32 protein-coding genes and 4 tRNA genes (2 of these 36 cut by a window edge) are annotated in these 57671 nt (G+C 61.0%); 22 read left to right on the top strand and 14 right to left on the bottom strand.

Annotated elements, in window-relative coordinates; genetic code table 11:
- The 7 genes from AAEZ03_RS03800 to gltX form a co-directional block, all read right to left on the bottom strand.
- Window positions 1-248, bottom strand: partial view of a tRNA dihydrouridine synthase gene (locus AAEZ03_RS03800; protein WP_350576176.1) — the 5' end (the start) only. The gene continues 712 nt to the left of window position 1, outside the view; 248 of the gene's 960 nt are visible here — the first part of the coding sequence; its start codon is at window positions 246-248; the stop codon falls past the left edge of the window.
- A gap of 62 nt (window positions 249-310) precedes the next feature.
- Window positions 311-745, bottom strand: coding sequence for an acyl-CoA thioesterase (locus tag AAEZ03_RS03795; protein WP_048388601.1), 435 nt, complete (start codon window positions 743-745; stop codon window positions 311-313).
- A gap of 173 nt (window positions 746-918) precedes the next feature.
- Window positions 919-994, bottom strand: a tRNA-Glu gene (locus AAEZ03_RS03790).
- A gap of 77 nt (window positions 995-1071) precedes the next feature.
- Window positions 1072-1147: transfer RNA gene (locus AAEZ03_RS03785), tRNA-Ala, on the bottom strand.
- A 50-nt stretch (window positions 1148-1197) separates the two neighbouring features.
- Window positions 1198-1273: transfer RNA gene (locus tag AAEZ03_RS03780), tRNA-Glu, on the bottom strand.
- 75 nt (window positions 1274-1348) lie between these two features.
- Window positions 1349-1424 (bottom strand) — tRNA-Ala (locus AAEZ03_RS03775).
- 265 nt (window positions 1425-1689) lie between these two features.
- Entirely contained in the window at window positions 1690-3171 is a 1482-nt protein-coding gene (gene gltX / locus AAEZ03_RS03770) for a glutamate--tRNA ligase (RefSeq protein WP_350576172.1), read from the bottom strand.
- A gap of 214 nt (window positions 3172-3385) precedes the next feature.
- Here gltX and AAEZ03_RS03765 point away from each other — a divergent pair, with 214 nt between their 5' ends.
- Window positions 3386-4336, top strand: coding sequence for a 2-hydroxyacid dehydrogenase (locus AAEZ03_RS03765; protein WP_350576169.1), 951 nt, complete (start codon window positions 3386-3388; stop codon window positions 4334-4336).
- A 30-nt stretch (window positions 4337-4366) separates the two neighbouring features.
- Window positions 4367-5692, top strand: a complete 1326-nt coding sequence (locus tag AAEZ03_RS03760; protein WP_350576166.1) for an Nramp family divalent metal transporter — start codon at window positions 4367-4369, stop codon at window positions 5690-5692.
- Window positions 5693-5820: 128 nt separating this feature from the next.
- Here the strand turns inward: AAEZ03_RS03760 and AAEZ03_RS03755 are convergent, their stop codons facing one another.
- From AAEZ03_RS03755 to AAEZ03_RS03745, 3 genes are all read right to left on the bottom strand, one after another.
- Complete coding sequence (locus tag AAEZ03_RS03755) at window positions 5821-6786, bottom strand: alpha/beta hydrolase fold domain-containing protein (protein WP_278937965.1); 966 nt, start codon at window positions 6784-6786, stop codon at window positions 5821-5823.
- A gap of 264 nt (window positions 6787-7050) precedes the next feature.
- Window positions 7051-18831: a non-ribosomal peptide synthetase gene (locus AAEZ03_RS03750; protein WP_350576162.1), complete on the bottom strand. Its 11781-nt coding sequence runs from the start codon at window positions 18829-18831 to the stop codon at window positions 7051-7053.
- Window positions 18831-29900 (bottom strand): non-ribosomal peptide synthase/polyketide synthase, encoded by an 11070-nt coding sequence (locus tag AAEZ03_RS03745; RefSeq protein ID WP_350576159.1) that lies wholly within the window; start codon window positions 29898-29900, stop codon window positions 18831-18833. The genes AAEZ03_RS03750 and AAEZ03_RS03745 overlap by 1 nt, the downstream gene beginning before the upstream one ends.
- A 274-nt stretch (window positions 29901-30174) precedes the next feature.
- Here AAEZ03_RS03745 and AAEZ03_RS03740 point away from each other — a divergent pair, with 274 nt between their 5' ends.
- The 19 genes from AAEZ03_RS03740 to AAEZ03_RS03650 all read left to right on the top strand — a co-directional run bounded on the left by AAEZ03_RS03740 (window position 30175) and on the right by AAEZ03_RS03650 (window position 52095).
- Window positions 30175-31122 carry a siderophore-interacting protein gene (locus AAEZ03_RS03740; RefSeq protein WP_350576157.1) on the top strand — a complete coding sequence of 316 codons (948 nt, stop codon included), beginning with the start codon at window positions 30175-30177 and terminating at the stop codon, window positions 31120-31122.
- 287 nt (window positions 31123-31409) lie between these two features.
- Window positions 31410-31943 carry a fimbrial protein gene (locus AAEZ03_RS03735; protein WP_262124005.1) on the top strand — a complete coding sequence of 178 codons (534 nt, stop codon included), beginning with the start codon at window positions 31410-31412 and terminating at the stop codon, window positions 31941-31943.
- Between the two features lie 87 nt (window positions 31944-32030).
- On the top strand, window positions 32031-32756 hold the full coding sequence (locus AAEZ03_RS03730; protein ID WP_262124004.1) for a fimbrial biogenesis chaperone: 726 nt from the start codon (window positions 32031-32033) through the stop codon (window positions 32754-32756).
- Between the two features lie 18 nt (window positions 32757-32774).
- The gene (locus AAEZ03_RS03725; RefSeq protein WP_350576155.1) at window positions 32775-35414 is read left to right on the top strand and encodes a fimbria/pilus outer membrane usher protein; all 2640 of its coding nucleotides are present in this window, start codon (window positions 32775-32777) and stop codon (window positions 35412-35414) included.
- A gap of 44 nt (window positions 35415-35458) precedes the next feature.
- Window positions 35459-36775, top strand: a complete 1317-nt coding sequence (locus AAEZ03_RS03720) for a fimbrial protein (protein ID WP_350576152.1) — start codon at window positions 35459-35461, stop codon at window positions 36773-36775.
- A gap of 8 nt (window positions 36776-36783) precedes the next feature.
- Entirely contained in the window at window positions 36784-37527 is a 744-nt protein-coding gene (locus AAEZ03_RS03715; protein WP_278937972.1) for a fimbrial biogenesis chaperone, read from the top strand.
- A 75-nt stretch (window positions 37528-37602) separates the two neighbouring features.
- Window positions 37603-40428 carry an ATP-binding protein gene (locus AAEZ03_RS03710; protein ID WP_350576149.1) on the top strand — a complete coding sequence of 942 codons (2826 nt, stop codon included), beginning with the start codon at window positions 37603-37605 and terminating at the stop codon, window positions 40426-40428.
- Window positions 40415-41611: a response regulator cyclic di-GMP phosphodiesterase PvrR gene (gene pvrR, locus AAEZ03_RS03705; RefSeq protein ID WP_350576147.1), complete on the top strand. Its 1197-nt coding sequence runs from the start codon at window positions 40415-40417 to the stop codon at window positions 41609-41611. Before AAEZ03_RS03710 ends, pvrR begins: the two co-directional genes overlap by 14 nt.
- 114 nt (window positions 41612-41725) lie before the next feature.
- Window positions 41726-44587 (top strand): response regulator, encoded by a 2862-nt coding sequence (locus AAEZ03_RS03700; protein WP_350576144.1) that lies wholly within the window; start codon window positions 41726-41728, stop codon window positions 44585-44587.
- Between the two features lie 54 nt (window positions 44588-44641).
- A complete protein-coding gene (locus AAEZ03_RS03695; RefSeq protein WP_350576141.1) occupies window positions 44642-44947 on the top strand; it encodes an Hpt domain-containing protein in 306 nt (101 codons plus the stop codon).
- Window positions 44948-44973: 26 nt separating this feature from the next.
- Window positions 44974-45621: a response regulator gene (locus tag AAEZ03_RS03690; RefSeq protein WP_153334820.1), complete on the top strand. Its 648-nt coding sequence runs from the start codon at window positions 44974-44976 to the stop codon at window positions 45619-45621.
- A 313-nt stretch (window positions 45622-45934) separates the two neighbouring features.
- The gene (locus tag AAEZ03_RS03685; RefSeq protein WP_350576138.1) at window positions 45935-47146 is read left to right on the top strand and encodes a PepSY-associated TM helix domain-containing protein; all 1212 of its coding nucleotides are present in this window, start codon (window positions 45935-45937) and stop codon (window positions 47144-47146) included.
- Window positions 47143-47685, top strand: coding sequence for a PA2404 family protein (locus tag AAEZ03_RS03680; protein ID WP_350576135.1), 543 nt, complete (start codon window positions 47143-47145; stop codon window positions 47683-47685). Before AAEZ03_RS03685 ends, AAEZ03_RS03680 begins: the two co-directional genes overlap by 4 nt.
- A gap of 35 nt (window positions 47686-47720) precedes the next feature.
- Window positions 47721-48020 carry a hypothetical protein gene (locus AAEZ03_RS03675; RefSeq protein ID WP_178113928.1) on the top strand — a complete coding sequence of 100 codons (300 nt, stop codon included), beginning with the start codon at window positions 47721-47723 and terminating at the stop codon, window positions 48018-48020.
- Entirely contained in the window at window positions 48017-48571 is a 555-nt protein-coding gene (locus AAEZ03_RS03670) for a DUF6162 family protein (RefSeq protein WP_350576132.1), read from the top strand. The genes AAEZ03_RS03675 and AAEZ03_RS03670 overlap by 4 nt, the downstream gene beginning before the upstream one ends.
- Window positions 48572-48605: 34 nt before the next feature.
- Window positions 48606-49550, top strand: a complete 945-nt coding sequence (locus AAEZ03_RS03665) for a metal ABC transporter substrate-binding protein (RefSeq protein WP_350576129.1) — start codon at window positions 48606-48608, stop codon at window positions 49548-49550.
- The gene (locus tag AAEZ03_RS03660; protein WP_350576126.1) at window positions 49547-50302 is read left to right on the top strand and encodes a metal ABC transporter ATP-binding protein; all 756 of its coding nucleotides are present in this window, start codon (window positions 49547-49549) and stop codon (window positions 50300-50302) included. The genes AAEZ03_RS03665 and AAEZ03_RS03660 overlap by 4 nt, the downstream gene beginning before the upstream one ends.
- Window positions 50299-51198 (top strand): metal ABC transporter permease, encoded by a 900-nt coding sequence (locus AAEZ03_RS03655; protein ID WP_048368854.1) that lies wholly within the window; start codon window positions 50299-50301, stop codon window positions 51196-51198. Before AAEZ03_RS03660 ends, AAEZ03_RS03655 begins: the two co-directional genes overlap by 4 nt.
- Window positions 51199-52095, top strand: coding sequence for a metal ABC transporter solute-binding protein, Zn/Mn family (locus AAEZ03_RS03650; protein WP_350576122.1), 897 nt, complete (start codon window positions 51199-51201; stop codon window positions 52093-52095).
- 68 nt (window positions 52096-52163) lie between these two features.
- On the opposite strand, the gene AAEZ03_RS03645 is transcribed toward AAEZ03_RS03650, so the two are convergent.
- The 4 genes from AAEZ03_RS03645 to AAEZ03_RS03630 form a co-directional block, all read right to left on the bottom strand.
- Window positions 52164-52385, bottom strand: a complete 222-nt coding sequence (locus AAEZ03_RS03645; RefSeq protein WP_048389352.1) for an MbtH family protein — start codon at window positions 52383-52385, stop codon at window positions 52164-52166.
- A 57-nt stretch (window positions 52386-52442) separates the two neighbouring features.
- Window positions 52443-53834 (bottom strand): aspartate aminotransferase family protein, encoded by a 1392-nt coding sequence (locus AAEZ03_RS03640; RefSeq protein WP_350576119.1) that lies wholly within the window; start codon window positions 53832-53834, stop codon window positions 52443-52445.
- 215 nt (window positions 53835-54049) lie between these two features.
- Window positions 54050-55375, bottom strand: a complete 1326-nt coding sequence (locus AAEZ03_RS03635; RefSeq protein WP_278937982.1) for an ATP-binding protein — start codon at window positions 55373-55375, stop codon at window positions 54050-54052.
- A complete protein-coding gene (locus AAEZ03_RS03630) occupies window positions 55372-56049 on the bottom strand; it encodes a response regulator (RefSeq protein WP_350576115.1) in 678 nt (225 codons plus the stop codon). Before AAEZ03_RS03630 ends, AAEZ03_RS03635 begins: the two co-directional genes overlap by 4 nt.
- Before the next feature lie 188 nt (window positions 56050-56237).
- On the opposite strand from AAEZ03_RS03630, the gene dsbD reads away from it, so the two are divergent.
- On the top strand, window positions 56238-57671 hold the 5' portion of the coding sequence (dsbD, locus tag AAEZ03_RS03625; RefSeq protein ID WP_278937984.1) for a protein-disulfide reductase DsbD. 309 nt of this gene lie beyond the right edge of the window; only the first 1434 of its 1743 coding nucleotides appear in the window; it begins with the start codon at window positions 56238-56240; its stop codon lies off the right edge, out of view.

The following is a 57671-nucleotide window of genomic DNA, read 5'->3' as shown; positions in this document are numbered from 1 at the left end:
AGCGCGGCGTTATCCGCCAGACACGCCGGGTCAGAACCCAGCAGTTGCACGCGCAGGGGCACGCCAGCACGGGTTTTGGCACCGTGTTGCAGCTCAGGAGCGAACTTGTGGATATAGGCTTCGGGCAGCAGCCGTTCAGTGACCCGAATAAATTCGGTCACACACCAATCAATACCGCCGGTGCGGGTCAGGACATCACGCAGGATGTTGTCGACCAACCCCTCCATCGGTGCCAAAGCAATTTGCATGGGTGACTCTCATAAAAAACGTGCGGCAGTTTACGGGGTTATGTGACCAATCGGTATCTCGATCAAGGCGCCACGACCGCCGAACCGTAGCCTTCCAGAAACTCGGGGGGCAGGCGCTTGGGTTTGCCCGTCGACAGCTCGATGCAGACAAACGTGGTTTGCGCACGCAGCAAGGTTGCGCCATCGCTTGGCCGGATCAATTGAAAGTGCCGGGTCAGACGCAGGCGTTTGTCAAAATCGACAATCCAGGTCGCGAGCTGCAGCTCATCCCCTTCATAGGCGCTGGCCAGATAATCGATTTCGTGGCGCGCCACTGCCATGGCCCGGTCGAGCCTGCGGTATTCGGTCAAATCCAGCCCAAGGCGCTGGGAATGGCGCCAGGCGCAGCGCTCCAGCCAAACCACATAGGCGGCGTTATTGGCATGGCCAAAACCGTCGATGTCTTCGCTCTGCACCTGCAGATCAATGATGAACGGCGTCGCCAGATCCCAATTCATGCCTGTCTCCCTGCCTACAAATAAAGCGCGCAGTGTAACGCACCCGATCTGCACTGAGGCAGGCTCGGACTGATGGCAAAGGCAAAAGGAATGGAAATGGCCGAACGCCAGAAAAACAAAAGGGCCATTCAAATAATGAATGACCCTTAAAAATCCCGCAGAGCGGGTAATCGTGGCGTCCCCTAGGGGACTCGAACCCCTGTTACCGCCGTGAAAGGGCGGTGTCCTAGGCCACTAGACGAAGGGGACACAAACCCTTCTAACAGTGATCAGTGCTGAGTACTGATCGATTCAATGCCAGTGTGGCCCGACATTGAACTGTAAATTGGTGGAGCTAAACGGGATCGAACCGTTGACCTCTTGCATGCCATGCAAGCGCTCTCCCAGCTGAGCTATAGCCCCGATTTATCGCCTGGCGGCGGAGCAACACCGAAATGCTGCTTCTGTGAAACTGGCGTCCCCTAGGGGACTCGAACCCCTGTTACCGCCGTGAAAGGGCGGTGTCCTAGGCCACTAGACGAAGGGGACACAAACCTTCTATTTGATCAGCGCTGAGTGCTGATCGATTCAATGCCGGTGTGGCCAGGCAGTGAACCTAAAATTTGGTGGAGCTAAACGGGATCGAACCGTTGACCTCTTGCATGCCATGCAAGCGCTCTCCCAGCTGAGCTATAGCCCCAAACAGTCAGTGTTGCGTGTTGCTGTGTGGACGGGGCGCATATTAAGACTGGATCGGTAGGCTGTCAAACTTATTTTTAAAAATTTCTAAAAAAATTTGCCGTGAGAACAACCACTTACCCTTAAAACCCCGAAAACACAGGGGCGCGCTGATTAAAATTGTAGTCGCTGCCGCAGGCTGCGATGGGCTGCATAGCAGCCCTGCTGTTCCAAAATACCTTCGGCCCCTCTCGCAGCCTTCGGCAGCGACTACAAATAAACGCGAATCAAGCCATTGCGCTGAACAGCTTTTCCCACTCTTTGTTTTCTTTCTTCGACACGCCACCCAGCAGGTCCAGCGCCTGACGCAGACGGAAGCGCGTCAGGTCCGGGCCCAGGATCTCCATGGCATCCAGTACCGACACCGAGCTGGCCTGGCCTGTGATGGAAGCGAACATCAGCGGCATGGCATCACGCAGCTTCAGTTCAAGGGCTTCCACCACGGTCTGAATGCACGCCGTGATCGCGTCTTTCTCCCACTGACGCAGGCTTTCGAGCTTCCACAGAATCAACTGCATCAACTGGCGCACTTGATCGCCGGAGAGCTTTTTGTGCTCAAACAGCTTGGCATCCGGCTGTACACCGCCTGCAAAGAAGAACCCGGCCAACGGCGCGATCTGGCTGAAGGTTTCAACCCGGCCCTGCACCAGCGGCGCGATCTTCATCATGTAGTCGGGGTTCAACGCCCAGTGCTGCACGCGGCAGGCGAACTCTTCCAGCGGCAGGTCACGCAGCCATTGGCCATTGAGCCAGGAGAGCTTCTCGATATCGAAAATCGGCCCGCCCAGAGAGACACGGGACAGATCAAAGTTATCGACCATTTCTTGCAGCGAGAACTTCTCGCGCTCGTCCGGCATCGACCAGCCCATGCGGCCCAGGTAGTTGAGCATGGCCTCAGGCATAAAGCCCATGCGCTCGTAGAACGTCACCGACGTCGGGTTCTTGCGCTTGGACAGCTTGCTCTTGTCCGGGTTTCGCAGCAACGGCATGTAGCACAACTGCGGTTGTTCCCAGCCAAAGTATTCGTACAGCAGGATCAGTTTTGGCGCCGATGGCAGCCATTCTTCGCCACGCAGCACGTGGGTGATGCCCATCAGGTGGTCATCGACCACGTTGGCCAAAAAGTACGTTGGCAGGCCGTCGGCCTTCATCAGTACTTGCATATCCATGCGGTCCCACGGGATCTCGACGTCGCCACGCAGCATGTCCGGCACCACGCACACGCCTTCGGTCGGCACTTTCATGCGGATCACGTGCGGCTCGCCTGCGGCCAGGCGGCGGTCGATTTCTTCTTGCGAGAGCAGCAAGGCACGGCCGTCGTAACGCGGGGTTTCGCCCTTGGCCATTTGCTCGGCGCGCATCTGGTCCAGCTCTTCTGCGGTGCAGAAGCACGGGAACGCATAGCCCTTGTCGACCAGCTCTTGGGTGTATTGCTTGTAGATGTCACTGCGCTCGCTTTGACGGTACGGACCGTGCGGCCCGCCTACGTCCGGGCCTTCGCTCCAGGTGATCCCCAACCAGCGCAGGGCGTCGAAGATCTGCTGTTCGGACTCGCGGGTCGAACGCAATTGGTCAGTGTCTTCGATGCGCAGGATGAACTCGCCGCCATGCTGCTTGGCAAAGCAGTAGTTGAACAAAGCGATGTAAGCGGTACCTACGTGGGGGTCGCCAGTCGGTGATGGCGCGATGCGCGTGCGAACGGTGGTCATGAGCGATCTCGAAGTGAAGATAAAACAAAGGGCGAATCTTAACAGGCCGACCCGGCTCGGCTCCAGCGCAGCACGCAGGCAAAGGCCGAACATCCGACGCGCAGATGAAAAAACCTCCAAATAGAGCGTTTGTATCAAGTTGATACAGGGAAAACCCCGGGACAGAGGTGCTAATCTCGCCTCATTCTCGGTCATCCCTGTCTGGAGTCTCCCCATGGGCCACGTAGTGCTGGTGCTGGTTGAAACGGTTAACGACTGTCTGTATCTGCTGGAAGACCAGGGTTATGAACTGATTCTTGCGCCCAGCGCCGCCAGCCGCGCCGAGGCCATCGCCACTCACGGCGCACGTATCGACGTCGTGCTGACCCGCGGCCCGCTGGGTTTGCGCGATGATGAAATGGCCGCCCTACCCTTGCTCGGCATCATCTGCGTGATTGGCGCCGGCTATGAAGAAGTCGATTTGCAGGCCGCCAGCAATCGCGGGATCAAGGTGACCAATGGCGCCGGGGCCAACGCCTCGTGCGTGGCTGACCATACCCTGGCGCTGCTGTTGTCCACGGTGCGCGGCATACCCCAGGCAGACGCCAGCGTTCGCCGCAACGAGTGGATCAAAGTACGCCAGCCGAGCCTGTCCGGAAAACGCCTGGGCATTGTCGGCCTTGGCGCAGTGGGTCAAGCCATCGCAAAACGGGCCGCGCTGGGTTTTGATATGAGCGTCAGCTATCACACCCGCCAACCCCGCCCGGACAGCCCGTACACCTACCGCGCCAACGTACACGACCTGGCCAGCGCGGTGGACTTTCTGGTGCTGGCGACCCCCGGCGGTGCGGGCACGCGACACTTGGTCGACGCCAGCGTACTCCAAGCGCTGGGCCCCGACGGCTACCTGATCAACATTGGCCGGGGCAGCGTGGTCGACACTCAAGCCCTGATCACCGCCCTGGCCGCAGGCACCATCGCCGGTGCCGGGCTTGATGTGTTCGAGGGCGAACCCTTGGTCCCCGATGGCCTGAAAACCCTCAGCAACGTGGTCATGACCCCGCACGTGGCCGGCCAATCGCCCGAAGCGGCTAAAGACACCGTGCAATTGGTAGTCGACAACCTGCAGGCGTTTTTTAGTGGCCAGCCGTTACTCACACCACTGCAACTGCCTGCACCTCGCTAACACTGATTTATAAAGTCCCGGAGCCCGCGTTTGAAATTCAGCCTGCCAAAAATCGCCACCGCGCCCTTCTGCCCGCCTGAAGTCAGCGGCAGTGTCCCCGTGGACGCCAGGGCGCCGTTCTGGAAACGCGCGCTGCGCTTCGCCGGGCCCGGCTTGTTGATCAGCATCGGCTACATGGATCCGGGCAACTGGGCCACCGCCATCGAAGCAGGTTCGCGCTACGGCTACAGCTTGCTGTTTGTGGTATTGCTCGCCAGCCTGGCCGGGATGGCCGTGCAGTGTTTGTGCTCACGCCTGGGCATCGCCACCGGGCGTGACCTGGCGCAACTTTGCCGCGAGCGCTACAGCCAGCGCTCGGCACGGTTTCAATGGGTGTTGGCAGAAATCTCGATCATCGCCACCGACCTCGCCGAAGTGCTCGGCTGCGCGCTGGCCTTCCACTTGTTGCTGGGCTGCTCGCTGACCTTCGGCATCGCCCTGACTGCTTTCGACACCCTGTTGATTCTGGCCCTGCAAGGCAAAGGCTTCCGCCGCCTCGAAGCCATCATGCTGGCCTTGGTGATGACCATCGCCGCGTGTTTTTTCGTTGAACTGGTGCTGATCAAACCCTACTGGCCGGATGTTTTCGAAGGCTTCAAACCATCCCTTTCCGCCATCAGCGACGCCGCGCCGCTGTACATTGCCATCGGCATCATTGGCGCCACGGTCATGCCGCACAACCTCTACCTGCACACCTCCATCGTGCAAACCCGCCTGACCGGCTGCGACTACGCCAGCAAACTCGACGCCGTACGCCTGTCGCGCATCGACACCATCGGTTCGCTGACCCTGGCCCTGCTAGTCAACGCCGCTATCCTGATCCTCGCCGCAGCCGCCTTCCACCAGACCGGCCATTCGGACATCGTCGAGATCCAGGACGCCTACCGCATGCTCGACCCGCTGGTCGGCGGCGCCATGGCCAGCGTCTTGTTTGGCGTGGCATTACTGGCCTCGGGGCAAAGCTCGACCTTTACTGGGACCATCGCCGGGCAAGTGATCATGGAAGGCTATTTAAACCTGCGCATCCCCTGCTGGCAGCGCCGCCTGATCACCCGTGGCCTGGCATTGATCCCGGCGTTCCTCGGGGTGTGGCTGATGGGCGATGACGCTGTGGGCAAACTGCTGATCCTTAGCCAGGTCGTACTGAGCCTGCAACTGCCCTTTGCGCTCTACCCGCTGATCCGCATGACCAGCGACCCGACGCTCATGGGGCCTTTCGCAAATCGGCTGCCAACAAAGCTGCTGGCGTGGTTCCTGTTTACCGTGATCAGCGGGGCGAATGTGTGGTTGATTGCGCAGATCGGGTTTGGGGGTTGAAAACGATTTATGTAGCCGCTGCCCAGGTACGACGGCTGCGATGCGGGCCGCAGGACCGCCGTCCGGGGTCGCTTCGCAACCCATCGCAGCCTCATGCTTCGGCAGCGACTACAAGTGATTTGCAAGGTTCAGGATTGTGCCAGCCTTTTATCCAGCCAACCCGCCACCCGCCCATGGATCTTCGGCACTTGCTCCAGCAAGCCGCTCATGCGCATAAAGTCGTGGGTCATGCCGGGTTCTTCCAGCAACAGCACGTCGTTACCCGCTTGTTCAAGCTTGCGGGCGTACGCCAGGCCTTCGTCATACAACGGGTCGTAGCCGGCCAGGTACACCAGCGCCGGGGCCAGGCCGGTGACATCCGTTGCCAGTAACGGCGAAATCCGCCAGTCCTGCAGCGCTTGTTCATCCTTGGCGTAATGCCCGTAAAACCAGTCCATGGTCGCGGTTTCGAGCAGGTAGCCCTCGGCGTAACGCTGATGGGAGTCACGCTTGCAGCTGCCATCGGTTACGGGATACAGCAGCACTTGAGCGCGGGGCACGATGGCGACTTCTTGCGGTTCCTGCACCGCCAGAATCGATAACACCGTGCTCAAGGTTCCGCCCGCACTGTCTCCGGCAAAGGCCACCCGCGAGGCGTCCAGCCCATGTTGACGGCCCTCACGCAGCAGCCAGTTCACTGCATCGCAGGCGTCATGCACGGCGGTGGGAAACACCCACTCCGGGGCTAGCCGGTAATTGACCGCCAGCAAGGCAAAATCCCCGGCCGCCGCCAACCGGCGGCACAGCGAATCATGGCTGTCGAGGCTGCCAATGACATAGCCACCGCCGTGAAAATAAACCACCACCGGCAACGGCCCGACCTCAAGGCCAGGTCGACGATAAAGCCGCGCCGACACGCTGAAGCCATCACGCGCCGGAATGCGCACGTCGTAGCTGTCCACTGCCGTCACCGGCACATCAAACACGCTGGCGCTTTGCTCGAACTCGCTGCGGGCCTGGGCCGGGGTCAGCGCGTGCATGGGCTGGGTCTTGCCGGTCATGCGGCTGAATTCAGCCAATTCTAAAAATGCTTCCAGTTCGGGCAACACCGACATTTCTACTTCCCTCAAAAACACACTGTTGGTGGGGCCGCCCATCGTCGGCGCCGCGCTGTCGCGCAGCAAACAGGCCGCCGATTTTCTTCAGCATCCCCCAATCGGTTCCCTCTCCTTCGGGAGAGGGCTAGGGTGAGGGGCTCTTAGATCAAGACCACAAGCCAGATCAAGATCAACAGCTCGCGAGCAAGCTCGCTCCTACAGGGTCTTTAAAATCAATCACTTAGTTAATATTTGATAACGATTTTTTTGCTCCGCGCCCGTTCAAGCCAAATCAAGCTGCACAGCCAGCAGATCATCCAGTTGCGCCAGCAATCGCGCATGGCGCAACAAGTCGTAATGACCGCCACTCAACACCTCATGGCTGGCGCCCGCGCCGATGTGTGCCGCGTGCACCCGGCGCTCGTCTTCACGGCCTGCCACCCACCAGTGGTGGGCCTGCACCCGCGTCTGCGGCAAGCCGCGCAGGGCCAACGCCAAGTGCTTGAGCCGTGCACCGACGGCGAAGATCTGGCTCAGTTCTGCCGCCCCCAACACGCCATGCTCATGGGTGGCCAGCGCTGCTTCAATCACCTGCTCGGCGCTGTGCTGTTCATCCGCCATCAGTCTCTGCGCCTCGGCCTGCGTCACGCCCAACACGAAACGCAAAAAGTCTTGTAGATCTTCACGTCCGTCACTGGCTTGCGCCGTACCCGCCACGTAGCTGTCGACCAATCCGGCAAACGCCACTTCCTGGCCCTGGGCCTCCAGCTCTTGCGCCACCAGCAAGGTCAACGCACCGCCCAGCGACCAGCCCAGCAGGTGATACGGGCCGTGGGCCTGCTGCTGGCGGATGTGCCCGGCGTAGGCCAGGGCCATGGCCTGTAAGGAGTCGTCCTGCCATGCCGGGTCCAGCAACATTCGGCACTGCACTCCATAGACGCTGCGGCGCCCGTCCAATTTACGGGCCAGCGGTTCATAGTCGAACACCGTGCCGAACCCCGCGTGCAGGCAGAACAACGGCGGCACGTCATGGACGCGACTGTTGAGCGCCAACAAGGGGTCAGGTGCAAGGGCCGCAATGTGCGGTTCATAACCGCTCAGTTGCGCGATGCAGGGCTTTTGCATCAGGTCGCGCAGTTTCAGGCTGAAGCCTAAATGCGCCTGATGACGGACCTGCGAGATGACTTTCAACACCTGCAACGAGTCGCCGCCCAGCTCAAAGAAGTTATCGTCGATACCGACTTGCTCCAGGCCCAGCACGTCTTGCCAGATCTGCACCAAGGCCTGTTCCAGCGCATTGCGCGGCGCGCGGTAATGGTCTTGGGCACGCTGGGGCTGCGGCAAGGCGCGGCGATCCAGTTTGCCGTTGGCCGACAACGGCAACCGTGCCAGTTGCACGATCTGCGACGGCACCATGTAGTCCGGCAGTTGCGCCTGGAGTTGCTCTTTCACCTCGCGCTCAAGGCCCTGACCGGGCGCGGCAACCACATAGCCCACCAACTGCTTGCCGGTCACACCTTCGAAGACGTTGACCGCCGCGTCCTGCACCCCCTCGCATTGACGCAGGCGCGCCTCGATCTCGCCCAGTTCGATGCGGAAACCGCGAATCTTCACTTGCTGGTCCAGACGGCCCAGGTAGTCGACTATGCCGTCTTCGCGCTGGCGCACCAGATCACCGGTGCGGTACATGCGCCCGCCTTTGGCATCGAACGGGTCCGGCACAAAGCGCTCGGCACTCAAGCCGGGCTGGTGATGGTAACCACGTGCCAGGCACTCCCCGCCCAGGTACAACTCGCCACTGACGCCCACCGGCAACGGGTTCATGTCCGCATCCAGCACGTACACACCGCGCCCGGCCACGCTGCGGCCAATCGGTGCGTAGGCGGCGCCACACTGCTGCGTCACCTCGGCGCGCCACAGCAGCGGCGTGACCACTGTTTCTGTCGGTCCGTAGCCATTGACCAGACGCTGCGGTTGCAAGGCGCGCTTAACCATTTCAAAGCTGGCATCCGGCACTGCATCGCCGCCAAAGCAGTAGGTGTGCACCGCTGGCGGCGGCCCTTGGGTCAGCGCCACTTCGGCCAGCTGTTGCAGATAAGCCGGCGGGAAGCACGCCACATTGACCTGCTGCTCATGCAGCACCTGCAAGGTCTGCTCGGGGGTCCACAGGTGGTCGCCACGAATCACCAGGCTGCCACCGGCCAACAGCACGCTGAGCCAACGCTCTTGTGCACCGTCGAACGCGAACGACATAAAGTGCAATTCACGGCTCGCCGGGCTCAGTTCATACAGCTCGATAATCCCTTGGCAATGCCGCGCAATCGGCTCGCGGGCCACCGCCACGCCTTTGGGCTGGCCGGTGGAGCCCGAGGTGTAGATCAAATACGCCAAGTGCCCGGCCAATGGCTGCACGGGGTGCGGCGTGCCTTGAACGTCTGCCAGTGTGTCCAGCGCCAGTCGTGCCAGGGCCGGATCAAACGCCACCCGCTGATCGACGTCGCTGCGGCACAGCAACAGGCTCGCGCCTGAGTCCGCCAACATAAAGGCCAGACGCTCAGCCGGGTAATCCAGGTCCAGCGGCAGGTACGCTGCCCCCGCCTTGAGCACCGCCAAAAACGCCACGACAGTGTGCTCTGAACGCGGCAGGGCCACGGCCACCACCTGCTCCGGGCCGATGCCTCGGGCCTGCAACTCGCACGCCAGCCCATTGGCTTGACGCTCAAGCTCGGCATAGCTCAGTTCGCGGCCGTCACAGCTCAGAGCCCTGGCCTGCGGCTGGCGCAACACCTGCTGGCTAAAGCCCTGCACCAGATCAGTCACCGGCAGAGCGGGTTGCGCCGGTTCAATACAGGCGTTGGGCATGCCGATATCACCGATCAAACGCTCGGCGTCTTGCGGCAACTGTGCCAGCAACCCTTCCAGTTGCGCACGAATGCGCTCGACCTCAGGCGCACTGAAGCGCTCGCGCAGGTACAGGTATTCCACCTCCAGCCCTTGCTCGCTGGCGCTGACCATCAAGTCCATCGGGAAGTTGGTCACCCCGCCGCTGCCGACTTCGGCAAAGCGCAGCTCGCCGTCCTGCTCGCCGCGCAAGGCGCGGTCTACCGGGTGGTTCTCAAACACGATGATGCTGTCGAACAACCCCTGCCCGCCTTGCCCGGCCCAGCGCTGAATATCTGCCAGCGGCGTGTGTTCAAAGTCGCGGACCGACAGGTTGTAGTCCTGCACCTGACGCAACCAATCGCCCAGCGCCTGCTGCGGGTCGAGGGTCTGGATCACCGGTAAGGTGTTGATAAACAGCCCGAGCATGTCCTGCGCCCCGGCCAATTGCGTCGGTCGCCCGGCCACGGTGGCGCCAAAGGCCACGCTGCGCTGCCCGGTGTGACGCTGCAAGAGCAACAGCCAGGCCCCCTGAATCAATGTGTTAAGGGTGACGCGCTGGGCATTGGCAAAGCGATGCAGACGCTGGGTCGCCGCGCTGTCCAGATAGCTGTACAACACGCCATGCCCGCTGCCTTGAGTATTTGCGGCCTTGGCCAAAATGCTCGGTGCGTCCAGCGCTTGCAGGCGCTCGCGCCAGAAGTGTTCAGCCAGCGAGGCGTCCTGGCGCTGTAACCAACTGATGTAGTCGGCATAACGCCCGGTCAGCGCTGGCAACGACTGCCCGGCGTACACGCGGAGCATCTCACCGAGCAGGCGCGAGGCGCTCCAGCCGTCGAGCAGCAAGTGGTGGTAAGTCCAGATCATTTGCACCCGGGACTCGCCCAGATGCACCAGGGTGAAGCGCATCAACGGTGGGCAGTTGAGGTCAAAGCCACGGGCCTGTTCATCCGCGGCCAGCGCCTGCAAGGCGGCTTCGGGCGCGGCATGATCGCGCCAGTCCAGCTCGACAATCGGCAGTTCGGCATGCCGATACACCGCTTGCATCGGCTCGGCCACGCCGTCACGCCAGCGGAACGCAGCGCGCAGCACCTCATGGCGTTCGAGCAAGGTTTGCCAGGCGGCGCGAAAACGCTCTACCTGCAACCCTTCAACCGCCACGCTCAACTGGTTGACGTACAGATTAAGCTCGGGCGACTCGATGCAATGGAACAGCATGCCCTGCTGCATCAGCGACAACGGGTAAACATCGTCCAGCTCATTGCGATCAATCGGCAGCGTGCCGGGCGCAAGGGCAAACGCCGGAGTGTTGAGGGTTTCAAGTCGTTGCGGCTCGGCAGTCTGCGCCATTGCCGCCAACGCACGGATGGTTTGTGCGGTGAACAACTGCTTGGGGGTAAAGGCCAGCCCACGGGCCCCGGCACGGCTCACCGCTTGCAACGAGATGATCGAATCACCGCCCAGCTCGAAGAAGTTCTCGGTGACGCCAATCGCCTCCAGCCCCAGCAACTCCTGCCAGATCTCAACCAGCAACACCTCGGCCGGAGTGCCTGGCGCGACACGTTCAGTCACCTCCCGGCAGGCCTGCGGTGACGGCAGCGCCTGCCGGTCCAGCTTGCCGTTGGGGGTCAGCGGCAACGCCGCCAGGCACAGCACATGGGCGGGCAGCATGTGCGCGGGTAAACGGCTGCGCAGATGATCGACCAACGCTTGGCGCAACGCCGCCTCGTCGGCCAGCGGGTCACGGGCCACCACATAGCCCACCAACTGACGGCTGAGCGGGCCTTCGCGGTCCACCACCCAGGCTTCGCGCACGCCATCGTGCTCCAGCAAGCAGGCTTCAATTTCGCCCAGCTCGATGCGGAACCCGCGAATCTTCACTTGCTGGTCAATCCGCCCCAGGTACTCGACCACACCGTCTTCGCGCAGCCGCGCCAGGTCGCCACTGCGATACAGCCGCGCGCCCGGTACAAACGGGTCGGGCACAAAGCGTTCGGCGGTCAGGGCCGGGCGCCGGTGATAACCGCGGGCAATGCCTTCGCCGCCCAAATACAGCTCACCCGCCACACCCACTGGCAGCGGCTGCATGCTGGCATCCAGCACATAGGCGCTGCGCTCACCCACCGGGCGCCCGATCGGCAAGAAGGCCGAGTCAAAATGGGTGTCCGGGTAAGCGCACCAGATCAACGGCGTGATCACCGTTTCGGTCGGGCCGTAGCCGTTGATGATGCGCGGCGGCTGCAACACGCGCTGCACTTCATCAAAGGCGTGCTTGGGCATGCCCTCACCGCCCACGGTATAGGAGCGTATCGGCAGCGTGCGCCCGGCTTCGCCAATGTAATCGGCCATTTGCAGCAAATAGCTCGGGGTAAAACAGGCGATGGTGATGCCGTGCCGCTCGATCTCTTCGCAGGTACGCTGCGCGCTCCAAACCTCATCGTCACGGGGCATCAACGCCGAGCCGAACACCAGCGGGGTCAGCCAGCGCTCGTGGGCACCGTCAAAACTGATCGAAGCAAATTGCAGCTCGCGGTCGTCCGGGGTCATGCCGTACAGCGCGCCAATGGCCAGGCAATGCATGGCCAACGGGCCGTGGGCCACGCTCACGCCTTTGGGCCGCCCGGTCGAACCCGAGGTGTAAATCAGGTACGCGAGGTTCTGTGCAGTGACCAGGTTGACCGGGTTGCTGGTCGGCAAGTAGCTGACGTCTTCACGGTCGAGTTCCAGCACCGGCAGGCCGTCGATCTGCGGCAACTGCTTGCGCAACCACGACTGGCTCAGCAGCAAAGCAATGCCGCTGTCCTGCATCAAGTAACCCAAGCGCTCTGGCGGGTACGCCGGGTCCAGCGGCACATACGCGCCCCCGGCCTTGAGAATCGCCAGCAAGCCGATAATCATCTGCGGCGAACGTTCTACCGCCAGCCCCACCCGCACTTCGGGGCCGATCCCCAGTTCACGCAGGCGATGGGCCAAACGGTTGGCGCGTTGGTTGAGTTCGGCGTAGGTGAACGTGCTGCTGTCAAAGATCAGCGCCGTGGCGTCAGGGCGTAGCGCCGCCTGGGCGGCGATTAACTGATGCACACTCTGCTCGGTCGCGGCTTTGGGTGGCGGGTTCCACTCGCGCAATTGCCAGGTGTGCTCGGCAGCACTTAGCAACGGTAATTCACCCAACGCAGACAACGGCGCCGCCACCATGGCGTGCAGCAGGCACGCCAAGTGCTCGCTCATCCGGGCAATGGCCGCCGGGTCAAAATGGCTGCACAAGAAGCTCCAGGTCAGGCTCAACTGGCCTTCACTGACCGCCGCCAGCGTCAGCGGGTAGTTGGTGCGCTCATGGTTGGCCGGTACGGCAAAGCTCAAGCCCTCTGGCGCGCCCTGCTGCAAGGCCGCGCCGATGGGGAAGTTTTCAAACACCAGCAAACTGTCGAACAGCGGCTCACCGGCACGCCCGGCCCAACGCTGCACATCGCTCAGCGCGGTAAATTCATGCTCGCGCAGCTCCAGGTTATGCGCCTGCAAGCGGCTCAACCACTGCGCCACACTTTCAGCCGCCTGTGGCTGAGTGATCACCGCCAAGGTGTTGATAAACAACCCGAGCTGGTTTTCTGCACCCGGCAGATCCACCGGGCGCCCGGACACAGTGGCGCCAAACACTACGGTCTGCTGACCGCTATAACGCTGCAACAACACCGCCCAAGCGCCCTGCACCAAGGTGTTGAGGGTGATGCTGTGCTGGCGGGCAAAGGCATTGAAAGCCTCGCTGCTCGGCCCATCGAATACCTGCCGATGATCCGCGTACTCGCTGCTGCCTGAGCCACCGTGCGCCAGGCTTTGTGCCAACAGCGTCGGATTGTCCAGGGTCGCCAGTTGCGCACGCCAAAAGGCTTCATCGGCCTGGGCATCCTGCCCTTGCAGCCAGCCGATGTAGTCGGCAAAGCGGCCCTGGTGAGTGGCCACCTCAACCCCGGCATAACGCTGCAACACCTCACCCAGCAGCAAGGCATTGCTCCAGCCATCCAGCAGTAAATGGTGATGGGTGTAGATCAGTTGCTGGCGCTGCTCATCGAGACGCACCAAGGCCAGACGCAGCAGCGGTGGCTGGGCTGGATCAAACTGCAAACGCTCGCTGCGCGCCAGCAACTCCAGCTCGGCGGTTTGCTCGGCGCGGCCGCGCCAGTCGAGCACGGTTAGCGGCAACTCCAGCGCCCGCTGCACCACCTGCACCGGCTCACTGGCGCCCTGGGGCCAATGGAAACCACTGCGCAAAATCGGGTGTGCATCCAGCGTCGCCTGCCACGCCTGCGCCAAGCGGGTGGCGTCCAGCCCGCTCGCCGCGACGCTGAGCTGGTTGACGTAAGCGCCGGCCTGGGGCTCGTACAGGCTGTGAAACAGCAAACCGCGCTGCATCGGTGACAACGGGTACAGGTCTTCTATCTGCCGTGGCGGCACGGGCAGTTGGTCAAGTTGCGCCTGGGTCAGGTTGGCCAGCGCGAAGTCCGCCGGGGTCACGCCGCTGTGCTGCGGGTTGAGGCAATGCTCAATCAGCGCCTGCAACTGGGCCTTAAGGCTTGAGGCTAGGGCCTCGATATCCGCCGTGTCGAAGCATTCCTGGCTGAAGCTCAGGTCCAGCTTCAATTCACCGCCATACACCTGGCCATCAACTGACAACCAGTTGGCCAACGGCGAATCCAGGCTCTGCGCGGCGCCGCTGGCCGCTTGAGCCGGGACGAATAACCCGTCGTCGTTGAAGCTCTGATCAAACTGGCCCAGGTAGTTGAACGTCACCCGTGCCTGCGGCAAGGCCGCGAGGCTGGCTTGGGTCTGGGCATCGCCCTGGTAGCGCAACAGCCCAAAGCCCAGGCCCTTGCCCGGTACCTCACGCAGTTGCTGCTTGATCGCTTTGATCGACTCGGCCATGCCCACGGCAGGGGTCAACTTGACAGGGAACAGGCTGGTGAACCAGCCCACAGTGCGGGTCAGGTCGATGCCCGCAAACAGTTCTTCACGGCCGTGGCCTTCCAGCTGGATCAAGGCCGTCGAATCGCCGGTCCAGTCGCACAGGGCGCGGGCCAACGCGGTCAGCAGCAGGTCATTGATCTGCGTGCGATAGGCCGCAGGCGCCTGTTGCAGCAAGTGCCGGGTCTGCGCCCGGTCCAGGCCCAGGCTCACCACCTGGCGATGACGCAACGCCTGGCTGGCCTCCGTGCGGGCATGGGGCAACCGGGCGCTGGCGCCTTGCAACTGCTGCAACCAGCTGTCACGTTGAGCCATCAATGCCGGGCTTTGCGCATAGGCCGACAACTGCCGGGCCCAGTCTTGCAAGGCGCTGGTTTTTTCTGCCAGGGCTTGCCCGGCGTAGGCCGCCTGCAAGTCTTCAAGCAACACCCGCCACGACACGCCGTCCACCACCAGGTGGTGAATCACCAGCAACAAACGCTGCGCGCCTTGCTCGTGGTCGATCAACACCGCGCGCAGCAGCGGCCCGTCGTGCAGCGATAAACTGCGCTGCGCCTCGTCGCACAAGGCTTGTAACGCCTCGCTGCTGTGCACTTGGGCGGTCCACAGCAGATCGGTGGCCGCGCTGCTGTCCAGCGGCACATAGCGCGCTGTCCATTCCCCGGCCTGCTCGCGGAACTGCAAACGCAACGCGTCGTGTTGGGCCAACACCTGCTGCACGGCGGTTTGCAGGCGCAGCAAGTCCAGCGGCTCGCGCACGTCCAGCAGCACCGACTGGTTCCAGTGCTGGGGCTGCTCGGTTTGATTGGCAAAGAACCACTGCTGCACCGGGGTTAGTGTTTGCGTACCCACCACCGGCCCTTGAGGGATGTGCGCGACCTGTAGCGGGCTAGCCACAGCGGCCAGCGCCTGCAAGGTCGGTTGTTGAAACAGGTCACGCGGCTGCAAGCGCAACCCGGCACGCCGTGCCCGGCTGACCACCTGAATCGAGATGATCGAGTCGCCGCCCAGCTCAAAGAAGTTGTCCTGACGGCCGACCTGCTCAAGCCCCAGCACGGCTTGCCAAATCGCTGCTAACTGGCGCTCGTTGTCGCTGCGTGGTGCCTCGAAAACCCGCTGGCTGACGCTGGCCTGCGGCGCCGGCAACAACTTGCGTTCCAGCTTGCCATTGGGGCTCAGCGGCATGCGCTCGATCAACAGCAACTGCGTCGGCACCATGTAATCGGGCAGGCTCAGCAGTACATGGGCTTTCAGGGTGTCACGCCAGGCGGCTTGCGCCTCGGGCTGTTCCAGCAGCGCCACGTCGCTGGGCACCAGATACGCCACCAACTGGCTGTCCAGCGCCAGTACCACGGCTTCCTGAACCTGCGGGTGTTCTTGCAGGCGCGCTTCGATCTCGCCCAGCTCGATGCGCAGGCCGCGAATTTTCACCTGATGGTCGATCCGGCCGCAGTACTCGATAGCACCGTCAGCGCGATAACGCGCCAGGTCGCCAGTGCGGTACAGCCGTTCGCCACTGCCAAACGGGTCGACCACAAAGCGCTCGGCCGTCAATGCCGGGCGCGCATGGTAGCCCCGGGCCAAACCCGCGCCCGCCAAGTACAACTCGCCAATGGCACCGGTCGGCAAGGGCAACAGTTCCGGGCTGAGGACGTAGGTACGCAGGTTGGCAATCGGTCGCCCGATCGGCACGCTGTCGCGCTGTTCTTCAAGGCACGTCCAGTGGGTTACGTCGATGGCCGCTTCGGTAGGCCCGTACAAGTTGTACAACGCCGCTTGGGGCAGGTTACTCATTGTCTGGCGTTGCAAGGCAATCGGCAGCGCCTCGCCGCTGCACACAATCCGCCGCAGCGAGCAGCACTGCGCGGCCTCGTCGCTGTTGATGAAGGCTTGCAGCATCGACGGCACAAAATGCAGGGTGGTAATCCCCTGCTCGACGATCAGTTGCGCCAGTTGCTGCGGGTCGCGGTGCGCACCGGGGGCGGCGACCACCAGGGTCGCGCCATGCATCAGCGGCCAGAAAAACTCCCACACCGACACGTCAAAACTGAACGGGGTTTTCTGCAAGACCCGGTCGGCAGCGCTCAGGCCATAAGCTTGTTGCATCCATGCCAGCCGGTTGTACAACGCGCCATGGCTGTTGCCTGCGCCTTTGGGGCGGCCGGTGGAGCCCGAGGTGTAGATCACATAGGCCAGATTCTCGGGATGCGCCAGGTTAGTCAGGTTTTCAGCGCACTCATGAACGTTTGAAAGATCGCGAGGCAAGCTCGCTCCTACAGTGGGATCCAGGATCATGACGGGGATGTGCGGCGGCAACGCCGTCTGCACGTGCGCCTGGGTCAGCAGCAAACTGATACCGCTGTCTTCAAACATGTAGGCGAGGCGTTCAGCCGGGTATTCAGGGTCGAGCGGCACGTAAGCGCCCCCGGCCTTGAGAATCGCCAGCAAGCCAATCACCAGCTCCAGCGAACGCTCGCACGCCACGCCCACGCGCACTTCCGGGCCCACTCCGCTCTCGCGCAACTGATGCGCCAGACGGTTGGCCCGCAGATTGAGTTCGCGATAACTCAATGACTGCCCGGCAAACACCAGCGCACAAGCATCCGGTGTGGCCGCCGCTTGCGCTTCGATGTGCTGGTGCACGCAGGCGGGGCCGGGATAGTGCTGCTGCGTGGCATTCAGGCCATACAGCGTGGCCTCTATTTCATGGGCAGCGAGCATCGGCAGCTCGCTGATCGCGCACTCAGGATTCGCCACCACACCAGCCAGCAGGGTGCGCCAATGCGCGGCCATGGCTTCGATGCGCGGGGCATCAAACAGGTCGGTGGCATAAGTCAGGCTGGCCAGCAGGTGCTCGCCTTCTTCATGGGTATCGAGTTGTAGATCAAACTGAGCAGTGCGGCCCTGCCATTCCAGGCTCTCGACCTGCAAACCGGCGAGCATCCCGCGCAGTGCGCCGGGGCGGCTTTGCTGGTGGTTGAACATCACTTGAAACAAGGGGCTGTGGCTCAGGCTGCGCTCCCCCTGCAAGGCATTGACCAGCCGTTCGAAGGGCACGTCCTGATAACCCTGGGCATCCAGTGCGCGGTCACGGGTCTGGCTTAGCAATTGGCTGAACGGCATGCGCCCGTCCAGCTCGGCCCGCAGCACCTGGGTATTGACGAAAAAACCGATCAGGCCACGGGTTTCCGCGCGTGTGCGGTTGGCCACCGGCACACCGATACGCAGATCCTGCTGGCCGCTGTAGCGGTGCAGCAGCACCTGAAAACTGGCCAGCAAGAGCATAAACGGCGTCACCCCGCGCTGCCTGGCCAGGCTCAGCAGGCCTTTGGCCAACTCGGCTGGCAGCGCGAAATCCAGTCGCGCACCTTGCTGGCTTGGCTGCACAGGGCGTGAGCGGTCACTGGGCAACTCCAGCACCGGTTGCTCGCTGCCCAGTTGCCCGCGCCACCAGTCCAGTTGCCGCTCCAGCTCCCCGGCCTCCATCCAGCGCCGTTGCCACAGGGCGTAGTCGGCGTACTGAATCGCCAGTTCTGGCAACTCTAGGGTTTGGCCTTGGGCATGGGCGGCATATAACTGCGAGAACTCATCGATCAGCACGCCCATCGACCAACCATCAGCCACGATGTGGTGCAAGGTCAGCACCAGCACATGATCCTGCGCGTCCAGTTGCAACAGGCTCACCCGCAGCAACGGCCCGTGTTGCAGATCGAACGGTTGCGCGATGTCTTGCTCAACCTGGCGCAGCGCCAGGTTCAGGCGTTCGGATTGCGGCTGATCGCGCAGGTCGTGGCGGGTCAACAGCATTGCTGAATCTGTGGGAGCGGGCTTGCTCGCGATAGCATCACCGCTGTTGTCCAGAAACTCCGCGTTGCCTGCATCGCGAGCAAGCCCGCTCCCACAGACAAAGACCCTACGCAAACTGTGATGGCGCTCCAGCAGAGCGTCAAAACTGTGCTGCAACGCCGCCACATTCAGCTCGCCGCGCAAACGCAAGGCGGCCGGGATGTGGTACGCGGCGCTTTGCGGGTCGAGCTGCCACAAAAACCATTGCCGTTGCTGGGCATAGGACAGCGCGCAAGGTGCGTCTGGCGATGCGGTCTGCGGGATCGGCAACTGGCCGAAACTGACGCCCTGCTCTTGCATCTTGTGCAAGAACTCTCGGCGCTGCTGCGGTGCAAGGCTGGCGAAGCGGTTGGCAATACGCCAGGCGGTAGAGTGTTCCATCAGTTGATCTCCATCTCGTCGAGCAGCGACTCAAGTGCGCTCAGACGAACATCGTTATCCGCAGGCGTTTGGGCCTGTACCAGAGCGGCATAGGCGTGCAGGTCGGGGGTTTCGAACAGCGCGCGCAGCGCCACTTCAAGGCCCAGTTCCAGTTCGACCCGGGCGTTGGCCTGGGCTGCGAGCAGCGAGTGCCCGCCCAATTCAAAGAAGTTGTCGTGGCGCCCTACCCGCTCGACCTCCAGCACCTGGGCCCAGATCGTTGCCAGTCTGGTTTCCAGGTCGCCCACCGGGGCGCTGTAAGGGCGCTGCCAGTGCTCGGCGTCAGGCAATGGCAACGCCTTGCGATCGAGCTTGCCGTTACCGGTCAGCGGCAGGGCTTCCAGCAGCAGCCAGTGGCTCGGGACCATGTAATCAGGCAACTCGACCTTGAGCGCGGTGCGCAAATGCTCGCGCCACGCCAACGGATCGATTGGCGTCTGCTCGGCCACCACATAGGCGCAGAGCTGGCCCTGATGCACGCTCAGCACCGCATCGCTGACGCCCACTTGCTGTTTAAGGCACGTTTCGATTTCGCCCAGCTCGATACGGAACCCGCGAATCTTCACTTGCTGGTCGATCCGCCCCAGGTAGTCGAAGTTGCCGTCAGCGCGCTGGCGGGCCAGGTCGCCGCTGCGGTACAGGCGCACGCCCGGCGCAAAAGGGCTGGGCACAAAACGCTCGGCGGTGAGCCCGGCGCGACCGTGGTAGCCACGGGCCAGACCGGCCCCGGCGATGTACAACTCACCGGCGCAGCCTGGTGCCACGGGTTGCAACTGGCTGTCGAGCAAATACCAGCTGAGGTCGCGGATGGGCCCGCCAATCGGACTTTGTACCTTGGCATCGAGGTCCTGCGCGCTCAGGGCGCGCCAAGTCACGTGCACCGTGGTTTCGGTGATGCCGTACATGTTGACCAGCGTGGTGGGCGCATCGCCAAAGCGCGCGTACCACGGGCGCAAGCTCCCCACATCAAGGGCTTCGCCACCAAAGATCACCCAGCGCAAGGCCAGGGTTTGCGGGCTGTTGCAGGCAATGGGCAGCAATTGCCGGAACGCCGTCGGGGTCTGGTTGAGCACCGTGACTTGCTCATCGCAGAGCAACTGATGGAACGCCTGCGGCTCACGGCTGATGAAGTACGGCACGATCACCAGACGCCCGCCGGTGCACAGCGCGCCGAACATCTCCCATACCGAGAAATCGAACGCATAGGAATGGAACAGCGTCCACACATCACTCGGACCAAAGGCAAACTCATCGGCGGTGGCGCTGAGCAAACGGCCGACGTTGGCATGGCTCAGCAACGCCCCTTTCGGGCGCCCGGTTGAGCCCGAGGTGTAGATCACATACGCCAGATTGTCGGGCTGGGTCAGGTTGAGCAGATTGTCGGCGCTGAACGCCTCCCACTGCACATGCTCCAGACATAGGGCCTGCACGCCGACCCGCGGCGGCAGGTTTTCCAGCAGGTGTTCCTGGGTCAGCAATAACTGAATGCCGCTGTCTTCGATCATGTAGCTCAGGCGCTCGGCGGGGTATTGCGGGTCGAGTGGCACATACGCGCCCCCGGCCTTGAGAATCGCCAGCACCCCGACCACCAGCGCCACGGCCCGCTCAGTGGCAATGCCGACCCGCACTTCCGGGCCGACACCGCGTTCGCGCAACTTGCGGGCCAGGCGATTGGCCTGGGCGTTGAGCGCTGCATAGGTCAGCGAATCTTCCCCACAGCGCAGCGCCAGGGCATGCGGCTGCAAGGCGGCCTGCGCCTCGAACAGTTGGTGCAGGGTTGGCCCGGCAGGCTGCACCTCAACCTGCGGGTTCCATTGCGTCAGCAATGTCTGTTGCTCGTCCGGACCCAGCATGGCCAATTCAGCGATACGTTGCTGCGGCGCCTGCGCCACCGCGCGCAGCAGGTTCAGCCAGTGCCCGGCCAAGCGCTCAATGGTCGCGGCGTCATACACATCGCAGGCGTAGGTCAAGCTGGCGTACACGTGCTCGCCCTGTTCTTCGGTGTCCAGCGCCAGATCGAACTGCGCCGTGCGCTGCTGCCAGTCCATGCGCTCAATGCTCAGGCCCGACAGTTGCCGCTCGACGCTCTCGCCGATCTGCCGCTGATGGTTGAACACCACTTGAAACAGCGGGCTGTGCCTCAGGCTGCGCTGCGGCTGCAACGCGTCCACCAGTTGCTCGAACGGCAGGTCTTGATGCGCTTGCGCCCACAGGGCGTTGCGCTTGACCTGTTGCAACAGGCTGGCAAACGTTTGCTGACCGTCGATCTCGCTGCGCAGCACCTGGGTGTTGATAAAGAAACCGATCAAGCCTTCGGTTTCGAGTTGTCCACGCCCGGCATTCGGCACCCCGACATTGATCGCCGACTGACCGCTGTAGCGATGCAACAAGGTTTGATAACTGGCCAGCAGCAGCATAAACAGCGTGACATTGTGCTGTTGCGCCAACTCCCGTAGTGCACCCGCCAATACCGGTTCAATGACTACCTCCACTCGCGCCCCCCGCTCACTGCGGATCGCCGGGCGAACCAGCTCGCTGGGCAGTTCAAGTGGCGCATGCTGGCTGCCGAGTTGCTCACGCCAGGCGTTCAACTGGCGCTCGCCCTCGCCGGCTTGCAACCCGTCGCGCTGCCAGGCGGCGTAATCGGCGTAGCTCACGGCCAAGGGCGGCAGCTCATGGCCCAGGTACAACTGACTGAATTCATCGACCATCACCTGCATCGACCAACCGTCAGCCGCAATGTGATGCACGGTCAATACCAGCACGTGCTCATCGGCCGCCACCTTGAGCAGCAACACGCGCAGCAACGGCCCCGTGCGCAGGTCGAAGGGCTGACGCATTTCTTCGGCCACTTGGGCGTCAATCTGCGCGGCTGATGGCTGGTCGAGGGTCAATTCACGCAGCGCCAGCGGCAAATGTGCGTGCAGCACGCCACGGGCCTGGTCACCGTCCTGAACAAAGGTGGTGCGCAAGGTTTCGTGGCGTTGTTGCAGGGCGTTGAAGCTGCGCAGCAAGGCCTCGCGATCGAGTGAGCCTTTAAGCCGCAGCGCCGCCGGAATGTTGTACGCGGCGCTGTGCGGGTCGAGCTGCCAGAGCAGCCACTGGCGCTGCTGCGCATACGACAACACGCCGGGCTGGCCGGGCGCACGCGGGCGCAATGGCGGTTGACTGAGGGTTTGCGGCTGTGAGGCGCAACGGGCAGCGAAATCGCGGAGCACGCTGCTTTCAAACAGGCTGCTCAGCGCCAGTTCGGTACCCAGTTGCTGGCGCACCCGCGACACCACTTGCGCCACCAGCAGCGAATGGCCGCCCAGTTCAAAGAAGTTGTCGTCGCGGCTGACCGCCTCAAGTTTGAGCACCTCTTGCCAGATCGCGGCTATACGGCTTTCGATCCCGGCGTGGGGCGCAATCACCTCGCGCTGCCAGTCAGCCGCTTGGGCCTGGGGCAGCGCCTTGCGGTCGACCTTGCCGTTGGCATTGAGTGGCAAACTCTGCAATTGAACCCAGTGCAGCGGCACCATGTAGTCCGGCAGTTGCGCCTTGAGCGCAGCCTTCAAGGTCTCGCGCCATTCGCTCCAGGCATTCGCTTCATCGTCGGCCACCACAAAGGCCACCAGTGCCTTGCCGGTCGGACTGTCCTGCACGACCACGGCGGCTTCACGCACGCCAGACAAATCACGCAGACGCGACTCTATTTCGCCCAGTTCGATACGGAAGCCGCGCACTTTGACTTGCTGGTCGATACGGCCCACGTACTCCAGTTGGCCGTCCGGGCGCCGCCGGGCCAGGTCGCCGGTGCGGTACAAACGCTCCCCCGCCCTGGCGGCGTAAGGGTCAGGCAAAAAGACCGCCGCGCTGCGCAGCGGGTCGGCAAAATACCCACGGCCCACGCCCGTACCGGCCACGTACAACTCACCGACCACACCGGTTGGCACCGGCTGCAAGTCGCCATCCAGCACATACAAACGGTTGTTGTCGGTGGCCAGGCCAATCGGCAAATACGCGCCTTGGGCCGACGCCGCGTCAACACGGAACAGCGCCACGTCGTCCGAGCATTCCGCCGGGCCGTAGGCGTTGACCAGACCGATCTGCGGGTAACGCTGCAACCAGCGACGCGCCAGCTCTGGGGGCATGGCTTCGCCGGTGGGCAGCATCCAGCGCAGCGCAGCCAGCGAACCCTCGGGCTCGTCGAGCAGGCTCTGGATCAGCGACGGTACGCTTTCGAGCACGGTGATCCCGCGTGCGGCCACATGCGCCAGCAAGGCGGCCGGATCATGGGCGATAGCGTTAGGCACTATGTCGACTTGCGCGCCAAACAACGGCGCCGCGAGGAACTGCCACACCGAAATATCAAAACTCTGCGACGCCGTCTGGGCGATCACGTCCGCCGCACTCAGGTGCAGATACGGTTGTTTGCTCAGTTGGTTATTCAGCATCCCGGCCTGCTCGACCATCACCCCTTTGGGCGTACCGGTGGAGCCCGAGGTGAATATCACATAGGCCAGGTTGTTGGACGCGGTGTAGATGCCCGGTGACGTGCTGCAATACCCGGCGCCTTGCACGTCCTCCCACACCAGCAAGGGCGGGCGCTGTGCCGGGCTGAGCAATGCCAGCACGCGCTCAGCCTGTTCACGGCACGCCGCACTGGCCACCAGCAACGGCACGCGCCCCAGTTGCAGCAACGCCAATAGCCGCTGGGTCGGCAAGTGCGGGTCGAGGGGTAAGTAGCCCGCCCCGGCCTTGAAGGTACCCAGCATCATGCCCAGCAGTTCGAGGCTGCGTTCGGCCAGCAAGGCCACAGGCTGGTCAACAGTGACGCCCGCCGCCAGCAACGCATGGCCCAGTCGGTTCGCCCGCTGATCCAGCGCCTGGTAGGTCCAGCGCTGGTCAAGGCACGTGGCAACCACCTGCTCCGGGTGCGCCGCCAGCTGCGCTTCAAACAGCCGTACATAACCCTGCGCCAACGGGTAATCGCGAGCGGTCTGGTTGCCCGCCTGTAACAACTGCGCACGTTCGCCAGCCTCCACCAACGGCAGGTCGGCAACGTTGCCTTCGGCGTGCTCGCCAATCGCCAACAACAAGCGCTTGAAGTCCGCCAGCAAACGCTCAACCGTGGCCTCATCAAAAAAGCGTTTGTCGTAGGACAGGTGCAAGCCCAGCGCATCGCCGGGGTACACCACCACGGTCATCGGGTAGTTGGTGTGAGTGCGCGCGCTGTCGGACTTGGCGCTGATCTGCTCGGCGCCGCTGACCACCGCGCTTTCCACCGGGGCGTTTTCATAGACAAACAAGCTGTCGAAAATGGGCTGGCCTTTGTCCAGCGCACTGCACGCCTGAATGCTCAACAGCGGCAAATGCTCGTGTTCACGCAGCGCCAGATTGTGCGCAAACACCCCTTGCAGCCACTCGCGCACGCTGACCCGCTGCCCTGCCTGCGGCAAACGCATGCGCAGCGGGATGCTGTTGATGAACAGGCCAACGGTGTCTTGCATTTCCGGGCGATTGACCGGACGCCCGGCCACGGTGACGCCAAACAGTACTTCTTCGAGCCCGCTGTAGCGCTGCAACACCAGCGCCCAGGCGGCTTGGGTCAGGGTGTTGACGGTCACGTGGTAACGCTGGGCCAGTTCGCGCAAGGCGCGGCCCTGGCTGACCTCCAGGTCGGCATAGCAATCACCGATCTGCGAGAACCCGCCCTGACGGCGCACGGCACGGTCAAAGGGCAATGGCGTCGGCTGTTCAAACCCGGCCAGTTCAGCGCTCCAGGCCTGCAGAGCCTCGCGCTCGCCCTGGGCTTGCAGCCATTCAATAAAGTCGCGATACCGCGCCGCGGGCGGCAGGCTGCGCTGGCCGCTGTACAGGGCAAAGAAGTCTTGCAGCAACAGCGAGCGGCACCAGGCATCAATCAGGATGTGGTGGTTGCTGAGGATGAACCAGTAATGCCCGGCGCTGCGACGGATCAGGCGCAGGCTGAAAGGCGGCGAGTTGAGCAGGTCAAAACCTTGGGCCCGGTCTTCGGCCAGCAACGTTTGCAACGCCGCTTCGTGTTCGCCCTCGGGGCGATCCATCCAGTCGTGCACTTGCACGTTGGGTGCAGCATCGCGGTGGATGATTTGCAGCATCTGGCCGTCATCGTCGAGGCTGAACGAAGCGCGCAACGCGTCATGACGCTGCACCACCGCGTGCCAGGCTGCGGTAAAGCGTGGCAGGTCGATTTCGCTGTCGATGATGTAACGGTCTTGCATGTAGTAAATGCCCGAGCCGGGCTCGAGCAAGGTGTGCACCAGCAAGCCCTGCTGCATCGGCGACAGCGGGTAGATGTCTTCGATGGCACTGGCCGCAACCTTGAGGGCGTCCAGTTGCGCCTGGGTCAGTTGCGCCAGCGGGAAGTCCGACGGGGTCATGCCGCCTTGCTCGCTGTTTACGCAATGGGCAATCAGCGCCGTCAATTCGCCCCGATAATCGTCCGCCAGTGCCTGCACGGTGGCGTCATCAAACATTTCGTGGCTGTAGGTCCATTGCAGGTTGAGCTCGCCGCCATACACCTGCCCTTCAATGCTCAGCCAGTTGGCCAGCGGTGCGTTTTCGTCCTGGGCCAGCCCGGCGCTTTCAGTGGCCGGGGCAAACATTGCGGTGTCATCGAACTGGCGATCAAACTGGCCCAAGTAGTTGAAGGTAATGCGCGGCGTCGCCAGGCTGGCCAGTTGTTCAGCCACGTCCTCGCCTGCCAGATAGCGCAGCAGGCCATAGCCCACGCCTTTGTCCGGCACGCTGCGCAGTTGCTCCTTGATCGACTTGATCGAGTCACCCAGATCCGCACTTGGGGTCAGTTGCACCGGGAACAGGCTGGTAAACCAGCCCACAGTGCGTGACAGGTCGAGGTCGGCAAACAGGTCTTCGCGACCATGGCCTTCCAGTTGGATCAAGCTGCTGGGCTGGCCGCTCCAGCGGCAAATAACCCGCGCCAACGCGCTCAGCAGCAGGTCGTTGACCTGTGTGCGATAGGTGGCGGGGGCGACTTGTAGCAACTGGCGGGTCAATTCTGCGTCGAGGGTCAGGCCCAAGATGCGGGCATGGCGGTTTTGCAAGCCGGCATCAGGACGGTCACACGGCAACTCGCTGGACGCGCCGGCCAGTTGGCGCTGCCACAGCGCCAGTTCCCCGACCCGCGCCTGTGCCTCATCGGCCAAGCGGGCGGTCCAGGCCTGATAGGCGCTGGTTTTGGCCTGCGCCGCCTGCACCGGTTGGGTGTAGAACTGCTGCAAGTCTTCGAGCAGCACCCGCCACGACACGCCGTCCACCACCAGGTGGTGAATCACCAGCAACAGGCGCTGGCTGTGATCGGCCATGTCCACCAGCAACGCCCGCAGCAACGGGCCGTTGTGCAAGTCCAGGCTGCATTGGGTCTGTTCGCACAGGGTTTTGAGTTCGTCAGTTGACGCGGCCTGACGCTGCCACAGCAGAGGCTCGTTCGGCAGCTCGGCATAGGCTTGCTGCCATTGGCCGTGGTGCTGAACAAAGCGCAAACGCAGCGCATCGTGATGGCTCACCAGCGTGTTCAGCGCCTGCTCCAGCAACCCGGCATCCACCGGCTGGCGCGGGTGCAGCAGCAATGACTGGTTCCAGTGCTGGCGCTGGGGCATGTCCAGGCTGAAAAACCACTGCTGCACCGGCGCCAGCGCCACCGCGCCCGTGGCCAGCCCTTGATCAACAAGGGTCTCGGTGCTCAGCGCGGCAATCCGGGCCAGGCTGCGGATGGTTTGATGCTGGAACAGGTCGCGGGGGCTGAAAGCGATCCCGGCCTGACGGGCACGGCTGACCACTTGGATCGAGATGATCGAGTCGCCGCCCAGGGCAAAAAAGTTGTCGTCGACACCGATCTGCGCCACGCCCAGTACCTGTTGCCAGATCTCGGCCAGGCGCTGTTCCAGCTCAGAGGCCGGTGCGACGTAGCCTTGCTGCACGGTGCTGATGTCCGGGCGCGGCAAGGCTTTACGATCGAGCTTGCCGTTGGGCGACAACGGCAAACGCTCAAGGCTGACCCAGTGGTTGGGCACCATGTAGTCCGGCAAACCGAGTTGCAGTTGGTTGGCCAATTCCGTTTGCCAAGCGTCGGCAGGCGCCTGCGCGTGCAGCACCACGTAGGCCACCAGTTGCTTGCCGTCGAGCACCTGCACCACGGCTTCGCGCACGGACGGCTGCTCGGCCAGACGCGCCTCGATTTCCCCCAGTTCAATGCGCAGCCCGCGCAGTTTGACCTGATGATCAAGCCGGCCCAGGTATTCAATGACCCCGTCAACCCGCTGGCGCACCCAATCGCCAGTGCGGTACAGGCGCTCGCCCTGATTAAACGGGCACGGCACAAAACGCTCTGCTGTCAGCCCTGGGCGCCGGTGGTAGCTGCGCGCCAGCCCGGCCCCGCCCAGATACAACTCTCCGGCCACGCCCAAGGCTACGGGCGAGAGGTTGGCATCCAGCACCAGCGTGCGCAGGTTGGCGATGGGCAAGCCAATCGGCACGCTGGCCGCACCCTCATCGATGCAGGTCCAGTGCGTTACGTCGATGGCCGCTTCGGTCGGGCCATACAGGTTGTACAGCTCGGCAGCGGGCAGTTTGAGGAACACCTGCTGCTGGGCATCAACCGGCAACGCTTCCCCGCTGCAGACAATCCGCCGTAGGCTGGTGCACTGTTCGACGCCCACCTCATGAATAAACGCCTGCAACATCGACGGCACAAAATGCAGCGTGCTGATCTGCTGCTGGCGAATGGTTTCGATCAGGCGCAGCGGCTCGCGGTGTTCCCCCGGTTGCGCCACCACCAGACGTGCGCCGGTGAGCAGCGGCCAGAAAAACTCCCACACCGACACGTCAAAACTGAACGGAGTCTTTTGCAGCACCGCATCGTCGGCCGTCAGGCGATAAGCCTGCTGCATCCAGCTCAGGCGGTTGACCAACGCGGCATGGGTGTTACCCGCGCCCTTGGGCTTGCCGGTAGAGCCGGAGGTGTAGATCACATAGGCCAGGTTTTGCGGCTGAGTCAGATCAACCAGATTCTCTGTACTGTAGGCGCGAGCTTGCCTCGCGACCTGTTGGTCGCTCAAAAGATCGCGAGACAAGCTCGCTCCTACAGTGAGATCAAGGCGCATGACCGGGATGTGTTGTGGCAATGCGGTCTGCAAATGCTCCTGCGTCAGCAATAACTGGATCCCGCTGTCGTCGATCATGTAGCTCAAACGTTCGGCCGGGTACTCCGGGTCGAGCGGCACATAGGCGCCGCCCGCCTTGAGAATCGCCAGCAGGCCGATCACCATTTCTACTGAACGCTCAACGGCAATTCCCACCAGCACATCCGGGCCGACACCCCGTTCACGCAACTCATGGGCCAGTTGGTTGGCGCGGGCATTGAGCTGCGCATAGCTCAGGGTCTGCGCGCCAAACACCAGCGCCGTGGCATCGGGGGTGCGCTCAACCTGGGCTTCAATCAACACGTGCAGGCTGGTGTGGGTCGGGTATTGAGCGTGGGTGCGGTTCCAGTCGTGCACTCGGGTCTGTATTTCACTGGCGTCGAGCATCGGCAAGTCACCGATCCGCCGTTCGGGGTGGTCCACCAGCGCTCGCAGCAGGTTGCACCAGTGCCGTGCCATACGGCTGATGGTGGCGCCGTCAAACAGGTCATTGGCATAGGTCAATGCCGCGTGCAGACGGCCAGATTTCTCGTAGGTGTCCAGGCTCAAGTCAAACTGCGTGGTGCGCCCTTCCCACTCAATCAGGCCCAGTGTGAGCCCCGAAGCCGTTTTGATCGCTTCAATGTCGGCCACTTGCGGCTGATGGTTGTACATCACTTGAAACAGCGGGTTGTGGCTCAGGTTGCGCTCAAGCTTGAGGGCTTCTACCAATTGCTCGAACGGCAGTTCCTGATGGGCTTGAGCACCGAGAGCGGTCTCTTTGACCGCGGCCAGCAACTCGGCCACGGTGGTGTCTGCCGTCAGTTGGGTGCGCAGTACCTGGGTGTTCACAAAGAAGCCGATCAACCCTTCGACTTCACGGCGGTTGCGGTTGGCAATCGGCACGCCCACGCGCAGATCGTTTTGCCCGCTGTAGCGCTGCAACAAGATGTTGAACGCGCCCAACAGCAGCATGAACAGCGTGACCGTGTGCTGTTGCGCCAAGGCCCTCAACTGCTCAACCAGCTCCGGGGCCACCGCGAACTCATGGCGCGTGCCGCGATAGCTGGGCACGGCCGGGCGCGGGTAGTCGTTGGGCAAGGTGATGACCGGGTGCTCATCACCCAGCTTGGCCTGCCAGTACGCCAGTTGCCGCGTTTGCTCACCGGCCTCCAGCCAGCGGCGTTGCCACAGGGCGTAGTCGCTGTACTGGATGGCCAATTCAGGCAACTGCGGCGCCTCGTTACGCGCAAAAGCATCGTAACTGCGGATAAATTCGTCGATCAGCACGTTCATCGACCAGCCATCGGAGACGATGTGGTGCAAGGTCAGCAGCAACACATGCTCGTCAGCGCCAAGCTTGAGCAGCTTGATCCGCAGCAGCGGGCCATTGGCCAGATCGAAAGGTTGCAGCGACTGCTGCTGCGCCTCAGCGGCCACTGCCTGTTCGCGCTCAATGGCCGGCAACAGGGTGAAATCCACATGCTCGACAGTGATCAGCGCCAGGCGCTCGACTTGCTCCAGGCTGTCGTCAGGGTTCTGCCGGAACACCGTGCGCAGGGTCTGGTGACGCTGCACCACGCCAGCGAAGGCCTGCTCCAGCGCACTGAGGTTCAGCGCGCCGCTCAGGCGCACGGCACCGGGCAAGTTGTAGGCGCCGCTGTGCGGGTCCAGTTGCCACAAGAACCACATGCGCCGCTGTGCGTAGGACAACGCCTGTCGATCCGCCTGAGGCACATCGGCAGGAATCGGAAACTGCGAAAAGTCGATCCCTTCCGCACGCAAACCGTCGAGGAATAACCGGCGTTTTTCAAGCGGCAATTCGATGAACCGGCGGGCAAGTTTGAGGGACTTCTCAGCATTCATCTGACTTCTTCCGTACACGTTGGCAATCGAGCTTTGGCTCGGCTATCCCTACGGAACGGATGAAGCGGGGGGAAAATTAAAAGGCCCGCGAGCTTGACACATGCCCTGTGGGAGCCGGGCTTGCCCGCGATGCAGGCGACGCTCACTCATCTGTTACACCGCGCCGATATCATCGCGGGCAAGCCCGCTCCCACACCATAAGCCACCCGGGCTTAAATTTATTCCCGGGCAGCTCGTTCTATATGGGTCTCCAGCTTATTGATGGGTGCTCTCCATGTCTCCCGCAGCTTTGGTGCAAACCCTGCGCAAACGGCTCAGCAAACCGACCGGCTATCAACTGTTCGACATTCACCTCAAGCAGTGCATTGCCTTGAGCCCTTCGCTCACGCGTTTTGTGTTTACGGGCGAGGATGTGGCGCTGATGCACACGCTGGCCCCCGATCAGCGGGTCAAGCTGTTCTTCCCCAGCGCCAATGGCAGCGCGCCCGATTTGCCCAAGGTTGGCGACTGGCAAGCCGCGCGCCGCACACTGAAGCCCGAGCACGCGCCGCCGATGCGCACTTACACCATTCGCGCTTTACGCCCCGACATAAACGAACTGGACATCGACTTTGTGCTGCATGGCGAAACCGGCCCCGCTTCGCGCTGGGCGGTGCACGCAAGGCCAGGCGACCCCTTACAAATAGTCGCCCCCAACGCTGCCTACCACGCCGACCCCGGTGGCTATGAATGGATGCCGCCGCAGGGCGTGCGCAAAATCCTGCTGATTGGCGACGAAACCGCCCTGCCCGCCATCGCCGGGATCCTCGAACAATTGGCCAATCATCCCGACGCGCCCCAGGTCCAGGCGTTTATCGAAGTGCCTGAAGAGGCCGATTGCATGCCGCTGCTCTGCGGCGTGCACACCAAAGTGCACTGGCTGCCCCGCCTTACGCTGCACAAGCAGCATGGCGAAGGCATGATCCTCGCGGCCCGGGAACTGGCGAGCTTGCCGCCCACCCGGGCCAACCTCAACGACAGCGCAGCATTGCAAGAGCTGGACCTGAACATCCAGCGCCTGTGGGAACTGGCCAGCGCCAAGCGCAGCGAATTCTATGCCTGGGTGGCCGGAGAGTCCGCAGCGGTCATGGATATTCGCCGGTTTTTCATCAATGAATGCGGGCTTGATCGCAAAGGGCTGACGTTGATGGGCTACTGGAAACTGGGGCGTTCGCTTGAGTAACGCTTTGCTGCAACCGCGCTAAAACCTCCTCTACCGAAACCACAAAACTGCGCCTGGCACATCTGCCGGGCGCAGCTTCGTGGCGTCTTCCCATGGTCAATCAGCACGCACTCAAGGGCCTTGCGCAAAGCGGTGCCCGTGGTTTTTAAGAATCGTCTGATTACTCCTGGTGGTGATTTTTCTTACTGTTGTCAGGCCTGGTCAAGGCCCGCTTATGCCAAGCAAGGCGAGTGCGGGACAGCGTCAGCACATCAGCACCACTACCTCATTTCATCAGGAGTTTCATCGTGAAGCGCATTGCTTTGATCCTAGCTACTACCTTCCCAGTCATGGCTTTCGCAGCCTCCCAGAACACCATCACCTTCAAAGGTCAGGTTTCCGATCAGACCTGCTCCGTGACTGTCAATGGCAACGCTGCCAACCCGGTCATCTTGATGCCAACCGTCAGCGCTGCCGCGTTGGCCAGCGCCAACAGCACTGCCGGTGAAACACCTTTCACCATCAGCGTCAGCGGTTGCACCGCACCTGGTACGGGTTCGGGCAACCTGGCCATTAAAACTGCATTCCTGGGCAGCGACGTGACCTCTGCTGGCAACCTCGTCAACGCAGGCGGAGCAACCAACGTGCAAGTTCAATTGCTCGACGGTGCAGGCGGTACTGCCGTCAAGCTCAATGGCATCACCTCAGTCGCCGGCCTGAACCTCAAAGAAGGTGAAACCAGCGCTAGCCACGATTTTGCCGTGCGATACATCAGTGAAGCCGGTGGCGCTACCGCCGGTACCGTTTCTGCTACCGCGCAATACGCACTGGATTACCTGTAAGCGAAATACATTGCCGGGCCTCCGTGCCCGGCAGTTCCAGCCCCGCCCTTTCACGTCGCACACGTTGCGCCTGATGGACGAAGACCCATGAATCGTCTCAACAAAATTGCCTTAAGCCTGGCTTTGGTTATCGGTACCGCCGTGCCCCAATTCACCAACGCCAGTGTTGTTATGACCGGTACCCGTGTGATCTACCCGGCTCAAACCCAAGAAAAAGTGGTGCAGCTAACTAACCAGGACTCACACCCCTACCTGGTTCAAATGTGGGTTGACAGCGACACCCCTGATTCCACCCCAGAAAAGGCCGATGCGCCATTTATCGCCAGCCCGCAAGTCTTTCGCATGAATCCTAACTCCGGGCAGGTGGTGCGCTTGGTATTTACCGGCGCTGAGCTACCTAAAGATCGAGAGTCATTGTATTACCTCAGTTTTTTGCAAATGCCCGCCATGAAGGCCAGCGAGCTGCAAGCCAACAAGTTGCTGCTCACTGTCAGCAGCCGGATGAAGCTGTTTTATCGCCCTAAAGGGTTGGCAGGTGACCCCGACGACTTGAGCAAATCTCTGGATTTCAAAGTGCAGGGCCAAACAGTCATCGCCAATAACAATAGCGGCTACTTCGCCACTGTACGCACTGCACAAGTGATCAGTCAGGGCAAAAATCAGCCGCTTAAAACTGCTCAGATGATCGCCCCGCTCAGCCATGCGCAATGGCAGTTACCGGCCGGCACCACAGCACGCTCGGGCGACTCATTGCGCCTGACCTTGGTGAATGACTTTGGTGCCGATGTAACCACAGTTGTGCCTCTGCATTGATACCCCAGGACGAACGTCATGACTGCGTATCACGTTTCAAAACTCAAGAAGGACCTCAGGGTTACGAAACTCCGCCATGTTCGCGGTTTCGCTGAGATAGTGACGCTCGCAACCGCCAGCCTGCTGTTTAGCGAGCTGGCGCAGGCTCAGACAGACAGCCTGGCTTCGAATGACCCTTATGTGTTTGACGACAACATGCTGTTTGGTGGTGGTTCGCTGTCGCGGTTCAACAAGGTCAATGCCATGGAGCCCGGGCAATACAAGGTTGACCTGTTTCTTAACGGGCATTTTGTCGACCGTGTCGAGCTTAAATTTGCCGATCAGGGCCAGGGCGACGTTGAACCGTGCCTGCCCGCTTCATTGCTGGAGAGTTCAGGCGTTCTCGCCAGCTCGATTGATAATGCCGACAACAGCCAATGCCTGGTGCTGTCCAAGGTCGTGAAAGGCGGCACCACAGCCTTCGACTTTGGCCAAATGCGCCTCGACCTGAGCGTTCCGCAGAGCTTGATGCTCAATACTCCGCGTGGATACGTGGCCCCGCAAAACCTTGATGCGGGCAGCACCCTTGGCTTCGTCAATTACAGCGCCAGCCAATACCACGTCACCCGCACCGGCAGCTATGGCGGCCACTCTGACTCTTCTTACCTGGCGCTCAACAGCGGCCTGAACGTCGGTATGTGGCGTTTTCGCCAGCAAGGCAACCTGCGTTACGACACCGACGCCGGTAAACACTGGAACACCACGCGCACGTATGTGCAGCGGGCTCTGCCGGATATTAAAGGCGACATGACCGCTGGCCAGGGCTTTACCTCGGGCCGATTCTTTTCGGGCCTGAGCTATACCGGCGTGGAGGTTGCCTCCGACGATCGCATGCTGCCCGAGTCCATGCGCGGGTATGCGCCCACGGTGCGCGGCATTGCCAAGACCAACGCCCAGGTGATCGTGCGCCAGAACGGTAACGACATCTATCAGACCACTGTGGCGCCAGGTCCCTTCGAGATCAGCGACCTGTACTCGACCAGCTACAACGGCGACTTGCAAGTGTCGGTCATCGAAGCTGACGGCACCGTCAGCACGTTCACCGTGCCGTTTTCGGCCATTCCAGAATCACTACGCCCCGGCCTCTCCCGCTATAGCGTGGCGGTGGGCCGCACACGGGATTTGGGCGACCACGACCCGTTCGGTGAAATGACCTATCAGTACGGTCTGACCAATAGCATCACCGCCAACAGCGGCCTGCGGGTTGCCGAGGGCTATCAGGCGTTCGTGATCGGCGGTGTCTATGCCAGCAGCATTGGCGCATTCGGCCTGGACACAACCTATTCAAAAGCTGATCTGCCGAAAGAAGGCAAGCTGGATGGCTGGATGGCGCGCCTGTCCTATAGCCGTACCTTCCAGCCGACCAATACCACGCTTTCGATTGCCGGCTACCGTTACTCCACCGAAGGTTACCGCGACCTCGGGGACGTGCTCGGGGTTCGCGAAGCGTTGCGCAATAACGAGACCTGGGAATCGACGAGCTACATGCAACGCTCGCGCTTCGAGGTGTCGATCAATCAAAGCCTCAACCAGTATGGCAGCCTGTTTGTCTCGGGTTCGACCCAGGACTACCGCAGCGGTCGTGAGCGCGACACCCAGTTACAAATGGGCTGGGCCAACACCCTGAAGAACAACGTCAACCTCAACCTGTCGGTATCCAGACAGCAGACCGGCAGTTACCTGAACCGCCAGAGTGGCGGCTTCAACGACCAACTGGGCAACTCGGTACCCAACAACGGCGTGGGCACAACGCGCAGCCCCGGCAGCAACGAGACCGTGACCATGCTGTCGGTGTCGTTCCCGCTCGGCAGCCCTGCCAAAGCCAACGTGCCGACCCTGAGCACGTCGGTGACACACAGCACCAACTCGGGCAATCAGTACCAAACCTCCCTGTCCGGGACACAGGGGGATGACCAATCGCTGAGTTACAGCATGGACGTGTCCCATGACGCGCAACAAAAACAGAACGTGTGGAGCGGCAACGTTCAAAAGTACCTCCCCAACACATCGCTCAGTGCCAGCGCGTCCAAAGGCCAGGATTACTGGCAAGCCTCCGGCAGCGCCCGGGGCGCCCTGGCCATTCACAGCGGTGGTGTCACGTTCGGGCCGTATCTGGGCGATACCTTTGCCTTGATCGAAGCCAAGGGCGCCAGCGGCGCAACCGTGATGAACGGCCTGGGCTCCAAAATTGACAGCAACGGCTATGCCCTGGTGCCGGCACTAACGCCCTACCGTTACAACACCGTGGCCATCAACCCGGAAGGCATGAATGAAAAAGCCGAACTTGATGACGGCCAACGCCGTGTCGCGCCGTTCGCCGGGGCAGCGGTCAAAGTGGCGTTCAAGACCCGGGTCGGTAATGCGATTCTGGTCAAGGCGCAACGCAGTGACGGTCAGGCCGTGCCGATGGGTGCCGACGTTCTGGATGACAGCAACAGTGTCATTGGCATGGTTGGCCAAGGCAGCCAGGCGTACCTGCGCACCGAGAAGCTCAAAGGTGCACTGACCGTGCGCTGGGGTGATGGCCCTGACGAGCGCTGCACCATGAACTTTGACCTTGCCCAGCAGGATGTCAGCCAGGCCCTGATCAAGGTCAACAGTGCGTGCCGCATCCCATGATGCCGCGCACTTCCCTCAAGACTTCTTCTCCAGACGAGCGAATCATGACTCTATCTCGCCCCTTGCTGTCTCTGCTGTTGCTGACATTGAGTGCGGCAGTGGTGCCGGTGGCTCAAGCCACTTGCACCCGCATCTACAGCGGCGTCCAGGTGTTGGATGGCAACTCGGCACAGCTGCCCTTCGGCCGGGTCAACCTGACCTCCACCTACCTTCAACCCGTGGGTACGCCCTTGGGGTCGGTGGTGGTCTCGCCCGCCTCGGCACCGGGGCTCAACAGCGAAACTGTGCTGTGGGAATGCGACCTCAGCGATGCCAACGATATCTATGAAGTGTTTGCCACCAATGGCGATGACCGTGTGGGCGGCTACTGGGAAATTGGCAACGGTGCCGGCACTACGGTCAACGATGGCTTGCCCGGTTACTACGCCACCTGGTTCCCCTATGTCGGGGTCAAGCTGACTCACTTGAACTCGGGGCGCGTATTCACCCGTTACTGGCAGCAATCAAAAATTACCCAGTACGACACCGTAGGCAACAAAATCCAGATCAAGGCCAAACACCTCAGCATGATCCAGGCTGACCTGGCCCGCGTGTCTAGCCGCCCGCCAAACTCGGGCTCGGGCAGTAACTACTGCTGGGACAACGCGGCTACATCAGGCAGTGGCGTTTACACCTACAACTGCACCCAGCCCAACGGCTATGTGGTCTTCCGAGGGGGCGGCATTTATTCAGACCCTATTGGGTCAGACGCCAACACAGCGATTGCTTTTTGGGGGCAATACAACGGTATTGCTCTTGGCATGCGCTCGGCCTCATCCATCAGTTACACCGCAACCTGTGTAGCGCGAAACGTGACGCCTGTCGTGAGTTTCATGCCCATTACGGCTTCAGAGCTGAATCAAGGCATCACCCGCAGCAGCAACTTCACCATCAACCTTGAGTGCAGCAACGATGCTCGCTCCGGCACGGCGACCAATCAGACGGCGCTGGGCATTCAGGTGGCCTACAACGCCTATGCCCAGGCGCAATCTCTGGGGTTGCTGACCAGTGGTGGCGGCGTCAGCTATCTGGTGTCGAATGGTTACGGGACCGACCCGTCAGTGGCCACCGGGGTGGGGATCAGTTTGAACAATGCCAGCAATGGTACAGCGATGAACTTTCTTGGCTGGTCTAATACCGGGACCGGCGCGGCGGGGGGCTGGTACCCGGTACTGGCGGGAGCCAGCACCACGGGCAGCAACCTTTCGGGGTACACCAGCTACTCGCAGACCATCACCGCGACCCTCGGCACCTTGCCGGGCAAGCGCGCCACACCCGGCAAAGTCGATGCCACCGCGTACGTGCTGGTGAAAGTGCAATGAGCCGGTTCATGTTCGTCATTATGCTCATCGTTGCCGCCCTGGGGCTGGGCACGGCGCATTGTGTCCAGGCTGGGATCATGCCCGAGCAGACCCGCCTGATCATTCATGAAGGCGATTCACAGCGCTCATTGATGCTGGCCAATACCAACTCCTACCCGGTGGTGGTGCAAACCTGGATCGACAACGGTGAAGGGACTCAGGCCCCCGAAAACGCCAGCAACGCCATGCTCGCCCTGCCCTCGGTATTTCGCATGCAGCCGGGCGCCGTGCAGGGCTTGCGGATTGTTTACGATGGCAGCCCGCAACCCAAGGACCGCGAGTCGGTGAGTTGGCTGAATATTTACGAAATCCCGCCGACCAAGACCGAGGTGCCGCTTGCCACCACTCAGGTGGCCGTGGCCATGAACACCCAGATGAAAGTGTTCTATCGCCCGGCCAACTTGCCTGGTTCCCCGGAAAAAATGGCGGCGGCGCTGACCTTCAGCATCGAGCGTCGCGGCAATGGCTGGGTGCTGCTGTGCCATAACCCGACGCCCTTTCACGCGTCATTCTCCTCGCTGCGCCTGAGCGTTCAAGGCCGCGAGTTGCCGGTGTCCAAAACCCTGGACATGATGGCGCCGCCGCTCAGCGACAAGGTCTACGCACTGGACGGATTCAACGCAGGTGCAATGACCTCGGTCGGGGTGAATTACACGCTGATCGATGACGGTGGCCATTATCAAGACGGCGTCAGTCAGGCGCTCATACGCTGAACACAAGGTAAAAGACGGTGACGTTTAGGAATCGTCTTATTACCCGGAACAGGGGGATTGATTACTTTCCCCCGGATGAAACTAAAACAATTTATCCGCCCTTTCGACGCCTCATTCTCGACTCCCAAAGCGGCCAGAAAACTCCTTCACCTGTTTGCCATTGCCCTCACGGGCGGTGTCATTGCCATTGCATTCAGTTATGTGCGCACCACGCTGAATGATGAAATTTCCGCGCGCCGCAGTGACATGAACCAAGGCGTTGCCGAAGCGCAGCTGTTTTTTGTCAGCCGTGAAATGCTCCTGAAAAGCCTGGTGTTGTCGGCGGTCAGCAACGTCACCCAGCCGACCCCGAACAGCAATGAAGTACGCACCGAAGAGGTGCACATCGTTTTGGGTGACAGCCGCCATAACTGGAGCCTGTGGCTGACGAATCGAATGCGCGACTACCTGCGCCAGCATCAGGTCAATCTGTTGTACGTCTCTGACAAAGGCCAGCCGACAGTCACCCGGTTATTCAATGTCACCTCATCACCGGACAAGGTTCCCGACGTCGTACTGCGCCAACTTATGGCCCAGACCCAGGGTGATTTCTCGTTGCGCGACGATATGTGGTTGAGGGATGCCTCGCTCACCGATTCGCCCTTGTATGCCTTTTCGCGGCTGGACGACCGGGTGCTGGGCTCAGGCTGGCTCGGCCTGGAAGTTCAGGTCCCGGACATGGTGGCGGCTTTGCATCACGAAGGTGCCGGTGACTTCATGTTGCTGGACGGGCGCGGCAATGTCCTGTTCAGCAGTTCAGAGGAACCCGTGGGCAATCTGCGTCATCAACTGCAAGCGATTCGTTCATTTGGCTTTATAGGGACCGGGCTGTTCCCTGAAAAACTGGCAATACGCAAACGCATGGATTACTCCGACTGGCAAATTGTCTATGCCCTCAATATCAAATCGCTGTTACCGGTGCTTGCAGGTCCGCTGTTGATCTGCACCCTGCTCTGCAGCCTGTTCGCCTGGCTCATGCTGTGCCTTGTTCGGCGCATAGACCGACGCCTGATTACTCCGGCCAATGACCGCATCGAAGGGTTGATCGAAAGTGAGGCCTTCAGTCGTACGGTTATTCATATCGCTCCCGTGGCCCTGTGTGTCCTGCGTCGCGTGGATGGCAGCGTAGTCCTGGAAAACTCACTCGCGCAGCAATGGCTGGGAGCCGGTCACGAACGCAATCAGTTAAGCCGGGACTGGATCAAGCGAGCCTTTGAAGATGTAGAGCAAAACACCACCGATGAATTCGAAATGGCCGATGGCCGACACCTGTATCTGAGTTTTGCCCCGACACGCTACAAGCGCGAGGATGTATTGATTTGCGCCTTCAGCGACATCAGCGCCCATAAACAGGTCGAACTGGCGCTTGAACAGGCGCGGCAATCGGCAGACAGCGCCAACGAAGCCAAAAGCCTGTTTCTGGCCACCATGAGCCATGAAATACGCACGCCGCTGTACGGGGTGCTGGGCACCCTGGAGCTGCTGGGCCGTACTGAGTTGAATCGCCAACAACAGAACTACTTGCAGGCTATCGAAGGTTCGTCGGCCAATTTATTGCAGCTGATTTGCGATGTACTGGACGTTTCAAAAATCGAAGCCGGGCAATTGTCGCTGACCCTGAACCGTTTTTCGCCCGTAGAACTGATTCAGGGCGTGGTCCAGAGCTATGCCGGCGCGGCGCATGCCAAGGGCGTGCAGCTGTTTGCCTGCATTGACCCCAAAGTGCCGGACTGGCTGAACGGTGATGCCTCGCGCATTCGCCAGATTCTCAACAACTTGCTCAATAACGCCCTGAAGTTCACCGATCATGGGCGGATCATCTTGCGCCTAAAGCTCGATAGCCGTGACGACGAACGCGTCACCCTGAACTGGCAAGTCAGCGATACCGGCAAAGGCATCAGCCTGGAAAACCAGCGGTTTCTGTTTGAGCCCTTCTATCAGGCCAGCGGCTCCACCAATGTGGTCGCGGGCACCGGCCTGGGGTTGTCCATTTGCAAGCGCTTGATGCATTTGATGAATGGTTCGATGCGCGTCGTCAGCGAGCCCGGGCTCGGCAGCAGCTTCACCTTGCAACTGCCGCTTGAGCAGTTGAATGCGCAGCCCACAGACCCTGGCTGCCAGCCTCTGCTGGCCGAAACGGTCTACGTGGTCGCCACCGTGCGCGAATTGGCAGAAAACTTCTGCGGCTGGTTGAACCGTTGGGGCGCGCGCGCTGAAGTGCGACGCCCTGGCCTGCTCGCCTACACCCCCGGCGCAGTGTTGCTGGAGTTGCATGTCGGGGCGTTTAAATATGCCCTGGTCCCGGGCTGGCAAGGCCAAAAAGTCATCGCCGGAACGGAGGACTATGTCTGCACGGAGTCGTCCAGCAACCATCGCCACGTCAATCTCAACAACTTGTCCGACGTGCATCACGCCGTCAGCGAGGCCCAGGGGCAATCCATGGTTCAGATCAACGCACTCACTGAAAATCGCCTGGATGGGCATCTGGGTATTCATGTTCTGGTAGCCGAAGACAACGTCATCAACCAACTGATTTTGCGCGATCAGCTCGAAGACCTCGGTTGTACAGTCGAACTGGCGGGTGACGGCCAGGAGGCCCTGGCGTTATGGCGCACAACGCCCTTCGACCTGGTCCTCACTGACGTCAATATGCCGCGCATGAATGGTTACGAACTGGCTGCCCGGCTGCGTGAACTGAACAGCTCGATTCCAATTATTGGCGCCACGGCCAACGCCATGCTCGAAGAGGCTGATCGCTGTCGGGCAGCCGGCATGAACCAGTGCCTGATCAAACCTTTTTCAATGCGCGCGCTTTACACCTGCCTGCTGGCCTACAAGAGGAACGCTGATGAAGCCCTATAAGGTACTCATTGTTGAGGACCACCCGTTTCAACATGAGTATTTGCTCAAACTGTTCCGTAACGACGGCGGGTTTGAAGTGGACTCTGCCTGGAGCGGCTCTAGCGCTTTGAACCTGCTGCAACGCTATGAATACGATCTGATGGTCAGCGACCTGTTCATGCCGGAGATGGATGGCGTGCAACTGTTCCAGAAAATCACTTCACTTAAAAAACGCCCGGCCATTGCCCTGATGAGCGTTGCTTCGCGGCGCCTGCTGGTCAGTGCCGGGCTTTCGGCGAAAAACCTGGGGTTGAAAGTCGTCGGCCTGATTTCCAAACCGGTCGTGCCCAACGCGGTGAGCCAGTTGCGCTCACGCCTCGATGCACTGGCCAGCCAAGCTCAGGAGTACGCAACCATTTCTCTGAGCCTGGAACGCAATACCCTGCTTCAAGCCATGAGCAATGGGCAGATACAAGCGTGGTTTCAACCTAAAAAGTCCCTGCGCACCGGCAAGATCTGCAGCGCCGAAGCCTTGGTCAGATGGTGCCACCCCACTCTGGGCGTACTGCCGCCCTGTGATTTTCTGGGCGCTATCGCTCAGTTCAACCTGGAGGACACCCTTGTCGGCTTGATGTTGGAGCAAAGCCTCAAAGCCCAGGCTCTATGGCGCAGCGAAGGGTTTGATGTGCCCGTTTCAGTCAACCTCCCCACCCATTTGCTCGACAGCAATGATCTGGCTGATCGCCTTTACCAGAAGGTACTGGACGCGGGTGCCGAACCGCAGTCGATCTGCTTTGAACTGATGGAAAGCTCGACCACCGAGAAAATCAGCAACTTTTATGCTGGCGCCTGTCGCCTGCGGATGATGGGTTTTGGCTTGGCTCAGGATGATTTCGGCAAGGGCTACAGCTCGTATTTCAACTTGGTGTCCACGCCGTTCAGTGAGCTGAAAATCGACCGCTCACTGGTTCACGGCTGTCTGGAGCGAGAAAGCCTGGCGCTCGCCCTGGAAAGTATTGTCGAGCTGAGCCACAAGCTTGGCCTGATTGTCACGGCAGAAGGCGTTGAAACCCAGGAAGAGCTGGAGTTCCTGCGCCGTATCGAGTGTGACCTCGCTCAGGGCTTCATCATCTGTGCCGCCATACGCTCCGACGATTTCATTGAATTGTTACTCGAAGATAGCCCTAAGCCAGCACTTACCTGAATCACTGCTGTCTATTCATTCAGTTGCACCTCTCAAGCGCTATCCTGTCGGGTTTAATCGGCTGTTAGCGCCTTCCCTAAAGCATCTTTTACTTAAGCCTCTACGGTGTGAACCATGAAGTATGAAAGCTCGCGCCTTCGAGCATTGGCCACCAGTTCACAGCGGCTCAACAAAATGTTGCTGCTGCTGACCAGTCTCGCCCTGTTGCTGGTGAGCATGAGCTATTGGGCCGTAGGCCGGGTATTTGAAGAAGAAAGCGACAAGGTCGACTTTCATTTTGCGCGGCTCATCGAAAGCATTCATGAGCATGAGTCTTTCTTGAAGCAGGCAGCACAGGGTTATAGCCGTGCCCACCAGAATGTGGTCACGTATGTACAACCCTTTTCCAGCAAGTTGATCATGCTGGGGGACGATGAAGAGGTCTATCAGGTGAAGGGGCTGGCCATGTCCATTCCCTTTACGCTGGCCAAGCGTAACGAGTACTCGGATGAAGCCATGCGCGGGACGCTCTCGTGGGGGGTGCAACTCACCGACTTTTACAGCACATTCTGGGCGAGTTCGTTTTACTCATCGCCGCAGCTGTTCATGTTCTCGCCTTCACCACAATTCAATGTCGCCATTCCCGGCGTGGGCAGTTCACGCCGCCAGCTCCTGCTGGAGAAAAGTAATTTTTTCGAGGTGACGCAAAGCCTTTACACAAAGCTTGCGGCTGAGCGCAATAAACTCAGCGAAACCCATGTGGGCTGGATGCGCGCACCACATGGCCTGTTCCAGAACACCAAAACGATTGTTGGCTACATAGGCATCGACCTGACCAATGAGGTGATGCCGTCAGGCAAAGATCAAGGGTTGTCGATCCTGACCGCCTTGCTCGATGCCAGTGAAATCAATGAGCTTGAACGGTTGTTGGTCCGCCCGATCAACAATCGTTTCACCCTGATTTCGCCTGAAGGTGATGTATTGCTGGGTGAGCCTAGCCGAGTGGACGATGTGAGCGATGGTTTCAGCCTCGATCGTTATGGCCTGTGCTTCAAGCTCAAATCCGCGGGTGACAACCCGTGGGTGGGCCTGTACAGCATCAGCTACGAGAACTTCTTTCGTTACGCGCTATGGCCGTTGCTGGGCGTAATAGGGTTGTTCAGCCTGTTGTTGATGGTGGGCTGGCGTATTACGCGCTGGTTTCGTACCCGCATTGTTGAACCGGCAGAACGGGCCAACCAATCCTTGATTGAAAGCGAGGCGTTTAACCGGGTCATTCTGGAAAACGCCCCTGCGGCGCTGTGTGTGGTGCAACGCAACAACAACCAGGTACTGATCGAAAATCAACGTGCCATGGAATGGCAGTGCACGGCCGAAATGATCAACGTGCTCAAACTCGATCGTCGCGCCAATATTCAGGGCGAAATGCACATGGAAGTCGCCGACCGTTACCTGCAAGTGTGCTTTGTTTCAACCCGCTACAAAGGCGAGGACGTGGTGCTCTGTGGTTTCAACGACATCACCCGTCACGTTGACCAGACCAACCTGTTAAACAAGGCGCGCCGCTCGGCTGACGAAGCCAGCCAGGCCAAGACCCTGTTTCTGGCCACCATGAGCCACGAGATACGCACCCCCTTGTACGGTTTGCTGGGCAACCTTGAATTGCTGGGTTTGACCGACCTCAACAAGCGCCAGCGTGACTACCTGAGCACGATTGAACGATCGTCCTCGGTGCTGTTTCAGTTGATCAGCGATGTGCTCGACGTCTCCAGGATCGAGTCCGGCCAGATGTCTGTCGAGTCAGTCACCTTCTGCCCGCTGGATCTGTTTGAGGATTGCATCCGCGCTTACTCGGCCGCGGCGACCAATAAAGGCTTGAAGATTTACGCCTGCGCTGACGGCACGTTGCCCGCCTTGATGCTGGGTGACCCTGGGCGAATCCGGCAGATCATCAACAACCTGCTGAGCAATGCGATCAAGTTCACTGAATCAGGGCAAATCGTGCTGCGGGTCAAGGTCGTCGAGCAAGACGACACACACGCCTCGCTGCAGTGGCAAGTGTCCGACACCGGTGTCGGTATCAGCGAGAAAGCACTGGCAAACCTGTTCACGCCGTTCAATCAACTGTCCGCAAACAACATTGCAGGGGGTGCCGGGCTGGGGCTGTCGATCTGTTCGCGCCTGAGCGAATTGATGGGTGCGAGCCTGCGTGTGGTCAGCGAACCGGGGCTTGGTAGCAGTTTTTCACTGAACATACGTTTACCGATCATCCCGGGAGAGCTGCCAGACTGCCGCGATATCGACATTCAGGGCATGCCGGTGCGCGTGCTGGCGCCGCTCAAGGAGCTGGAGCAAAGCCTGATCGACTGGCTCAATCGCTGGGGAGCCTACGCCTTGCCAGCCACACAGGAAGCCGTGGACGACCCGACCCTTACCCTTCTGGAAGTCACAACCCAGGCAACGGGCGCTGTTGCGCACAGTGAGCGGGTGATCATCCGCGGGGCTTCGCCTGATAAAGACAGCAACAGTCCCCAGATCCTGGAGATCAACAGCTATGACATTCGGGCAATCGGTCGCGGCCTTACCTTGATTTTTCAGGGGGCCAGACCCACTAAACGGCTTGAACACACATTGGCCCCGGTACGTATCGGCTTGCGCATTCTGGTGGCAGAAGACAACCCCATCAACCAGGCCATTCTTCGCGAACAGTTGGAGGCGCTGGGGGCCGAAGTCACCACCGCCGACAATGGCGAACAGGCCTTTAAACTGTGGAACGCGCTGGATTTTGATCTGGTGATTACCGATGTGAACATGCCGTTCATGAATGGTTATGAGTTGGCCCAGGCGCTGCGTCAGCAAGGTGCGGACATCCCTATTCTCGGCGTAACGGCCAATGCCTTCCGTGAAGAAGGCAAGCTTTGCCTGGCCGCCGGCATGAATGCCTGGGTGGTCAAACCGCTCACGCTCAAGCAACTGCGCGAAACCCTGACCACCTAGTGCCCGACAGACGCTGCGACGGCGCAAGCCCCGTCAGCCCTGCAACCCGGCGACATGGACAACTGGATTACGTTGTCTGCCCAGATGCGCCAGTTGTTCATCGAAACCATGGACGAAGACTTGCTCAACACCGAGCGGGCGTTGCATGCCAAGGATGTACAGGGTCTGGTGCGCCACTTGCACAGGATGAATGGATCGCTGGCTTCGGTTCGCGCCCAGGCCCTTTGCGCCGCCTGCAATCATTTGGAATTTACCTTGAACAGCCACCCTCTTACTGACGATACCCGGCGCGAGCTAGTGGCTTTTATGTCGCGACTTCGCGCTGCTCTGCTCATCCTGAGCGAAGACCTTATCACTTAAGAGTTTCATTGAATGACAGGAAGCTCATGCTAGAAATCAAAGTCGTGATTGCTGATGACCACCCCATCGTGCTGTTTGGTGTGCGCGAAATCATCATGCGAGACCCCCGGTTCAAACTCGTTGCCGAGGCCACCAATTCAAGCCAGTTAATTGCTCAGCTTGAGCAATACCAGCCGGACGTTGTGATTACCGATTTCAATATGCCGGGCGATGCGACCTATGGCGACGGGCTCAAGCTGATCGACTACATCATTCGCAAGTTTCCCCACATTCAGGTCGTGGTCTTGACCATGATCTCCAATAACCTGATTTTGTCGCGTTTGCATGAGTTGGGCGTGGCGGGCGTTATCCAGAAAAATCACCTGCACGAGGAAATCCTCAATGCCCTGGCGGCCGTTGCTGCCAACCGCAACTATCAAAGCCCGGCTCCGGCGCCGACCTCTGTGCTCATGAATAAACAGGAGGTCGATGAGCGATTTGCCAGCCTTTCCCCGCGTGAAGTGGAGGTATTGCGCATCTTTGTTGCCGGCTACAGCGTCAGCGAAGTGGCGCGCTTGCTTAAGCGCAGCGTCAAGACCGTCAGCGCGCAGAAGGTGTCAGCCATGCGTAAATTGGCGGTAGAAAGCGATCAGGCGTTGTTGACCTACTGCATCAAGGCAGGCCAGTTTCAGTAACGCGCACTCTGGCTAAACCGCTCACGCGTATTGCTCGCAGGTTTAGCCAGTGGCTTTTCGACAAACAACTCCCCTGCGACCGGTCCCGGGTAAATTTCAAACGGTTCTCAACGTCTATCAGAAGCAGCAGCGGGCATTGCGCTCACCTCTGCTGATTTCTGCCTGTGAGCGCTCCTGTCCAGCCCGGCCGAATTTCGAAACACTTTTTTACAACTCTACCTTCGGGTTTTCGACATCTCATACGTCCTACATGGATAGCAATCGCATTCTCAGTTGCGATTAAACATGCTCAGCCGTGAGTCTGCCGTTCCCCATGTCCAAAAAATCCCGCTCCAAGGTCTGGTTCCTGGTCCACAGCTGGTTAACGCTGCCGATCTGGTTCTTTGTATTGATTGTGTGTGTCACCGGCACATTGGCGGTGGTCAGCCAGGAGATTGTCTGGCTGGCGACCCCTGAAGCCCGTGCCACACAGCCTTCAAGCGATGCTCCGTTGCTCACTTATGAGCAGGTGTTGAGCGCCATTCACAAGGCCGAACCGGCGCTGGCGGCGCAGTCGATCAGCCGCCCGGATGAGTCGCACTTTGCCCTGGTCGCCAGCGTGGTGTACCCGGACGGGCGCTCGCCGGCGCTGTACATCAACCCGTATACCGGGGCCATTCAGGGCGAGAGTTCTAGCTTTGACTTCCGCCAGTTCACCCGCGCCCTGCACGGCTGGTGGCTGGTGCCGTTCACCAACGGATATAGCTGGGGCTGGTACTTGGTGTCTTTCCTCGGCCTGCCGTTGCTGGCGTCGCTGATTACCGGGCTGGTGGTGTACAAAAAATTCTGGAAAGGTTTCCTCAAACCCACGCTGCGGTTAAAACACGGCGCGCGAATCTTTTGGGGCGACTTCCATCGGCTGTGCGGGATCTGGTCGATCTGGTTTATCGCGGTGATTTCCATCACTGGCGTGTGGTTTTTAATTCAGGCCTTTATGTTCGATAACCAGATTTCAATCTCGACTGCGGGCAACCCGCCGGTGGTGGCGCGTCAGGATGTGCCGATCATGCCGGACGGCCAACCGGCGCCGATGATCAATCTCGATCAGGCCGTGAGGATTGCCGCCGAGAGCATTCCAGGCCTTGAAGCGAGCTTTGTCAGCTTGCCAAGCAACGCCTACGGCCATATCGAAGTGGGCGGCCCGGGCTGGTACCCGCTGCTGTTTCAGACCGCCGACATCAACCCCTACAACGGCGTTATCGAAGGTTCGCGGATGATCGCCGACCGTTCCGGGCTGGAGTTGGTGACCGAGTCCATGCGCCCGCTGCACACCGGTGATTTCGGCGGGCTGTGGGTCAAGCTGATCTGGTTCTTCTTCGGCCTGGTGCTGAGCATGATGGTGTTGAGCGGCCTGCTGATCTGGACCAAGCGCACCGCCCTGGCCACCGCCAACGCGCTTAAACGCAGCAATAAACCCGCCCGTGTACCGACCGGCAGGCAAACCGTCACCGCGCGCAGCGCACAGCCCGAGGAGGCCAATGTATGAGTAAGACAGCGGCGGTAGCGCCCCCTTCTACACTGGGTCGCTGGTGGCTCAAATGGCGGTTTCACATCAACATTCTGTTGTTGCTGATCCCGCTGGGGTTTATGCCCAAGTATTTTCATGAGGCGTCACTGTTTCGGGGTGACAGCGGCCTGGGCGAGCGCGAAATCGGCACGGTGCAGGTTGGCCCGTGGAGCCTGCGGCTGGCAGAACTACGCAACGAAGCGCCGCGCCCCGACGGCCCGGCCGGTTATATGAAGAGCTTTAACGCAGCGCTGTGCGACACCTGCATCGACCAGGTCAAGGCGGCTTATTTGCGCATCGGCAAACCGCGCAGCTTGCGCGCTGCCGGGGTGATTTTTTTCGGCACGCCGTACCGTATGGGCGCCACCTTGCCGATCCCGGAACGTACCAAAGACGATGCCGAGCTGTGGATCACCCTTGAGGGCTGGGACGGCTCAATGCATCAGGCATCCATCCCCCTGAGCGAGGCCTCACCGGCAACCATGGCCTGGCTGGCTCAACAAGGAGGTAAACGATGAGTTCGCATCTGTTTAAACACCCCGCGCGCCGTGTCATGGCCGCGGGCTTTCTGGCCTTGCTGGGGTTCAGCGGCCAGGCCCTGGCACACAACCCGATGTGTGAGTGCAAGAGCCTGGGCGACGACCAGATCCGCTGCACCGGCGGGTTTTCTGATGGCAGTGGCGCACCGGGGGTGACGCTGGATGTGATCGGTTATGACGAAACCATTCTGGTGCCCGGCAAGTTGGGCAGCGATTCGACCCTGACCTTCAAACGCCCGGATGGCGAGTTCTACGTGCTGTTTGACGCAGGCCCCGGCCACATTGTTGAAATCGACCAAGCCGATATCGAATGAATACTCACGTCGTGCGCCCGGCCGGTGCCGGGCATGAAACCCTTTATGTGCTGCTGTTGTGCCTGTTGATTCTGTGCGTCGCGGGGTCGGTTGTGGCCTGGCGTCACGAGTCCCATGAGGCAACCTCAGTGGCGGCCCACCAGTTGGATTCCCGGCTCGATCTGAATGCCGCCGAGCAAGGAATCTACGCCGATCTGCGGGTCACCCTGGACGAGATCAACCTGCTGCGCGAAGAAAATGGCGCCCTGCCCCAACCCGAGCAATTGGCCGAAGAAGGCTTCGCGCCTTTTGCCAGCGACGCCAGCTCGGTGAGCCGTGGCAACCATACCTGGCAATTGCTGGACGACCAGGCCTACCTGGGCGTGAGCCCCAACCCTGAGGTGGCCGGCTCGTTTTTGATGCGTATCAACGAGCAGCCCGATGTGTGGCTTAACCGCAACAGTAACGTCAGCGCCCCCACCGACTTCAGCGATGGCGCCTTGCTCCAGAACGGCTGGAAGCAAGTGATCGCCCAATTCGATGCCGGGGTGACTCGCCAGCATCGGCACTGAACCCACCGCTTTACCTGAGAGAAGACTGCTCGCCATGTCCATTTCATCTGTGTTTCGACGCCGCACCTTGTTGCTGGCCGGCCTCCTGGCCCTCTGCCTTTCACCTCTGACGCACGCTGAAACCGCCGCCCCGGCGCCGCTGGCCAAACCGTTGCGCATTGGCATCACCTTGCACCCGTATTACAGCTACGTGAAAAACATTGTTGGCGACAAGGCTGAGGTAGTGCCGCTGATTCCGGCCGGTTTCAACCCGCACGCCTATGAACCCCGCGCTGACGACATCAAGCGCATCGGCACGCTGGACGTGATCGTGCTCAATGGCGTGGGCCATGATGATTTCGCCGACAAGATGATCGAAGCCAGTGAAAAACCGGACATCCCGGTCATCGAGGCCAACCAGAACGTACCGCTGCTGGCCGCCACCGGCACCGCCGCGCGGGGCGCTGGCAAGGTGGTCAACCCGCACACCTTCTTGTCGATCAGCGCCTCGATTGCCCAAGTCAACAACATCGCCCGGGAACTGGGCAAGCTCGACCCGGCCAACGCCAAAACCTATACCGCCAATGCCCGCGCTTACGGCAAGCACCTGCGCCAGATGCGCGCCGACGCCCTGGCCAAACTCACCGAAGCCCCCAACGCGGATTTGCGGGTCGCCACCGTGCACGCCGCCTATGACTACTTGTTGCGCGAATTTGGCCTGGAAGTGACCGCCGTGGTTGAGCCAGCTCACGGTATTGAGCCGAGCCCCAGCCAGTTGAAAAAGACCATCGACCAACTGCGCGAGCTGGATGTGAAGGTGATCTTCTCCGAGATGGACTTCCCGTCGACGTACGTTGAGACCATCCAGCGCGAATCCGGGGTCAAGCTGTACCCGCTGTCGCATATTTCCTATGGCGAGTACACCGCCGACAAGTACGAAAAAGAGATGAACAACAACCTCAATACCGTGGTCAAGGCGATTCAGGAGTCCGGGGCATGACGGCGGCTGAACCTCTTGCGGTGCGGGCCCGCGGGCCGGGTGTGGAATTTGATCAGGTATCGCTGACCTTGGGCAGCACGCCGATTCTGGACCGCGTCAGTTTCAACATTCAGGCGGGCAGCGTGCATGCGCTGGTAGGCCCCAATGGCGGCGGTAAAAGCTCGCTGATCAAAACCCTGCTCGGGCAAATGCCGCATCAAGGCGAGTTGCGCCTGAGCTGGAACGGCGAGCCGGGGTTGATCGGTTATGTGCCCCAGGCGCTGGAATTTGACCGTGGCTTGCCCATGACCGTCGACGACTTCATGGCCGCCATGTGCCAGCGGCGCCCGGCCTTTATGGGCTTGTCGCGCAAGGTTGCCCCGGCCATTGGCGATGCGCTGGAACGGGTGGGCATGCAACACAAACGCAAGCGCCGCATGGGCGCCTTGTCGGGCGGTGAACGGCAACGGGTGCTGCTGGCCCAGGGGCTGATCCCGGCCCCGCAATTGCTGGTGCTGGATGAGCCGATGTCGGCGCTGGACGAAGCCGGCGCGCAGGTGTTTGAACGTTTGCTCAACGACTGGCAGCAGTCGGGCGTCACGGTGGTGTGGATCGAGCACGATCTGGCGGCCGTCAAACGTCTGGCGGATCGCGTCACCGGGCTTAATCGCCAGGTGCTGTTCGACGGCCAGCCCGCGCAAACCCTCAGCCCCGAGCGCCTGTTAAGCCTGTTTTCAACCCACCCTAAAGCCTGCGGGAGCGCCCAGCCATGAGCTATGAAGCCTTTCGTTTGATGATTCAGGGCTGGGCCACCGCCGGGTATTTGCCCGAGGTGCTGGCCTATGGTTTTGTGGTCAATGCGCTGCTCGCCGGTTTACTCATCGGCCCCGTGCTGGGCGGGCTTGGCACGCTGGTGGTGGTCAAGCGCTTCGCGTTCTTTTCTGAAGCCGTGGGCCACGCAGCGCTGACCGGGGTGGCCATCGGCATCCTGCTCGGCGAACCCTACACCGGGCCTTATGGCAGCCTGTTCGGTTATTGCCTGCTGTTCGGCATTTCGCTCAATTACCTGCGCAACCGCACAGGCCTGGCGCCAGACACGCTGATCGGGGTCTTCCTCTCGGTGTCATTGGCGCTGGGCGCCAGCCTGCTGCTGATTCTCGCGGGCAAGATCAACATCCACATCCTTGAGAACGTACTGTTTGGCTCGGTGCTGACCGTCAACGGCAACGATCTGTTGGTGCTGGCGGTGGTCGGTGCGCTGGTGCTGGGCCTGAGCCTGCCGCTGTACAACCGCATCATGCTGGCCAGTTTCAACCCGCAACTGGCCGCTGTACGCGGGGTGGCGGTGAAATCCCTGGATTACCTGTTTGTGATTCTGGTGACGCTGATCACCGTGGCGGCGGTCAAGGTGATCGGGGCGATTCTGGTGGGCGCACTGCTGGTGATTCCGGCCGCTGCGGCGCGCTTGCTCAGCCAGTCGTTGAAGGGCTTTTTCTGGATTTCGGTGCTGATCGCCACGGTCAGTACCTTGTGCGGGATTTTGCTGCCTATCGTTCTTGACCTACCGATTCCGTCCGGCGCCGCGATCATTCTGGTGGCCGGTATCGCCTTCGCCCTGGCCGCCATTGCTCGTGGCGTGGTGCCAAGCCTTAAAGGGAATATTGGATAAATGTTCACGCTGCGCAAACTCACCCTGGCAATTGCCATCACCGGCCTGCTCAGCACCCCGCTGCTGGCCGCCACCCCGGCACCGCAACCGGTGCGTATTCTCGCCAGCTTGCCGATTACCTATGGCTTGAGCGCGCTGCTGCTCAAGGACAGCGGCGTGACCCTTGAACGCGCAGCGGCAGCCAACCTGCCCGGCAGTCGGCAAAGCGCCTACTTCAGCGGTCGCGGCGCCCCGGCCCTGCAAAAGCTCGCAGAAAACGCCGATGCGGTGGTCGGCCTGCGCTCGCTGTGGAGCGACGACCCGTTGTACCCGATGGCCCGGCGCAGCAACATCCGCATCGTCGAAGTGGACGCTGCACGCCCGGTGGACGGCAGTTTGCCGGGCATTGCCGTGCAACCTGACGTGCACAGCGATGGCCTCAACAGCCAGCCGTGGCTGTCCAGCAACAACATGGGGCGTATGGCCGACGTGATTGCGGCTGACCTGGTACGTTTGGCCCCCGCCGCCAAGCCCAAAATCGAAGCCAACCTGGCCGAGCTGAAACAGTGCCTGCTCAAACTCAGCGCCGAGAGCGAGTCACGCCTGGCCAAGGCCGATAATTTAAGCGTCGTGAGTGTGTCTGACCGGCTGGATTACTTGATCAGCGGGCTGAATCTGGAGCGCGTTGACGTGGCCCATAACAGTGAAGACCCATGGACACCGCAAGCCCTCAAGGCGCTGACGCAAACCCTCAAGGACAACGAGGTGGCGCTGGTGCTCGACCATCGCGAACCTTCGCCCGAGTTGAAGGCGGCGATTACCGAGGGTGGCAGCCAACTGGTGGTGATCGGCGCTGACGGCGCAGATCCGGTGGCGCAGTTGCAGAGCAATATTGATGCGATTGTAAAAGCCTTGTAACGAGGTTGCTCGCGATCTTTTCAAGGTCAAAAGATCGCGAGGCAAGCTCGCTCCTACAATGATTGCGCTTAGTGCGTGGCCACTGCATCCATCTTCTGGCGCAGGCTCAAGGGCCGCATGTCGGTCCAGACTTCTTCGATATACGCCAGGCACTCAGGTTTGAGGCCGCTTTTGCCCACGGCGCGCCAGCCGTTGGGGATGGCTTTGTAATCCGGCCAGATCGAATACTGCTCTTCATGGTTCACCACCACTTGGAAGAGGATGTCGTCGCGGTCAAATACTGAACTCATGTGCGGGTCTCCGTAACTGTAAAAGATATGAATCTAACGAGTGATCACGGGCAGAAATTAGAGCCGGGTGATCGCTGCGGCCATGGCATTGCCAAAGATGGCCGCGACCTGGTCGATTTCACTGGCGGTGATGATCAGCGGCGGCAAGAAGCGCACCACGCTGCCCTGGCGCCCGCCCAATTCCAGAATCAAGCCGCGCTTCAAGCATTCGCGCTGCACCAGCGGCGCCAGCCGGGCAAAGGCTGGCGGGTGGCCCAAGGCGTCGGGGCTGCCGTTGGGGTCAACCAGTTCAACCCCCAGCATCAGGCCACGACCGCGAATATCGCCCAATTGCGGGAAGTCGCGCTGGAGGATGTGCAGGTGTTCGCTGAGGCGCTCGCCCATGGCAGTGGCGTGCGCAGCGACGTTGTGTTGTTTGAGGTAGCGCATCACTGCCGAACCTGCGGCCATGGCCATCTGATTGCCACGGAACGTTCCGGCATGTGCGCCCGGCAGCCAGGTGTCGAGCCACTCGCGATACACCACCACCGCCAACGGCAAGCTGCCACCAATGGCTTTGGACAACACCACCACATCCGGGATGATGCCGGCGTGCTCAAAGGCGAACATTTTGCCGGTGCGGGCAAAGCCGCTTTGAATTTCGTCGACGATCAGCGCCACGCCGGCTTGCTCGGTAATCCGGCGCAACCCGCGCAGCCAGTCGAGGTCTGCCGCAATGACGCCGCCCTCGCCCTGCACCACTTCGACAATCACGGCGGCCGGTAACTGCACACCGGCTTCGGGGTCGCTGAAGAGGTTTTCGAGGTAATGCAGATTGGCCTGCACGCCCTGCTTGCCGCCCAGCCCGAACGGACAGCGGTAATCGTAGGGATACGGCATGAATTGCACGCCATTACTGAGCAAGGCGGCCAAGGGCTTTTTCGGCCCCAGGCTGCCCATCAGGCTCAAGGCGCCCTGGCTCATGCCGTGATACCCGCCGGTAAACGACACCACGGTGTTGCGCCCGGTGGCGGTGCGCACCAGTTTCAGCGCGGCTTCGACCGCATCGGTGCCGGTCGGGCCGCAGAACTGGATCTTCGCTTCGCTAGCCAAAGCGCCGGGTAGCAGGCCGAAAAGGTCTTGAACAAACTGGTCTTTGACCGGGGTGGTGAGGTCGAGGGTATGCAGGGGCAGTTCATCGCTCAGCACCTGCTGGATGGCGGCGATCACGACCGGGTGGTTGTGCCCCAGCGCCAGAGTCCCGGCACCGGCCAGGCAATCGATAAAGCGGCGACCCTCGACGTCTTCAACGTACAAACCCTTGGCCCGCTTGAGGGCCAGCGGCAGGCGCCGCGGGTAACTGCGCGCATTGGACTCCTGACGGCTCTGGCGGGCCAGCAACGGAGACTCTTCAAACTCGTACAGCGTTTCAAGCGGATGATTTTCAGCAAGGCTAGTAGCGACTGACATTCCTGGGACCCTCAATACGCCGATGAGATTGACCAAAACATTCCTGTTTTGAAAACGCATCAGCGTGGTGAGGATTTAGCCAAGCCCCGAAGTTTCCCGGTTTCTGTAGCCGCTGCCGCAGGCTGCGATAAGGGCCGAAGGACCTTCACCCCATAGAACAGGGCCGCTTCGCGCCCCATCGCAGCCTTCGGCAGCGGCTACAAGGATCGAGGTGTTCAAGCCGTCTGCAGCGGCATGCGCAGTTCAACCCGCAGGCCATCGGCCTGGCTGTCGAAATTCAGTTCGCCCGCACATCGTTCGACAATGGCCTGCACAATCGCCAGGCCCAAACCGCAACCGTTGCTGTTGCCGTTGCGCCAGAAACGTTGGGTCATGTGCTGCAAGGTCTCAGGCGCGAGGCCGGGGCCGTGGTCACGCACGACGAACACGACGTGGTTGCCCTCGGCATGCACCTTCAGTTGCACTTGGGTGTCCGCCGGGGTGTGGCGCAAGGCGTTGTCGAGCAGATTGCGCAAGGCGGCGATTGCCAGCACCGAAGGCACGTGCAGACGGGTGTCCGGCAGGTCGTCGGCCAGTTGCAAATGCACACGGTCCGCCGCGCCGCTGGCCGCGTCGTTGATGGCCAGACGCGCTACTTGTTCAGCCGAACACTCTACGCCGTCATCAAACGACAAGCTGCCTTCAACCCGCGCCAGCAGCAGTAACTGCTCAAGGGTCCGGTGCAAACGGTCTGCCCCGGCTTCGGCGTGGGCCAGGGACTGTTCGCGCGCCACGCCATCGGTCATGCGCGCCACTTGCAGGTGGGTTTTGATCGCCGTCAGCGGGCTGCGCAGTTCATGGGCGGCATCACCGGTCAGGCGCCGCTCACGTTCAATGGCTTTGGATATTCGCGCCAGCAACTGGTTCTGGGAGTCCAGCAACGGCTTTAATTCGCTGGGCAACGGGCTGATTTGCAGTGGTTGCAGCGAGTCGGCATCGCGGCGCATCAGGGCATCACGCATACGGTTGAGCGGCGCCAACCCCTGGCCGAGGCCCAGCCACAACAGCAGCAAGCACACGATCAAGGCCATGCCCACCGGCACCGAGGCGGCGAGCAGCACGGAAAGGTTCAGGGCTTCGCGCTCGACCTGGCGGTCGGCGGTGGTAATGCGCACATCGCCACGGTCGAGAGTGAACGTGCGCCAGGCGGCGCCATCAATGATCTGGTCATGAAAACCCGCCGATTCGGAGCGCATCGGCTGGTCCGGGTTGTTGTGGCTGCGGGCCAGCACCTCACCGCGCAACGAACTCACCTGGCACGCCATACCGCCCGGGATGGTCAGTTGTTCCGCACTGAAATGGGTGCCCTCGCCTTTCACCGGCAACTGCGGCAATTGCTCCAGCAGCCCCGCCACCATGCGCGCGGACGCCACCAGACGCTGGTCGAGGGAGAACATCATTTGCTGACGCAAATCACTGAGCATCCAGGCCGCCGCCAGCGCCCAGATCAATACAAACGCCGAGCCAATGGTCAGGCTCAAACGCAGACGCATGCTCATCATGGCTGCTCAGCACCGTCGGCAGTGCCCAGACGATACCCGAGGCCGCGCACGGTTTCGACGATACCTTTGCCCAGTTTGGAGCGCAGGTGATGGATATGAACGTTCAGGGCATTGCTCTCCAGTTCGTCACCAAAGCCGTAGATGCTGTCTTTGAGCTGCTCGGCCGACAACACGCGCCCACGGTTATGCAGCAAGGCTTGCAGCAGTGCCTGCTCACGTCGCGACAGGTCGACCGGCTGACCGCCCAGCAAGGTAATGCGGCTGCTCGGGTCATAGGTCAATTGCCCGTGTTCGATCAAATTGACGCTGCGCCCGGCCACTCGACGCAACAAGGTGTGCAGGCGGGCGGCCAGTTCACGCAGGTCAAAGGGCTTGAGCAAGTAGTCATCGGCCCCGGCTTGCAGGCCATCCACCCGGTCGGTGACCGAGTCACGGGCGGTCAGCACCAGCACGGGTAGTTCAAAGCCCTGCTGACGCAGTTGCTGCAACAGCTTGAGGCCGTCTTCGTCAGGCAAGCCCAGGTCAAGCACCATCACGTCAAACTCGGCGGCCTTGAGCATGGCTTTGGCTTTGCTGGCGGTGCCGACATGCTCAACCGTCAGCCCCTGCGCCGTCAGCCCGGCCACAATGCCGCTGGCAATCAGTTCATCATCTTCGCAAACCAATACGTGCATGCTCATACCCGCGTAAATAGACTGATTAGAAAATCATGGGATTAAGGGCGGATTATCCCGAGATCCGCCCTGTAAATGTAGTGCACCTGCTTTGTTTAAAGCGCTTGTCAGTTTCGCGACCCTATTAACACTCGGTTAATCATGTGTCGCCAAGGTGTTGCCTATTCATAAAGACCAAGGCTGGGCGTATGCACCGTTTGTTTATTTTTTTGTTTCTACTGCTGACGGGCTTCAGCCAGGCGCAAGCCAGTAATGATCCTTTTGCCCAGAAAGTCGACTTCTTGCCGGTGGCCAAGGCATTCGCCTTCAGCAGCGAAGTGTTGCCATCGGGCGAAACCCGGCTGAGCTGGCAGATTGCCAACAACTACTATTTGTACCAAAAGCGCTTCAAGTTCGACGGTCTGGACGCTGCGCACACTCCGGTCCTGCCCCAGGGCGAGGAGCACAATGACGAGTTTTTTGGTGCCAGCCAGGTCTATCGCAATCAGGTCGACGTGCTGATCCCTGCGGGAGCCAGCGGCCAGGTCAAAGTGAGCTGGCAAGGCTGCGCCGATGCCGGCCTGTGCTACCCGCCGCAAAGCCAGGTGGTGGATCTGGGCGGCGCGCAACCTGTCGCCGCTCAAGGCCAGGCCCAGGACCAGTCGCTGGCGGCCAGCTTGCAGCAGCGTTCGTTGGGCTGGAGCTTGTTGCTGTTCTTCGGCCTTGGCTTGTTGCTGGCCTTCACCCCGTGCTCATTGCCCATGCTGCCGATTCTGGCCGGGCTGGTGGTGGGCAGCGGTGCCAGCGCCGGGCGCGGTTTCGCCGTCGCCAGCAGTTACGTAGTGAGCATGGCGCTGGTGTATGCAGGCTTGGGCGTTTTGGCCGCCCTGCTGGGCGCCAACTTGCAGGCCCTGCTGCAACAACCCTGGTTGCTCGCAAGCTTTGCCGCCCTGTTCGTGGTGCTGGCGCTGCCGATGTTCGGCTTTTTTGAATTGCAGTTACCGGCCGCCTTGCGCGACCGCCTCGAGAACGCCGGCCGTGGCCGTAAAGGCGGCAGCCTGCTGGGTGCAGGCATCCTCGGCGCCTTGTCGGGTTTGCTGGTGGGCCCGTGCATGACCGCCCCGCTGGCAGGCGCCCTGCTGTACATCGCGCAGAGCGGCAATGCGGTTGAAGGTGGCCTCGTGCTGTTTGTGATGGGTGTCGGGATTGGCATGCCGCTGTTGTTGCTGGTGACGGTGGGCAGCCGCTTTTTGCCCAAGCCGGGCGCCTGGATGGATCTGACCAAAGGGCTGTTTGGCTTCCTGTTCCTCGCTACGGCCCTGCTGTTGCTGCGCCCGGTGGTCAGTGAAACCCTGTGGTTGGGGCTGTGGGGCGTATTGCTGATTATTTTTGCCAGCAGCCTGTGGCAACAAGCGCAGCACTTTGCCCGCGCCAAACCGCTGTTTAACCCCTTGAGCCTATTGGCCGGGATTTGGGGTGGTTTGATGCTGATAGGGGCCGCTGGTGGCGGCACCGACCTGGGGCAACCGTTGCAGGTGTACACCGCTAAAACCGTGATCGGCACTACGGTCAGCAATGACCACGGCGACTTCATTACTCTCAACGATCCGGCCAGCCTCGACCGTGAACTGGCCAGCGCCAAG

The sequence above is a fragment of the Pseudomonas sp. HY2-MNA-CIBAN-0224 genome (assembly GCF_040310285.1).
In the GTDB taxonomy this organism is placed as follows: domain Bacteria; phylum Pseudomonadota; class Gammaproteobacteria; order Pseudomonadales; family Pseudomonadaceae; genus Aquipseudomonas; species Aquipseudomonas helleri.
Note: the sequence above shows the minus strand (reverse complement) of the source record. Positions and strands in the feature narration are given on the sequence as shown.

What these genes read in the sequence shown, in the direction of transcription:
- AAEZ03_RS03795 (WP_048388601.1), bottom strand. Translation starts at nt 745, where the DNA reads ATGAATTGGGATCTGGCGACGCCGTTCATCATTGATCTGCAGGTGCAG.
- gltX (WP_350576172.1), bottom strand. Translation starts at nt 3,171, where the DNA reads ATGACCACCGTTCGCACGCGCATCGCGCCATCACCGACTGGCGACCCC.
- AAEZ03_RS03765 (WP_350576169.1), top strand. Translation starts at nt 3,386, where the DNA reads ATGGGCCACGTAGTGCTGGTGCTGGTTGAAACGGTTAACGACTGTCTG.
- AAEZ03_RS03755 (WP_278937965.1), bottom strand. Translation starts at nt 6,786, where the DNA reads ATGTCGGTGTTGCCCGAACTGGAAGCATTTTTAGAATTGGCTGAATTC.
- AAEZ03_RS03750 (WP_350576162.1), bottom strand. Translation starts at nt 18,831, where the DNA reads ATGGAACACTCTACCGCCTGGCGTATTGCCAACCGCTTCGCCAGCCTT.
- AAEZ03_RS03745 (WP_350576159.1), bottom strand. Translation starts at nt 29,900, where the DNA reads ATGAATGCTGAGAAGTCCCTCAAACTTGCCCGCCGGTTCATCGAATTG.
- AAEZ03_RS03740 (WP_350576157.1), top strand. Translation starts at nt 30,175, where the DNA reads ATGTCTCCCGCAGCTTTGGTGCAAACCCTGCGCAAACGGCTCAGCAAA.
- AAEZ03_RS03730 (WP_262124004.1), top strand. Translation starts at nt 32,031, where the DNA reads ATGAATCGTCTCAACAAAATTGCCTTAAGCCTGGCTTTGGTTATCGGT.
- AAEZ03_RS03725 (WP_350576155.1), top strand. Translation starts at nt 32,775, where the DNA reads ATGACTGCGTATCACGTTTCAAAACTCAAGAAGGACCTCAGGGTTACG.
- AAEZ03_RS03720 (WP_350576152.1), top strand. Translation starts at nt 35,459, where the DNA reads ATGACTCTATCTCGCCCCTTGCTGTCTCTGCTGTTGCTGACATTGAGT.
- AAEZ03_RS03715 (WP_278937972.1), top strand. Translation starts at nt 36,784, where the DNA reads ATGTTCGTCATTATGCTCATCGTTGCCGCCCTGGGGCTGGGCACGGCG.
- AAEZ03_RS03710 (WP_350576149.1), top strand. Translation starts at nt 37,603, where the DNA reads ATGAAACTAAAACAATTTATCCGCCCTTTCGACGCCTCATTCTCGACT.
- pvrR (WP_350576147.1), top strand. Translation starts at nt 40,415, where the DNA reads ATGAAGCCCTATAAGGTACTCATTGTTGAGGACCACCCGTTTCAACAT.
- AAEZ03_RS03700 (WP_350576144.1), top strand. Translation starts at nt 41,726, where the DNA reads ATGAAGTATGAAAGCTCGCGCCTTCGAGCATTGGCCACCAGTTCACAG.
- AAEZ03_RS03695 (WP_350576141.1), top strand. Translation starts at nt 44,642, where the DNA reads ATGGACAACTGGATTACGTTGTCTGCCCAGATGCGCCAGTTGTTCATC.
- AAEZ03_RS03690 (WP_153334820.1), top strand. Translation starts at nt 44,974, where the DNA reads ATGCTAGAAATCAAAGTCGTGATTGCTGATGACCACCCCATCGTGCTG.
- AAEZ03_RS03685 (WP_350576138.1), top strand. Translation starts at nt 45,935, where the DNA reads ATGTCCAAAAAATCCCGCTCCAAGGTCTGGTTCCTGGTCCACAGCTGG.
- AAEZ03_RS03680 (WP_350576135.1), top strand. Translation starts at nt 47,143, where the DNA reads ATGAGTAAGACAGCGGCGGTAGCGCCCCCTTCTACACTGGGTCGCTGG.
- AAEZ03_RS03675 (WP_178113928.1), top strand. Translation starts at nt 47,721, where the DNA reads ATGGCCGCGGGCTTTCTGGCCTTGCTGGGGTTCAGCGGCCAGGCCCTG.
- AAEZ03_RS03670 (WP_350576132.1), top strand. Translation starts at nt 48,017, where the DNA reads ATGAATACTCACGTCGTGCGCCCGGCCGGTGCCGGGCATGAAACCCTT.
- AAEZ03_RS03665 (WP_350576129.1), top strand. Translation starts at nt 48,606, where the DNA reads ATGTCCATTTCATCTGTGTTTCGACGCCGCACCTTGTTGCTGGCCGGC.
- AAEZ03_RS03660 (WP_350576126.1), top strand. Translation starts at nt 49,547, where the DNA reads ATGACGGCGGCTGAACCTCTTGCGGTGCGGGCCCGCGGGCCGGGTGTG.
- AAEZ03_RS03655 (WP_048368854.1), top strand. Translation starts at nt 50,299, where the DNA reads ATGAGCTATGAAGCCTTTCGTTTGATGATTCAGGGCTGGGCCACCGCC.
- AAEZ03_RS03650 (WP_350576122.1), top strand. Translation starts at nt 51,199, where the DNA reads ATGTTCACGCTGCGCAAACTCACCCTGGCAATTGCCATCACCGGCCTG.
- AAEZ03_RS03645 (WP_048389352.1), bottom strand. Translation starts at nt 52,385, where the DNA reads ATGAGTTCAGTATTTGACCGCGACGACATCCTCTTCCAAGTGGTGGTG.
- AAEZ03_RS03640 (WP_350576119.1), bottom strand. Translation starts at nt 53,834, where the DNA reads ATGTCAGTCGCTACTAGCCTTGCTGAAAATCATCCGCTTGAAACGCTG.
- AAEZ03_RS03635 (WP_278937982.1), bottom strand. Translation starts at nt 55,375, where the DNA reads ATGATGAGCATGCGTCTGCGTTTGAGCCTGACCATTGGCTCGGCGTTT.
- AAEZ03_RS03630 (WP_350576115.1), bottom strand. Translation starts at nt 56,049, where the DNA reads ATGCACGTATTGGTTTGCGAAGATGATGAACTGATTGCCAGCGGCATT.